The 56325-nt window shown below is 68.1% G+C and carries 52 protein-coding genes and 1 tRNA gene (2 of these 53 only partly in view); 18 read left to right on the top strand and 35 right to left on the bottom strand.

The genetic code is table 11. The annotated features are described in order from the left end of the window. From AC1DC5_RS07680 to AC1DC5_RS07595, 18 genes are all read right to left on the bottom strand, one after another. Positions 1-284, bottom strand: partial view of a polyprenol monophosphomannose synthase gene (locus AC1DC5_RS07680; RefSeq protein WP_476864734.1) — the 5' portion only. The gene continues 484 nt to the left of window position 1, outside the view; 284 of the gene's 768 nt are visible here — the first part of the coding sequence; the start codon lies at positions 282-284; the stop codon falls past the left edge of the window. A gap of 441 nt (positions 285-725) precedes the next feature. Then, entirely contained in the window at positions 726-2396 is a 1671-nt protein-coding gene (locus tag AC1DC5_RS07675; RefSeq protein WP_476864733.1) for an amidohydrolase, read from the bottom strand. Between the two features lie 95 nt (positions 2397-2491). Beyond that, positions 2492-5416: a DEAD/DEAH box helicase gene (locus AC1DC5_RS07670; RefSeq protein ID WP_476864732.1), complete on the bottom strand. Its 2925-nt coding sequence runs from the start codon at positions 5414-5416 to the stop codon at positions 2492-2494. Positions 5417-5440: 24 nt separating this feature from the next. Further along, positions 5441-6235, bottom strand: a complete 795-nt coding sequence (gene tatC / locus AC1DC5_RS07665; RefSeq protein ID WP_441404323.1) for a twin-arginine translocase subunit TatC — start codon at positions 6233-6235, stop codon at positions 5441-5443. 48 nt (positions 6236-6283) lie between these two features. Further along, positions 6284-6553 carry a Sec-independent protein translocase subunit TatA gene (gene tatA, locus AC1DC5_RS07660; RefSeq protein WP_441404113.1) on the bottom strand — a complete coding sequence of 90 codons (270 nt, stop codon included), beginning with the start codon at positions 6551-6553 and terminating at the stop codon, positions 6284-6286. Between the two features lie 35 nt (positions 6554-6588). Further along, on the bottom strand, positions 6589-6993 hold the full coding sequence (locus AC1DC5_RS07655; RefSeq protein ID WP_441404112.1) for a hypothetical protein: 405 nt from the start codon (positions 6991-6993) through the stop codon (positions 6589-6591). Positions 6994-7019: 26 nt separating this feature from the next. Continuing rightward, positions 7020-9050 (bottom strand): helix-turn-helix transcriptional regulator, encoded by a 2031-nt coding sequence (locus tag AC1DC5_RS07650; RefSeq protein ID WP_476864731.1) that lies wholly within the window; start codon positions 9048-9050, stop codon positions 7020-7022. Positions 9051-9188: 138 nt separating this feature from the next. After that, entirely contained in the window at positions 9189-9584 is a 396-nt protein-coding gene (locus AC1DC5_RS07645) for an FKBP-type peptidyl-prolyl cis-trans isomerase (RefSeq protein WP_224046527.1), read from the bottom strand. 44 nt (positions 9585-9628) lie between these two features. After that, complete coding sequence (locus AC1DC5_RS07640; protein ID WP_441404110.1) at positions 9629-10561, bottom strand: FKBP-type peptidyl-prolyl cis-trans isomerase; 933 nt, start codon at positions 10559-10561, stop codon at positions 9629-9631. A 110-nt stretch (positions 10562-10671) separates the two neighbouring features. Continuing rightward, complete coding sequence (pafA, locus tag AC1DC5_RS07635; RefSeq protein ID WP_441404109.1) at positions 10672-12036, bottom strand: Pup--protein ligase; 1365 nt, start codon at positions 12034-12036, stop codon at positions 10672-10674. Between the two features lies 1 nt (position 12037). Beyond that, positions 12038-12745 carry a proteasome subunit alpha gene (gene prcA / locus AC1DC5_RS07630; RefSeq protein WP_476864730.1) on the bottom strand — a complete coding sequence of 236 codons (708 nt, stop codon included), beginning with the start codon at positions 12743-12745 and terminating at the stop codon, positions 12038-12040. A 1-nt stretch (position 12746) separates the two neighbouring features. Then, positions 12747-13577, bottom strand: a complete 831-nt coding sequence (gene prcB / locus AC1DC5_RS07625; protein WP_476864729.1) for a proteasome subunit beta — start codon at positions 13575-13577, stop codon at positions 12747-12749. Between the two features lie 89 nt (positions 13578-13666). After that, positions 13667-13870, bottom strand: coding sequence for a ubiquitin-like protein Pup (locus AC1DC5_RS07620; RefSeq protein WP_441404106.1), 204 nt, complete (start codon positions 13868-13870; stop codon positions 13667-13669). A 90-nt stretch (positions 13871-13960) separates the two neighbouring features. After that, the gene (gene dop / locus AC1DC5_RS07615) at positions 13961-15571 is read right to left on the bottom strand and encodes a depupylase/deamidase Dop (RefSeq protein ID WP_476864989.1); all 1611 of its coding nucleotides are present in this window, start codon (positions 15569-15571) and stop codon (positions 13961-13963) included. 56 nt (positions 15572-15627) lie between these two features. After that, positions 15628-17421 carry a proteasome ATPase gene (arc, locus tag AC1DC5_RS07610; protein ID WP_476864728.1) on the bottom strand — a complete coding sequence of 598 codons (1794 nt, stop codon included), beginning with the start codon at positions 17419-17421 and terminating at the stop codon, positions 15628-15630. An 82-nt stretch (positions 17422-17503) separates the two neighbouring features. Then, a complete protein-coding gene (locus tag AC1DC5_RS07605; protein ID WP_476864727.1) occupies positions 17504-18577 on the bottom strand; it encodes a tRNA (adenine-N1)-methyltransferase in 1074 nt (357 codons plus the stop codon). A gap of 127 nt (positions 18578-18704) precedes the next feature. Further along, positions 18705-19913, bottom strand: a complete 1209-nt coding sequence (locus AC1DC5_RS07600; protein WP_441404103.1) for a site-2 protease family protein — start codon at positions 19911-19913, stop codon at positions 18705-18707. Beyond that, positions 19906-20655: an HAD family hydrolase gene (locus AC1DC5_RS07595; protein ID WP_476864726.1), complete on the bottom strand. Its 750-nt coding sequence runs from the start codon at positions 20653-20655 to the stop codon at positions 19906-19908. The genes AC1DC5_RS07600 and AC1DC5_RS07595 overlap by 8 nt, the downstream gene beginning before the upstream one ends. Before the next feature lie 130 nt (positions 20656-20785). On the opposite strand from AC1DC5_RS07595, the gene AC1DC5_RS07590 reads away from it, so the two are divergent. After that, positions 20786-21691 (top strand): PAC2 family protein, encoded by a 906-nt coding sequence (locus AC1DC5_RS07590; protein WP_441404101.1) that lies wholly within the window; start codon positions 20786-20788, stop codon positions 21689-21691. A gap of 24 nt (positions 21692-21715) precedes the next feature. On the opposite strand, the gene mshC is transcribed toward AC1DC5_RS07590, so the two are convergent. Together mshC and AC1DC5_RS07580 are read right to left on the bottom strand one after the other, a co-directional pair. Beyond that, positions 21716-22996: a cysteine--1-D-myo-inosityl 2-amino-2-deoxy-alpha-D-glucopyranoside ligase gene (gene mshC / locus AC1DC5_RS07585; RefSeq protein ID WP_476864725.1), complete on the bottom strand. Its 1281-nt coding sequence runs from the start codon at positions 22994-22996 to the stop codon at positions 21716-21718. A gap of 15 nt (positions 22997-23011) precedes the next feature. Then, positions 23012-23845, bottom strand: coding sequence for an undecaprenyl-diphosphate phosphatase (locus tag AC1DC5_RS07580; protein ID WP_441404099.1), 834 nt, complete (start codon positions 23843-23845; stop codon positions 23012-23014). Between the two features lie 52 nt (positions 23846-23897). Between AC1DC5_RS07580 and AC1DC5_RS07575 the strand changes: the two genes are divergently transcribed. Then, a complete protein-coding gene (locus AC1DC5_RS07575; protein WP_441404098.1) occupies positions 23898-24833 on the top strand; it encodes an aldo/keto reductase in 936 nt (311 codons plus the stop codon). Positions 24834-24867: 34 nt separating this feature from the next. On the opposite strand, the gene AC1DC5_RS07570 is transcribed toward AC1DC5_RS07575, so the two are convergent. Beyond that, positions 24868-25134, bottom strand: a complete 267-nt coding sequence (locus AC1DC5_RS07570) for a hypothetical protein (protein WP_224046513.1) — start codon at positions 25132-25134, stop codon at positions 24868-24870. Between the two features lie 39 nt (positions 25135-25173). On the opposite strand from AC1DC5_RS07570, the gene AC1DC5_RS07565 reads away from it, so the two are divergent. Continuing rightward, positions 25174-25407, top strand: a complete 234-nt coding sequence (locus tag AC1DC5_RS07565) for a DUF5703 family protein (protein WP_024366712.1) — start codon at positions 25174-25176, stop codon at positions 25405-25407. Between the two features lie 22 nt (positions 25408-25429). Here the strand turns inward: AC1DC5_RS07565 and AC1DC5_RS07560 are convergent, their stop codons facing one another. Both AC1DC5_RS07560 and AC1DC5_RS07555 read right to left on the bottom strand, forming a co-directional pair. Further along, positions 25430-26590: an acyl-CoA dehydrogenase family protein gene (locus AC1DC5_RS07560; protein WP_476864724.1), complete on the bottom strand. Its 1161-nt coding sequence runs from the start codon at positions 26588-26590 to the stop codon at positions 25430-25432. A 19-nt stretch (positions 26591-26609) separates the two neighbouring features. After that, entirely contained in the window at positions 26610-27914 is a 1305-nt protein-coding gene (locus AC1DC5_RS07555; RefSeq protein WP_476864723.1) for a M20/M25/M40 family metallo-hydrolase, read from the bottom strand. 163 nt (positions 27915-28077) lie between these two features. On the opposite strand from AC1DC5_RS07555, the gene AC1DC5_RS07550 reads away from it, so the two are divergent. Then, positions 28078-28160 (top strand) — tRNA-Leu (locus AC1DC5_RS07550). Between the two features lie 313 nt (positions 28161-28473). Further along, positions 28474-29007: a hypothetical protein gene (locus AC1DC5_RS07545; RefSeq protein WP_476864722.1), complete on the top strand. Its 534-nt coding sequence runs from the start codon at positions 28474-28476 to the stop codon at positions 29005-29007. Between the two features lie 201 nt (positions 29008-29208). Here the strand turns inward: AC1DC5_RS07545 and AC1DC5_RS07540 are convergent, their stop codons facing one another. Continuing rightward, the gene (locus AC1DC5_RS07540; RefSeq protein ID WP_476864721.1) at positions 29209-29391 is read right to left on the bottom strand and encodes a hypothetical protein; all 183 of its coding nucleotides are present in this window, start codon (positions 29389-29391) and stop codon (positions 29209-29211) included. Between the two features lie 294 nt (positions 29392-29685). On the opposite strand from AC1DC5_RS07540, the gene AC1DC5_RS07535 reads away from it, so the two are divergent. Next, entirely contained in the window at positions 29686-30051 is a 366-nt protein-coding gene (locus AC1DC5_RS07535; RefSeq protein WP_476864720.1) for a neutral zinc metallopeptidase, read from the top strand. A 66-nt stretch (positions 30052-30117) separates the two neighbouring features. On the opposite strand, the gene malQ is transcribed toward AC1DC5_RS07535, so the two are convergent. Together malQ and AC1DC5_RS07525 are read right to left on the bottom strand one after the other, a co-directional pair. Then, complete coding sequence (malQ, locus tag AC1DC5_RS07530; protein ID WP_476864719.1) at positions 30118-32274, bottom strand: 4-alpha-glucanotransferase; 2157 nt, start codon at positions 32272-32274, stop codon at positions 30118-30120. Positions 32275-32283: 9 nt separating this feature from the next. Beyond that, the gene (locus AC1DC5_RS07525; protein ID WP_476864718.1) at positions 32284-32823 is read right to left on the bottom strand and encodes a hemerythrin domain-containing protein; all 540 of its coding nucleotides are present in this window, start codon (positions 32821-32823) and stop codon (positions 32284-32286) included. 164 nt (positions 32824-32987) lie between these two features. On the opposite strand from AC1DC5_RS07525, the gene AC1DC5_RS07520 reads away from it, so the two are divergent. The 4 genes from AC1DC5_RS07520 to AC1DC5_RS07505 all read left to right on the top strand — a co-directional run bounded on the left by AC1DC5_RS07520 (position 32988) and on the right by AC1DC5_RS07505 (position 36418). Further along, positions 32988-33374 (top strand): TraR/DksA family transcriptional regulator, encoded by a 387-nt coding sequence (locus AC1DC5_RS07520; RefSeq protein WP_476864717.1) that lies wholly within the window; start codon positions 32988-32990, stop codon positions 33372-33374. Next, on the top strand, positions 33371-34150 hold the full coding sequence (locus tag AC1DC5_RS07515; protein ID WP_476864716.1) for a M50 family metallopeptidase: 780 nt from the start codon (positions 33371-33373) through the stop codon (positions 34148-34150). Before AC1DC5_RS07520 ends, AC1DC5_RS07515 begins: the two co-directional genes overlap by 4 nt. Positions 34151-34159: 9 nt before the next feature. Further along, entirely contained in the window at positions 34160-35224 is a 1065-nt protein-coding gene (locus AC1DC5_RS07510) for a glutathione S-transferase family protein (protein ID WP_476864715.1), read from the top strand. Positions 35225-35287: 63 nt separating this feature from the next. Beyond that, positions 35288-36418: an FUSC family protein gene (locus AC1DC5_RS07505; protein ID WP_441404088.1), complete on the top strand. Its 1131-nt coding sequence runs from the start codon at positions 35288-35290 to the stop codon at positions 36416-36418. Between the two features lie 106 nt (positions 36419-36524). Here AC1DC5_RS07505 and AC1DC5_RS07500 read toward each other — a convergent pair whose 3' ends face one another. The 3 genes from AC1DC5_RS07500 to AC1DC5_RS07490 are packed head-to-tail and all read right to left on the bottom strand — an operon-like array spanning position 36525 to position 40171. After that, entirely contained in the window at positions 36525-37436 is a 912-nt protein-coding gene (locus AC1DC5_RS07500; RefSeq protein ID WP_441404087.1) for a MaoC family dehydratase, read from the bottom strand. Further along, positions 37433-38788: a 3-oxoacyl-ACP reductase gene (locus AC1DC5_RS07495; RefSeq protein WP_441404086.1), complete on the bottom strand. Its 1356-nt coding sequence runs from the start codon at positions 38786-38788 to the stop codon at positions 37433-37435. The genes AC1DC5_RS07500 and AC1DC5_RS07495 overlap by 4 nt, the downstream gene beginning before the upstream one ends. A 9-nt stretch (positions 38789-38797) precedes the next feature. Continuing rightward, complete coding sequence (locus AC1DC5_RS07490; protein WP_441404085.1) at positions 38798-40171, bottom strand: acetyl-CoA C-acetyltransferase; 1374 nt, start codon at positions 40169-40171, stop codon at positions 38798-38800. Positions 40172-40239: 68 nt separating this feature from the next. Between AC1DC5_RS07490 and AC1DC5_RS07485 the strand changes: the two genes are divergently transcribed. Next, positions 40240-41001 carry a TetR/AcrR family transcriptional regulator gene (locus AC1DC5_RS07485; RefSeq protein WP_441404321.1) on the top strand — a complete coding sequence of 254 codons (762 nt, stop codon included), beginning with the start codon at positions 40240-40242 and terminating at the stop codon, positions 40999-41001. Beyond that, positions 40998-43157, top strand: a complete 2160-nt coding sequence (locus tag AC1DC5_RS07480) for an acyl-CoA dehydrogenase family protein (protein ID WP_476864714.1) — start codon at positions 40998-41000, stop codon at positions 43155-43157. Before AC1DC5_RS07485 ends, AC1DC5_RS07480 begins: the two co-directional genes overlap by 4 nt. 89 nt (positions 43158-43246) lie before the next feature. Here AC1DC5_RS07480 and glgA read toward each other — a convergent pair whose 3' ends face one another. Then, positions 43247-44452, bottom strand: a complete 1206-nt coding sequence (glgA, locus tag AC1DC5_RS07475) for a glycogen synthase (protein ID WP_476864713.1) — start codon at positions 44450-44452, stop codon at positions 43247-43249. 96 nt (positions 44453-44548) lie between these two features. Between glgA and glgC the strand changes: the two genes are divergently transcribed. From glgC to AC1DC5_RS07460, 3 genes are all read left to right on the top strand, one after another. Next, positions 44549-45970 carry a glucose-1-phosphate adenylyltransferase gene (glgC, locus tag AC1DC5_RS07470; RefSeq protein WP_441404320.1) on the top strand — a complete coding sequence of 474 codons (1422 nt, stop codon included), beginning with the start codon at positions 44549-44551 and terminating at the stop codon, positions 45968-45970. Between the two features lie 86 nt (positions 45971-46056). Continuing rightward, a complete protein-coding gene (locus AC1DC5_RS07465) occupies positions 46057-47520 on the top strand; it encodes an SDR family NAD(P)-dependent oxidoreductase (RefSeq protein ID WP_476864712.1) in 1464 nt (487 codons plus the stop codon). An 87-nt stretch (positions 47521-47607) separates the two neighbouring features. Further along, the gene (locus AC1DC5_RS07460) at positions 47608-48078 is read left to right on the top strand and encodes a pyridoxamine 5'-phosphate oxidase family protein (RefSeq protein ID WP_476864711.1); all 471 of its coding nucleotides are present in this window, start codon (positions 47608-47610) and stop codon (positions 48076-48078) included. A 41-nt stretch (positions 48079-48119) separates the two neighbouring features. On the opposite strand, the gene AC1DC5_RS07455 is transcribed toward AC1DC5_RS07460, so the two are convergent. Then, entirely contained in the window at positions 48120-48581 is a 462-nt protein-coding gene (locus AC1DC5_RS07455; protein ID WP_441404080.1) for a universal stress protein, read from the bottom strand. Between the two features lie 304 nt (positions 48582-48885). Here AC1DC5_RS07455 and AC1DC5_RS07450 point away from each other — a divergent pair, with 304 nt between their 5' ends. Continuing rightward, a complete protein-coding gene (locus AC1DC5_RS07450) occupies positions 48886-49614 on the top strand; it encodes a response regulator (protein WP_476864710.1) in 729 nt (242 codons plus the stop codon). Positions 49615-49681: 67 nt separating this feature from the next. Here the strand turns inward: AC1DC5_RS07450 and AC1DC5_RS07445 are convergent, their stop codons facing one another. Beyond that, positions 49682-51331, bottom strand: coding sequence for a sensor histidine kinase (locus AC1DC5_RS07445; RefSeq protein WP_476864709.1), 1650 nt, complete (start codon positions 51329-51331; stop codon positions 49682-49684). A gap of 220 nt (positions 51332-51551) precedes the next feature. On the opposite strand from AC1DC5_RS07445, the gene AC1DC5_RS07440 reads away from it, so the two are divergent. Next, the gene (locus AC1DC5_RS07440; RefSeq protein WP_441404077.1) at positions 51552-52040 is read left to right on the top strand and encodes a pyridoxamine 5'-phosphate oxidase family protein; all 489 of its coding nucleotides are present in this window, start codon (positions 51552-51554) and stop codon (positions 52038-52040) included. Between the two features lie 92 nt (positions 52041-52132). Here AC1DC5_RS07440 and AC1DC5_RS07435 read toward each other — a convergent pair whose 3' ends face one another. The 3 genes from AC1DC5_RS07435 to AC1DC5_RS07425 form a co-directional block, all read right to left on the bottom strand. Next, on the bottom strand, positions 52133-52984 hold the full coding sequence (locus AC1DC5_RS07435) for a transglutaminase family protein (RefSeq protein WP_441404076.1): 852 nt from the start codon (positions 52982-52984) through the stop codon (positions 52133-52135). Next, on the bottom strand, positions 52981-53907 hold the full coding sequence (locus AC1DC5_RS07430; protein WP_024366688.1) for an alpha-E domain-containing protein: 927 nt from the start codon (positions 53905-53907) through the stop codon (positions 52981-52983). Before AC1DC5_RS07430 ends, AC1DC5_RS07435 begins: the two co-directional genes overlap by 4 nt. Before the next feature lie 75 nt (positions 53908-53982). Next, positions 53983-55539 carry a circularly permuted type 2 ATP-grasp protein gene (locus AC1DC5_RS07425; RefSeq protein WP_441404075.1) on the bottom strand — a complete coding sequence of 519 codons (1557 nt, stop codon included), beginning with the start codon at positions 55537-55539 and terminating at the stop codon, positions 53983-53985. Between the two features lie 179 nt (positions 55540-55718). Between AC1DC5_RS07425 and AC1DC5_RS07420 the strand changes: the two genes are divergently transcribed. Further along, positions 55719-56325: the 5' portion of a YeiH family protein gene (locus AC1DC5_RS07420; RefSeq protein WP_476864708.1), read on the top strand. 425 nt of this gene lie beyond the right edge of the window; 607 of the gene's 1032 nt are visible here — the first part of the coding sequence; it begins with the start codon at positions 55719-55721; its stop codon lies off the right edge, out of view.

Genomic DNA, 56325 nt, shown 5'->3' with positions numbered 1-56325 from the left:
GAGCCGTCCGCATCCATCTCCACGAGGATGTCGTAGCCGGCGTCGAGGCCCCACTTGAAACCCGCGATGTAGGCCGCTCCCAGTCCGGCCTTGCCGGCACGGTGCAGGACATGGACTTGGCTGTCCTCTGCGGCGATACGGTCCGCCAGCTGCCCGGTGCCGTCAGGGCTGTTGTCGTCGACAACCAGGACGTCGGAGCCGGGCACGGCAGTGCGGAGGCGCTCGAGCGTCTTGGGCAACGATTCCAGCTCGTTGTAGGTCGGGATGATCGTGAGGACACGCACAGCGGGCCTTTCCTTGAAGGGAGCGGTCAAGCGCCGGCGGTCTGCAGAGAGCGGACACCAGGCGCAACTCTCCATTATAGGGAGTCGCCGGACCCTCGTAGGCCGAAGCTGGCCGCCGGGGCAGGTCCACCCGCTTCGGGCCAGTTGCGGCGGGCCGCGAAATACGACGCCGGAACCGTTTTCTGCTGCGAAGTGGACCCGCCCCCTGGGAGTACCCATGGCCACGACCAGAGAAGCTGCCGCGCTGGCGGCAACCTGGAACTGACCGGGGGACGTCCGGAGGTTGCGGTCCGCGCAACCCTCCGTTGCCCCTCAATGCTACGGGCAGGCCATGATCTGTCAACCGGTCCGTGACCTGCCGTTTCATCCATCGGCGCAGGCCAGGGCCACCTCGCGGCGGGTGAAGTTTCGGTGCCGGACCGGTAGTTTACGCGGTGGCCGTCAGCCCCGGAGCGCGCCGCTGGAGAACAGTTCCCGGCCGTCCCGGACGGTCTGAAGGCAGACCGGATCGGAGCCGGTGTCCAGGGCGGGCAGCAGCGGCGTCCGTGCGCGGGGATCCGTGCTCCAGGATTGGACCCGGCCGTCGGCCACCTGGACCATGAGTTCCTCGACCTCCCATACGGCAAAGCTGGCCGGGGCTCCGGGCACCAGCTGGCCGGCCATGGGGTTCCGGTACCGGGCGGCCCGCCAGCCGGCCCTCGTGTGGCCGAGGAAGGCGGCGCGGGCGGAGATCTGCTGGGCGGGGTCGTTGTGCTGCAGGCAGGCCCGGACGCTGGCCCACGGCCGCAACGGCGTCACCGGGCTGTCACTGCCGAAACAGATCGGTACGCCGGCGGCGTAGAACGAAGCAAAGGGGTTCATGCCGTTCCGGCGGGCTCCCAGGCGCTGCCGGTAGAGTCCCGCGTCTCCACCCCAGGCAGCGTCGAAGCCGGGCTGTGCGCTGACCGTCAGGGAATACCGGGCCAGCCGACTGATGGATTCAGCATCGGCGAGCTCGACGTGTTCAAGGCGGTGGCCAGCTGCGCGGACCTTCTGTTCTCCGACTTCCGCTGCCGCCAGGTCCAGTGCGTCCAGTGCGGCATCCAGTCCCGCGTCCCCGATGACGTGGAACCCTGCCTGGATCCCGAGCAGCGAGCACGCCGCGAGGTGGGCTGCCGCCTCCGCGACCGAGAGGTAGAGGTTGCCCCGCTCCCCCGGCGCGTCGGTGTAGTCCGACCGCAGCGCGGCGGTCCGCGACCCGATCGAGCCGTCCATGTTCAGGTCCCCCGCCAGCCCCAGCACGGGGACGCCCAGCCCGTCCAGGATGGACCGCGCGTGGTCCGCCGAGGTGGCCAGCTCACCCCAGTAGGGCAGGATCTCCGGAACGGCGTCCGGCCCCGTGTTCCAGCCCGCGGCAAGCTGCAGGTCGTCGGTGCTGCCGATGTGCGGCGCCGCCATTTCAGCCAGCGCCACGTAGCCGTTGGCTGCCGCCTCGGCGAGGGCCTGCTGCTGGTACCCGCGGAGGGCAGCGGCGGGCAGCCTGCGTGCCGCCAGCCTGGCGGCAGTGTGCGCGGCGAGCTTGACCTGGCCGCCCGCGCCGGAACCGTCCGTTCCGTCGAGCCCGGCGGCCGCCGCCAGCGAAGAAGAGACGAGCGCCGAGTGCACATCGACCCGGGAGAGGTAGACCTTCCGCCCGCCGGCGGCGCGTTCCAGTTCCTCCTGCGAGGGCAGGGTGTGGTCCGCCCACTGGGTCTCGTCCCAGCCGTGGCCGAGCACGGTTCCGCCCGCGCTGGAAGCGGAGCCGGAGAAGCCGGCGACGGCGTCGAGCAGTTCCCGGGCGGAGCGGACGCCGCTGAGCTGCAGGGAGTCCAGGGCGATGCCCGTTTCGGTGAGATGAATGTGGGAATCTACGAAGCCGGGCGCCAGGAGCGCGCCGCGCAGGTCAATGACCTCCATCGAGGCATCGGCAATGGAGGTGGCTGCCTGCTCGGAGCCCACCCAGGCGACCGTGTCGCCGTCGACCAGCATCGCCGTCGCGAAAGGATCGGCGGCCGTATACACGGACCCGTTCCGGTACAGCGTTACCCGATGGGGTGTGGGGTGCGGTGCGGGGGTGGCCGGTGAATCGGTCATGGGTCGGGGACTCCTTGGTCACTGGTGGCCGGCGCGGGCCGGGCATGTTCGACGACGGTTGGGGGCGGTGTGGCCGGGTGGCCGGCTGCGGCGGGTCAGGCCACGGAGGAATACGCGACGACGCCGCGCTTGATGAGCTTGATCGCTTCCCCGCAGAGCCGCGCGACCCGCGGGTCGAGGGACGGGATTTTTGCCAGCTGGTCCAGGAGGTCGATGACCTGCTTCACCCACCGGACGAAGTCGCCGGCGGCGAGGTCCGTGCCGCTGAGGACGTCCTGCAGGTGCCTGCCCTTGGCCCACTTGAAGATGGGCCAGACCAGTCCCAGTTCGGGTTCGCCGGTCAGGGGAAGCTTGTTGGCTTCCTCGGTGTCCTCCAGGGCAGACCACTCATGAACCACAATGTCGACGGCGGACTCCAGGGATATGCTCGGCATCTTGGGCCGGAGCCCGCGGTCCTCGCGCTTGGCCTGGTAGACCAGGACGCTGGCCAGGGCGGCAACCTCGGCGGCGTCGAGGTCGTTGAAGGCGCCGAGGCGCAGGGACTGGGAAATCAGCAGGTCTTTTTCGCCGTAGATCCGGCGCAGCCGCTGCCCGTCGGGGCTGATGGTGAGCACCCCGGCGTCGGACGTTTCGAGGTAGCCGTAGCTGGACAGGACGCCGCAGACCCGGTCGAAAGTCTTGGCGATGGTGTTGGTGCGTCCCTGGATCTGGCGGACCAGCCCGTCGGTCTCCTGCCGGAGCTTCCAGTAGCGCTCCGACCAGCGCGCGTGGTCCTCGCGTTCACTGCAGCCATGGCACGGGTGGGCGCGGAGCTCCCGGCGCAGCTCCGCGATCTTCTTCTCCTGGTCCGGGAGCGCCGCGGCCCGGCCGAAGTCGTCGTTGCGGTTCGGCGGGGCCGGGGGCCGGTTCTCCCGGAGGGCGTTGCGGACCGAGGACGCCAGGTCGCGGCGGGACTTGGGGACCTTGGCGTTGAAGGATTTCGGGATCCGGACCCTGGTGATCGGGGCCAGCGGACCCTCCACGTCCTGGGTGCTGATCCGGCGCAGCTGGTTGTCCAGGGTCATCACGGCGGGCCGCGGTTCACGGGAGTGGTGGTCGGAGCTGAGGACGACGGCGAGCCCGGGCGCCCGGCCCGTGGGAACGTCCACCACATCGCCCGGGAGCAGCCGGCTCAGCGAATCCTCGGTCACGGATTTTCTGGCCCGGGATGTGGTCTTCGAGGCGTTCTTCTCGACGTCGGTGAGCGCCCGCCGGATCCGGGAGTAGTCGGTGAAGTCGCCGAGGTGGCACGTCATCGCCTTGCTGAACCCCGCCAGGGACTCCTCGCGGCTCCGCACCTGCTTCGCCAGCCCGACGACGGACCGGTCGGCCTGGAACTGGGCGAAGGAGGACTCGAGGATCTCCCGCGCCCGGGGCCGGCCGAACTGTGCCAGCAGGTTGATGGACATGTTGTAGGTGGGCCGGAAGCTGGAGTTCAGCGGGTAGGTGCGCCGCGAGGCGAGGCCGGCCACCGACGCCGGATCCGTGCCGGGCTGCCACAGGACGACGGCGTGCCCTTCGACGTCGATCCCGCGCCGGCCGGCGCGGCCTGTGAGCTGGGTATATTCCCCGGCGGTGATGTTGACGTGCGCCTCGCCGTTGAATTTGTCGAGCTTCTCCAGCACCACGGAGCGTGCCGGCATATTGACGCCGAGCGCCAGGGTTTCGGTCGCGAAGACGGCCTTGACCAGCCCATCGACGAAGAGCTTCTCCACGACTTCCTTGAACGTGGGCAGCATCCCGGCGTGGTGGGCGGCCAGCCCGCGGAGCAGGCCATCGCGCCAGCTCCAGAAGCCCAGGACGTCCAGGTCGTCGGAGGGGATGTCCTGCGCCGCCTCATCGACGCGGCGGGCGATGACGGCTTGCTCCTGTTCGGTGGTCAGCCACAGCCCGGCGGCGACGCACTGCGCGACGGCGGCGTCGCAGCCGGCGCGGGAAAAGATGAAGGTGATCGCGGGGAGCAGGTCCTGGCGGTCCAGGCTGGCGATGACCTGCGGGCGGCTGGCTTTCCGGACCGGGCTGCGCGCACCGGCCGGCTGGGCGTCGTCGCGCTGGGAGTGCTGGTTTCGCTGGCGCCGCTGGTTGCGGCCGCCGTGGCCGAACCTGCCACGGAAGTTCATCTGGCTCTCGGCGCGGGCCATGGAGAGCAGTTCGGGGTTGACCTCGAAGCCCGGGCGCTCGGTGATGACCGCGGCGGTGGCCGCCTTGCCCGTGGCGACGGCCACGGTGGACGCGGTGGTCACTTCAGTTTCGACGGCAGGAGCGATCTCATCGAAGGTGGTGTCGCCGGCGAAGAGGTCCACGATTTTCCGGCCCACCATCACGTGCTGCCAGAGCGGCACGGGGCGGTGCTCGGAAACGATGACGTCGGTCTGGCCGCGCACCGTGTCCAGCCAGGCGCCGAACTCCTCGGCGTTGGAGACTGTGGCACTGAGCGAGGCGACCTGGACCTCGCTGGGCAGGTGGATGATGACTTCTTCCCACACTGCGCCGCGGAAGCGGTCCGCCAGGTAGTGGACCTCATCCATCACCACGAAGCCGAGGTCGGCCAGGGTGCTGGAGTCGGCGTAGAGCATGTTGCGGAGCACCTCGGTAGTCATCACCACCACCGGGGCGTCGCCGTTGATGCTCGTGTCGCCGGTCAGGAGCCCCACCCGGTCGGCACCGTACTTGTCTGCGAGCTCCGAGTACTTCTGGTTGCTCAGGGCCTTGATCGGTGTGGTGTAGAACGCCTTGAGCCCGCGCTGGAGCGCGAGATAGATGGCGAACTCCCCCACGATCGTCTTGCCGGCACCGGTGGGGGCGGCCACCAGGACACCCCGGCCGGCCTGCAGGGACAGGCAGGCCTCGCGCTGGAAGTCGTCGAGTTCGAATGCGAGCGACCGGATGAAACCGCCCAGGTAGGTTTTGGCTTCGGCGGCCCGCTCGGCGCTGGCTCGGTAGCGTTCAGACGGCGATTCCGGCCCGGGTAATGAGGACATGCTTCCAGCCTAGTGCGCGTTGGGCTAGAGATTCCCCAGCTCGGAGCTGGGAGTCGCCTGGTCCGCCGTGGCTTCGGTCTCGGCGGCCCGCTTGACGGCGCGCCGTTCGCGCCGGCGGTCGTTGAGCAAACACAGACCGATGGCGGCGAAGAAGAGCAGCAGCATGGGGCCGGCAAGGTAGAACATGCTCATCGCGTCCGCCCCCGGCGCAGCCATGGCGGCGAAGAGGCAGACGAGGAATACGGTGATCCGCCAGCTCTTGACGAGCTGCTTGCCTTTGACGATCCCCGCCAGGTTCAGGCCGACCAGAATCACCGGCAACAGGAAGGCTATGCCGAACGCCAGCAGGAGCCGCAGCACGAAGGACAGGTACACCTGGGCGCTGATGAAGTTGGAGCCCCCGGTGGGGGTGAAATCGGTCAGCACCCGGACGGCGTTTGGAAGCACCAGCCAGGCCAGCAGGACGCCGCCCACAAACAGCGGGACTGCGGCCGCCACGAAGGACAGGGCGAGCCGCCGTTCCTTCTTGTGCAGGCCGGGGACGATGAAGGCCCACAGCTGGTACAGCCAGACCGGGCTGGCGACGATCAGGCCCAGGAAGACGGACACCTGGATCATCAGGTCGAAGGAACTCGCGACGCCGTCGAAGTTCAGCGTGGCCTGCCGGCCCTCATGCGTGTTGAGATCGCTGATCGGTTTGATCAGCGCCGCGAGCATCGGCTGGTAGACGAGGAACCCGACGACGGTTCCGAGGATGACGGCGATCGCCGACTTGAAGAGGCGGTTCCGCAGTTCTTTCAGGTGGTCGAGGAGCGCCATCCTCCCCTCGGGGTTCGACCGGCGGCTCATGGTTACTGCCACGCGGTGTTAGGCGCGGTTCGGCGGCGGAACGTCGGTTCCGTCTCCGGTGCGGGTCTCCGTACCGGCTGACTTCGGGTGGTTCACGACACGGCCCTCAACGGGGTCGGAGCCGTCCGCGGCGTCCGTGGTGCCGTCCTTCTTCATCTCCCGGACTTCCGACTTGAAGATGCGCATCGACTGGCCGAGGCTCCGGGCCATGCCGGGCAGCTTCGGTGCAGCGAACAGCACCAATGCCAGAATGATGATGATGATGAGATGCCAGCCTTCAAGCCTCATGGCGGGAGGTCCTTTCGTTGAAATACATCCTACGTCTATGTCTCTTTGAATTCGATGTCGCGCAGCCTTTGGGGCTGGCCGCGGTCCGTCTTGCGCTGGACGCGCCGCCTGCGGCGGGCTTCGCGACGGGCGAATTTGGATGCGCGGTAATCATGTCCCATCTGCACGGGTGAGGCAAAAACGGCGGATCCGGGTTCCGGCAGAGGGCCGGATCCGTCCCCCGCGTCATCGCCGTCCGAGCCTACGCGGCCGACATGAACAGCGGTTGAACCGAAGGTGCCCGGGCCGGACGGGATGGCGGAGAACCGCTCCCCCGCCTCCCCGAGCTCCTTGGCTGCGGCCATGAACTGCCGGTACAGCCGGACGCCGAGCACAACGAAGAACAACAGCGACAGCGCGACAAGCGCTATCCAAATCACGATCCAGGACCACCAAGGCATGCTGAGTAGTCTAGCCGCCGCGCTGGCTAGTCTTCATATTGGGCGAGGGCGGCGGACAGCCATTGGCGGGAGGTCGCCGCCAGCTCTTCCGGCTCGACAATGCGTGCGGTCCCGCCGTGCTGGGCCACGAACATCGGGAGCCAGTCGGTGCTGCCGAAGCGGATCTCGGCCAGGAGCCCGCCGTCGGGCAGCTCCGCCGTCCGCTCCGCGTAGTACTCATCGGCGAGGCCCGTGCCGCGGCGGGTGAGTTCAACCACTACCACTGCGTCGTCGTCGTTGGGGGTGAAGAGCTTGACGGGGAAACTGTCGCCGGGCGTGGCCGACTCCGAGACGGGCAGGCCGTTGGGTTCCAGCGCCTCGATCCGGTCCAGCCGGAAGTTGCGCAGGCCCTGTGCGGAATGGCAGTAAGCCTCGAGATACCAGGTGTTGTCCAGCGAATAGAGCCGCAGCGGGTCGATGTCACGTTCGGAGACAGTATCCCGGAGCGGCGAGAAATAGCGCAGCCGCAGCTGGGCGCCCGTCCGGATCGCTTCCCGCGCCGTTTCCAGGGCGGCGGAGTTGCCGGGTCCCACCTCGGGGGCGGACAGCGCTGCAGCTTTGAGCCCCTCCTCCCCCGCCGCCGCCATGAGCTTAAGCGTGACGGATTCCAGTGCGCCGCCTTCGGCAAGTTCGGGCAGGCCGTTGAGCGTTTCCAGCCCGGTCAGCAGGGCGCAGGCCTCCTCGACGGTGAAGCGGACCGGCCGTTTCAGGTCGAGGTCCTGCGTGATGGTGACGTGGTCGTCGTCCCACTGGATGTCCAGCAGGTCGTCCGGGTAGCCCTCGGGCAGGCCGGAGCAGATCAGGATCCGCAGGTCCGCCTCGAGCTCCTTGCGGGTGATCCCGAAGTTTGCGGCCACTTCGCTGATGTGGAGGCCCTGGTTGTGCACCAGGAACGGCACGAGCTGCAGCATCCGGGCCAGCTGGTCCTCGGAGGTGCGTTTACGGCCGCGGCGGGGTGCCCCCCCACCGGGGAAAACAGCGGGGAAGACGGCAGTGGCGGAGACCGCGGGGAAAGCGACCGGCGGGACAGGGGCCGAGGCGAAACGTTCGGCGGCCGCCAGGCGGCGCCGCACGGACGTAACGAGCTCGGGCGGGGACACCACACGGACCCGCGGCCCGTAGGAAGCGAGCTCCTCGGCCAGGGTCTCCGCGTCCCGGTATGGCACGCTGAGGCGGTCCCGGCCCGCTTTGGGCAGTCCGGCCCCGGGCTCCGCAACGGGAGCGCTGAGGGCCCGGGTACGGAGGCCGTGCAGCCTGCCCGCCTGGACGTCCAGGACGGCGGTCCTCACCGGCAGCTCCGCCAGTGAGGCCAGCTCGGTACTCACGTTGAAATCCGCCGGCGGCGTGAAGCTTTCCTTCTCCAGCACGGTTACTGCGGAGGTGAGGCGGGAGAGGCGGAAGAAACGCTTGTCCCCGCGGGTCCTGTCCTGGGCAACGAGGTACCACTGGCCGAAGCGGCTGCCGAGGCCCCACGGCTCCACCAGGCGCTCTTCCTCCTTGCCCGTGCTCCCGGCAAGGTAGCGGAAGCTCACGGGGTGCTGGGCGTGCATGGCAGTGACCAGGTCTTCGAAGGCCTGGCCGGCGGGACGGATCCGTGGTTGAACGCCGGCAGGGAGCTCGGCGTCGACGAGTCCGCCGGAGGCCTGGAGCTTGCGCACCGCGTTGACGGCGGCCGAGCCGAGGGCCGCGTGCTCCCAGAGCTGGGCCGCGAGGATGAGGACGGTGCACTCGGCCGGCGTGAGGCTGACGTCGGGAAGCCGGTTGGATTCCTTGCCGATCCGGTAGCGGGTGGTCGCCGGATCGTCGGACCCCCAGCCCTTGTCCGTGACGGTCTCGACCTCGAAGCCGAAGTGCCGCAGCTCGCCCTTATCGCGTTCGAACATCCGACCGAAGGCCACGTCGGTGCTGGTGCTGTCGCGGTAGACCTTGTCCCGCAGCTCGCTGCGGCGCAGGCCGTAGGTGGTGTTGAGCAGGGCGATGAGCAGGTTCAGGAGGCGTTCTGTACGTGAGGCGGACACCCCGCAAGGGTACTAAAGTCCCTGCCCGAAACTGACAAAAGCGCGGTAACAACCGGGAGAACTTTTCCGATTGTTACCGCGCTCTGTGCATCAGGCCGCGGCCGGTGAGGACGGCAGCCGTTGAAGTGTCCTAGGTGCTCAGCGGACGCCGACGAGGTCGACGACGAAGATCAGGGCTTCGTTGGGGCCGATCGCTCCGCCGGCTCCGCGAGAGCCGTAGGCCAGCTCGGAGGGAATTTCCAGCCGGCGGCGGCCGCCGACCTTCATGCCCAGCAGGCCCTGGTCCCAGCCCTGGATGACCTGGCCGACGCCGACGCGGAAGTCCAGCGGTGCCCCGCGGCCCCAGGAGGCGTCAAACTCTTCGCCGGTGGACCAGGCCACGCCGACGTAGTGGGTGGAGACGGTGTCCCCGGCTTTGGCTTCGGCGCCGTCGCCTTCGATCAGGTCGGTGATGACCAGCTCGGTGGGCACGTCGCCTTCGGGGAACTCAATTTCCGGCTTCTGGCGGTCGATGTTGCGCTGTCCAAATGACATGGTTGCTCCTTCGTTGGCTTGGGTGGTGGTGCTGCATGGGGTGGTTATTTGACGCCGAGGATGTCGACGACGAAGACGAGGTCGCCCTTAGCGTCGCCCTGGCCTTCCGCGCCGTAGGCAAGGTCCTGGGGGATGACGAGAAGGACGCGGGAGCCAACAGTCTTGCCGGCCAGGCCCTGGGTCCAGCCCTTGATGACTCCGGTGAGCGGGAAGGTGGCCTTCTGTCCGCGGTCGAAGCTGGAGTCGAAGACCTTGCCGCCGGCCAGTGCAACGCCGACGTAGTTCACGGTGAGGGTGTCGGTTTCCTTGACCTGCGGGCCCTTGCCCTTGATGAGGTCCTGGGACACGAGTGCGGTCGGGGCGGCGACGCCCTCGACGGAGATTTCCGGGATGCCCTTGTCGTTGTCCTTGACGGTCGGCAGGCCTGCCGGCGGGGTGACAGTTTCACCCTCGGGCTTGTCCAGGACCGGCGGGGCGTCCTTGGCGGAGAGCACCTTGACGACGAGGAGCTGGGTGGGCTGCGCCTCGGCGCCGGCGGTAGCTGCGGCGCCGGGTACGGCGAGGGCCAGGTGGGAGCCCACCTTCGCGCCCACGAAGGCGTTATAGATGACGGCGCTGCTGGTCTTGAGCTCGTCGTTCAGTTCGAGCTCTTCCGGATCCTTCGGGAAGGTGTCCTCCAGCGTGGAGCCGTCCTTGCCGCTGAGGGCGACGATGGAGATGGAAGCGATCTGGTTCGGCTTGACCCGGTCGCCGCCGCCCTCCGTGACCACCTTGACAGTGGGTTCCTTGACCTCGAGGGGCTTGGCGAATTCAACACCGGGCGCTTTCTTGTCGCCGTTCTCCGTCAGCTTGACGGAGTCGAGCTTGGCGGTCTCACCGGCGGACTGGCTGGTGGGTTCCGGGGCGGCAGGTTCACCGCCGCCGCAAGCAGTCAGCAGCAGCAGTCCGGGAAGAAGAATTGCTAGTAGTCGGCGCACTTAAGAACTTTCGTCGGGGCAGGGTGGACGCCTCGCCGGGCAGTTGCCAGCGGCAAAGCAAGCGTTGGCCGCGAACGGCACCATTCCAGAATAACGCGGAAAGCTGGGTATCAGCCCATAGAGTTCAGCAGGGCATCCACGCGCTCATCGACGCTGCGGAACGGGTCCTTGCACAAAAGGGTCTGGTGGGCGCGGTCGTTGAGCTTCAAATGCACCCAGTCCACGGTGTAGTCGCGTCCCAGTTCCTGCGCCCGGCGGACGAAGTCGCCGCGCAGCTTGGCGCGGGTGGTCTGCGGCGGTGCGTCCACGGCGTCCTTGACGGCGGTATCGTCCACCACGCGGCGCACGGCCCCGCGGGACTGCAGCAGGTAGTAGAGGCCACGGGTCCGGGAGATGTCGTGGTAGGTCAGGTCCAGCTGGGCGATCCGGGGCGCGTCGAGGCCCAGGTTGTGCCGTTCGCGGTAGTTGTCCATGAGCTTCTTCTTGATGGCCCAGTCCACCTCGGTGTCGATTTTGCTGGTGTCGCCGCTCTCGATCGCGTCCAGTGTGCGTTCCCAGAGGTCCAGGATCAGCGGTACGTGCGCATTGTGGGCGCCGTTTTCCGCGACGAACGCCGTGACCTTGCCCAGGTATTCGCGCTGGATTTCCAGGGCGGTGAGCTGCCGGCCGTTGGCGAGCCGGACCAGGGCGCGCCCGCTGAGGTCATGGGAGATTTCGCGGATGCTGCGGATGGGGTTCTCCATCCGCATGTCGCGCATGATGACCCCGGCCTCGATCATCCGCAGGATCAGGTCGACGGTCCCGACCTTGAGCAGGGCGGTGGTCTCGGACATGTTGGAATCGCCCACGATCACGTGCAGCCGGCGGTAGAACTCGGCGTCGGCGTGCGGCTCGTCGCGGGTGTTGATGATCGGGCGGGACCTCGTCGTGGCGGAGGAGACGCCCTCCCAGATGTGGTCGGCGCGCTGGGAGAACGCGAACGTGGCTCCATGCGGGGTCTTCAGGATCTTGCCGGCGCCCGCGATCAGCTGCCGGGTCACCAGGAACGGGATCAGGATCTCGGCCAGCCGGGAGAATTCGCCGCGCCGCGGGATGAGGTAGTTCTCATGGCTGCCGTAGGAGTTCCCGGCGGAGTCGGTGTTGTTCTTGAAAAGGTAGACGGTGCCATTGAAACCCTCCGCCGCGAGCCGTTCCTGCGCCTCGTCCACGAGGTCGTCCAGGATCAGTTCCCCGGCCCGGTCGTGCGCGATCAGCTGGGCGAGGTCGTCGCACTCCGCGGTGGCGTACTCCGGGTGGGAGCCGACGTCGAGGTACAGCCTGGACCCGTTGGTCAGGAACACGTTGGAGGACCTCCCCCAGCTGACCACCTTGCGGAACAGGTAGCGGGCCACCTCTTCGGGGGCCAGCGGACGGGACTCCGGGCTGGAATAGGAAATCCCGAACTCGGTTTCGATGCCGAAAATGCGCTTGTCCATCTCAGTTCTCCTCAGCCAGCAATGCCGTGATGTCTGCGTCTTCAAGCCGGCGGAAGGCGCGGCGGGCGCCGCGGCTGCTTTCCGAGCCGCGGTCCAGCACGGCCACCTCCACCGCCGACGCCGGCAGCGTGGTGGTTTCCTTGTCCGCTACGAGGCCGGCCAGGGCAAGTCTGATGGCGCCGGCAAAGTCGAGTTCGCCGCGCCAGCCCGCTGCGACCGCTTCCGAGACCTTGTCCGCCTGGCCGCCCATCACAATGAAGCCGTTCTCGTCGGCGATCGACCCGTCGAAGGTCAGCCGGTACAGGTGGTCCTCTTCCGGGGAGTTCCCCACCTCGGCCACGGCCAGTTCAACTTCGAAGGGCTTCTGTTCCGCCGTGAACACCGCCCCCAGGCTTTGCGCGTAGACGCTGGCGAGGCCCCGGGCCGTCACGTCCTCCCGGTCGTAGGAGTAGCCGCGTACGTCGGCGTACCGCACCCCGGCCTGGCGGAGGCTTTCGAATTCGTTGTACTTCCCCACGGCCGCGAACGCGATCTTGTCGTAGATTTCCCCGATTTTGTGCAGCGAAGGGGACGGGTTCTCGGCCACAAGGGCGATCCCGTCGCGGCAGCTGATGACCACCACGGAGCGCCCGCGCGCGATGCCCTTCCGCGCGAAGTCCGCGCGGTCCTTCATCAGTTGTTCGGGCGATACGTAGAACTGCTGGGTCATCTCAGGCCTCCCGCTGGGCCGCGGCCCTGGACTCTATGATGGTGGCCGCCCTCGCCGCGAGCTCACGCTCCGGAACCCGGAAGGCACCTGTTCGGTTGACGATGTAGACCACCGGCCAGAGCTGCCGGATGGGGTCCGGGCCGCCGGTGGCGGAGTCGTCGTCGGCGGCGTCGTAGAGCGCCTCGACCGCGACGGCGACGGCCTCCTCCTCGGTGAGGTTGGGCCGCCAGAGTTTCTTGAGCGCGCCGCGGGCGAACATCGAGCCCGAACCGACGGAGTGGTGCTCCTGCTCCTCATACCGGCCGCCGGTGACGTCATAGGAGAAGAGCCGTCCGACGCCGGCCGGCCGGTCGAAGCCCGCGAACAGGGGCACCACCGCGAGTCCCTGCATGGCCATCGGCAGGTTGCTGCGGATCATGGCCCCGAGGCGGTTGGCCTTGCCGTCCAGGCTCAGGAGTGTCCCCTCGATCTTCTCGTAGTGTTCGAGTTCGACCTGGAAGAGCCGGGTGATGTCGAGGGCGATGCCCGCGGTCCCGGCGATCCCGAGCACCGAAAACTGGTCCGCCGGGAAGACTTTCTCGATGTGCCGGCTGGCGATGACGTTGCCCATGGTGGCGCGCCGGTCCCCTGCCATCAACACCCCGCCGGCATAACCCAGCGCGACAATCGTGGTCCCGTGCGGCGCCTGCAGGGGTTGAGCTGTGCCCACTGCGGCAGCTCCCGCCCCAAGGTGCTGGCCGAACGGCAGCAGATCGGGACGTTGGCGCTGCAGATGTTCGGTGAAGGAGGACGTGGCGTTGGCTGCTACCTGGTTGGCTGTGGTTTCCTGCACTGGTGCACTCCCTCAACGTAGTGAATCAACGACTTCCGGCACTCAGCCCCGTGTCGGCGCAACCCCTGGGCCGCCGTGGTCCGGCCGGCCTACTGGCCGCCCTTTTGGACGAACGCCCGGACGAACTCTTCGGCGTTGGACTCCAGCACACCGTCGATCTCATCGAGCAGATCGTCGACGCCCTGGGTGGCGGCCGATGCCTGTCCCTCCGCCGGGGCCGGCGGGGCGGCGGGGATGTCCTCGTCGACCTCGGTGTCCCGCGGCTGCGGCTGCTGTTGCTCCTGGCCTGCCATTTGTTTTCTCCTTCTGTCCGTCCCGTCTGCGCGAGGGACATCCTGTAAGCCATATTGCCACGCCCGGGGCCGCTGCGGGACTCTTTGTCCCTAGGAACCCGGTGGGAGTCCCAGCAGTTCGGAAAGGAACGGTCCGGCTTCGCGGTGACGGGCGAAGAGACCCCCGGTGAGGGCCTCGGTTCCGCGCAGCGGTTCCCGGGTGGGGACCCGCTGAAGCCTGCCGCGGCCGGGCACATCGAAGATCACCGAATCCCAGCTGGCGCCGACAACGTCGGCCCCGAAGCGGCTGACGCAGCGGCCCCGGAAGAACGCCCGCGTGTCCGACGGCGGTTCGGTGACCGCCCGCTGGATCACGCCGTCGTCGACGAGCCGTTGCATGCGTTCACGTGCCAGCAGCCGGTAATAGAGTCCCTTTTCGGGCCGGATGTCCGCCCACTGCAGGTCAACGAGGCCCAGCCGTGCGTGGCCCCAGTCGAGTCCGTCGCGTTCCCGGTAGCCGTCCAGCAGCGAGAGCTTAGCCAGCCACTCCACGGAGGACGCCGCTGCCGCCCGGTCGCTGCCCAGCTCCGTCAGCGTCGCCTGCCAGCGTTCCAGCACCTGGTGGGTGTGGCCGTCCCCGTCCACGGCGTCGGCGACGCCGGTGTCCTGGGCGTGCTTCGCGGCCGCTTCGTAGTAGATCCACTGCAGGTCCAGGGCGGTGATCCGCCGCCCGTCGAGCAGCCGGAAGGTGGCCGTGAGTGAGGTGTCATGGCTGACGGCCTGCAGCGCGGCCACCGGCTCATGGACTTCGAGCCGGGGCGCAAGGCCGGCCTCGATCAGGCTCAACACCATCGCGGTGGTGCCGAATTTGAGGTAGTTGGAGGCCTGGCTGAGGTTGGCGTCCCCGATGATGACGTGCAGCCGCCGGTACTTGTCCGCCGTCGCGTGGGGTTCGTCGCGGGTGTTGATGATGGGGCGGCGGATGGTGGTCTCAAGGCCCACCTCGGTCTCGAAAAAGTCCGCCCGCTGGCTGATCTGGTAGCCGGGCCGGGAGCCGTCCTGCTTCATGCCGACCCGGCCGGCCCCGCAGATGATCTGGCGGGTGACAAAGAAGGGTGTGAGGCCGCGCACGATGTCCCCGAACGGCACATTGCGGGGCATGAGGTAGTTCTCGTGGGAGCCGTAGGACACCGACTTGTTGTCGGTGTTGTTCTTGTACAGATTGACCGGGGGCAGTTCAGGGTCCCCCGCCAGCCGGCGCACCGCCGCCAGGGCCACGAGGTCTCCGGCCGCGTCCCAGGCGACGGCGTCGCGCGGGTTGGTCACTTCCGGGCTGGAGTATTCGGGATGGGCATGGTCGACGTACAACCGGGCGCCGTTGCCGAGGACCATGTTCATCAGGAGCGTACCGGATTCGTCCTCGCCGTCGGCTTCCAGTTCCTGCCGCCCGTAGGCGAGGGCGACAGCCTCGGCGTCGAGGACGGGAGGCTGGTCGGTCAGCTGGTCGGGGTCGGCCTTGCTGCGCTCCAGCGTCCAGCCCCGCGCATCGTGCAGCGGTTCCTCGTCCGTGTAGTCCCAGCGGGTTTCGGCGCCGCCGGCGGCGCGCTGCCGTGTCACCTGGGCGTAGGCCTGGATCACCCGGGCGGACATCATGGTGGCGTTGGCCCCGGGGGCGGAGGGTGCGTGGATGCCGTATTCGGTCTCCGACCCCATCACCCGCATGGCTCCGCCGGCCGGCAGCCCGCCGGAATCGGCGGCCGGCCGGCCGGGAACTGCCGTCACAGGTACTGGCCCGTGGTCGGCATCGTCTCGATGGACTTGCCGGGTTCCTGCCCCGCCTTGCCCTGGACGATGGTCCGGATGTAGGTGATGCGTTCGCCCTTCTTGCCCGAGATCCGTGCCCAGTCGTCCGGGTTGGTGGTGTTGGGCATGTCCTCATGCTCGCGGAACTCGTCGACGACGGCGCGCAGCAGGTGGTCGATCCGGATGCCCTTCTGGCCCACGGTGAGCAGGTCCTTGATGGCGTACTTCTTGGCCCGGTCCACGACATTCTGCACCACGGCACCGGAGTTGAAGTCCTTGAAGTAGAGCATTTCGGTGTCGCCGTTGGCGTACGTGACCTCGAGGTATTCGTTGGACTTCTCGGTGGAGTACATGGCCTCGACGGTGCGCTGGACCATCGCATCCACGGTGGCCTGGACATCGCCGTGGTGCTCGGCGAGATCGGACTCGTGGAACGGCAGGTCGGCGGTGATGTACTTGTTGAAAATGTCGGCCGCGGCCTCCGCATCGGGGCGGTGGATCTTGACCTTGACGTCCAGCCGGCCCGGCCGCAGGATGGCGGGGTCGATCATGTCCTCGCGGTTCGATGCGCCGATCACGATCACGTTGTCGAGCCTTTCGACGCCGTCGATCTCGCTGAGCAGCTGCGGGACGATGGTCGTTTCGACGTCGGAGGAGATGCCGGTGCCGCGGGTGCGGAACAGCGAGTCCATTTCATCGAAGAACACCACCACGGGGCTGCCCTCGGAGGCCTTTTCGCGGGCGCGGGCGAAGATCAGCCGGATGTGCCGTTCGGTCTCTCCGACGTACTTGTCCAGCAGCTCGGGGCCCTTGATGTTCAGGAAGTAGCTCTTCATGTCCGTCTTGCCGGTGCGCTCGGCGGCCCGGGCCGCGAGCGAATTGGCGACGGCCTTGGCAATCAGCGTCTTTCCGCAGCCCGGGGGGCCGTAGAGCAGGATTCCCTTGGGTGCCTTGAGGCCGTGTTCACGGTAGAGGTCCGGGTGCAGGAACGGCAGTTCCACTGCGTCGCGGATCTGTTCGATCTGCGGTCCCAGCCCGCCGATGTCCTGGTAGGTGATGTCCGGCACTTCTTCGAGGACCAGGTTCTCGACCTCGGAACGCGGGATCTTCTCGAGGGCGTAACCGGTGCGGGAATCGATCGAGAGGGCGTCGCCGACGCGGAGCTTCTGCGCAAGCAGGGGCCCGGAGAGACGGATAACCCGTTCCTCGTCCGCGCGGCCGACCACCAGGGCACGGTCCGCGCCGAGCAGTTCCTTGAGCGTCACCAGGTCCCCGGCCCGCTCGTAGCCCAGCCCGGCGACCACCAGGAGGGCCTCGTTGAGGAGAACCTCCTGGCCGACAGCCAGCTGGTTCATGTTGACCAGCGGGCTGATGCCCACGCGCATCTTGCGGCCGGCGTTGAAGATGTCCACGGACTCTTCGGTGGCGGCCTGGCCGCCGTTGCCGGCAGCGGGGTGGCGTTTCGGGTTCAGCTGCAGCACCGTGCCGAAGCTGTACGGCGGCTGGCCCTCCTGGTCGAGGGCGTTCTTCAGCCGAAGGATTTCCTGCTTGGCAGCCTCCAGCATGGTCACGAGCTTGGAGTTGTTCTGCGTGGCGGCGGCGAGCTGGCGGTCAATATGCCGGAGTTTGTCCCGGAGGATATTGACCTGCCGCTCGGCCACGGACAGTTCGCCGGCGCCGTAGCGGTCAGCGTCGGCGTGCGTTTGTCCCGCGGCTGCTGCCGCGTCCTCTGCCGGTGTCAGGCCCGGATCGGTGTTCGGAGTCTCCATCGTGCATCAGCCCCTTCCTACGCTTCTATTAAGACATTAGCCCCAAGAAGCCGGGTGCCGCTGGAGTCTTCCGAAATACGGACTACTTCGTAATATCCGGATCGTCCTTGACGTTGGTTCCGGCGATGGCGTCCCGGGCGGCCCGGCGCAGCTTCTTGTCCGAGACGGCGCGCTCCCCCACAGCCCCGGGCGTCCAGGCGTTGACGTCCGCTTCGTTGAAGTCGGTCTTGGAGGGCCGGCGCTTCACGGAGATGCCCGTGACGCCGTCGGCCAGCCGCCGGGTGACCAGCAGGAAGCCGGTGTGGGCGACCATCCGGTGGTCCGGGCGGACTGCCAGGCCCTCGAGGTGCCAGCCGCGGACCATGGATTCCCAGGCGTCGGGTTCGGTGAAGCGGCCGTCGGCGCGGATGGCCTCCGCGGTCCGGGACAGCTGCGTCACGGTGGCGACATAGTTGATCCACACGCCGCCCGGTGCCAGCACGGTGGCGACGGCGTCGAGGCATTCCCACGGGGCCAGCATGTCCAGCACCACGCGGTCCACGGAGCCGGGCTCTTCGGTGCGGACCACTTCCTCCTGGAAATCGCCGAGGGAGATCTGCCAGGCCGGGTGCGGGCCGCCGAAGATCGTCTCGACGTTGCCGCGGGCGATGTCGGCGAATTCCTCCCGACGTTCGAAGGAGTGCAGGTAACCGTTGTCCCCGACCGCGCGGAGCAGCGAGATGGACAGGGCGCCGGAGCCGACGCCCGCTTCCACGACGCGTGCGCCGGGGAAGATGTCCGCCATGGTGACGATCTGGCCGGCATCCTTGGGGTAGACGACGGCTGCGCCGCGGGGCATCGAGAGGACGAAGTCCGAGAGCAGGGGCCGCAGCGTCTGGTACTGCTGCCCGACGTTGTTGACCACCACGGAGCCGTCCGGCTTGCCGATGATTTCGTCGTGATTCAGGAAGCCGCGGTGCGTGTGGAACGCGCCGCCGGCTTCGAGGCTGATCGTGTTCATGCGGCCGCGCTCGTCGGTGAGCTGCACGCGCTCGCCTTCCCGGAAGGGTCCGCGGCGGCGCGCGGCGCCGACCGGGGCGGCGGTAGCAATCGTTGCTGCGCGGCCGGCTGTTCCGGTGTCGTCCGGGCTGGTGCCTGCGGCGGTGTCGCTGCTCATGAAAATGTTCCTCGCTCCTGTAAAGCTGTGTGGCCGCGGATGGTGCCGGCGTGCCAGCGGCTCGTGCCCGGGGCTTGAACCCCTGATGGGAAATGCAAGGCCGGAAATACACGACCGGCAGGTAACTCTACCGGCTTTGGCCGTACATCCGCTTGCCGGCGCCGTCGCCCTTGCCCGTGAGGGCGCCCAGGACGGCGGATTGCCGGAGCAGGCCGGTGACGGTTCCGTCCCGGTCGACGACGGCGTACTCCATGCCCTCGAGCTGCGACAGGTACTGGATCAGTTCCTGTCCCTTGGACCACTCGGGCACGTAGGCTCCCGCACCGAGGGCGTAGGACACGGCCGTGAGGGGTGTGGCGGCGGTGGCGGCCGCGGGAACCGTGGCGAGGGCACCGGCGTCGACCACTGCAGACGGACGTCCGTCATGGCGGTACAGCACGACGGCGGGAGCCGTCCCGGTGGCAGGATCCGGTGCCAGCGCCAGCACATCGGCCACGGTGGCCGACTCCGGGAGGCCCACTGCGGGCTCAGCGAGGGCGCCGGCTTCCACGCCCGGCAGCCGGCCCCGCAAACGGGCCTGCTGGATTGAGGCGCTGGCGCCCATCCAGAGGAAGCTGCATACAAGGAGGGTGATGAGCGCCATGAACAGGTCCGGCTCGCCGCCACTGAGCAGCGGCAGGGCCACGAACCAGGCCACGAGGGCGATCACGATGATGCGGCCGCCCCAGCCGGCAGCCACGGTGCCCTTTTCCTGGCTTCCGGTCAACTTCCAGACGGCTGATTCGACGAGACGGCCGCCGTCCAGCGGCAGCCCCGGGAGGACGTTGAAGATGCCGATCAGCAGGTTGGCCCAGACAAAGATATTGGTCAGGATTCCGGGTACCCCGGTGAGGTCGCCGGCGGTCAGCAGGAGCCAGCCTGCGCCGGCAAGGACGAAATTCGCGGCCGGCCCCGCCATCGCCACCAGGACGGAGCGGCCAGGCGAGGCCGTGAAGCTCTGGAACTCGGTGTGGCCGCCCCAGAGGTTGAGGACAATTTTCTCCGTGGGCCAGTGGAACAGCTTGGCGGTCAGGGCGTGCGCGAGCTCATGCACGAGGACAGAAACCAGCAGCAGCAGCGCGTATGCGAAAGCGACGAAAAAAGCGGTGACGCCGAGGCGGGGATAGTCGTTCTGCAGGACAGGCCCGAACGCGATCACCGTGAACGCCGCAATGATGAACCACGAGTAGGCGAGGATCACAGGGATGCCGGCAATGCGGCCCAGCGGGATCCCCTCCTTGCGGCCCTGTTTCCGGGGGTTCTGGCCGCTGCGGCCCTGGGTGTCGGTGTCAGTCATGGACCGCCTCCGGCGCGGAGCCGCGGGCCAGGCCGAAGGTGGCTTCCGGGAACTCGTGGCGCAGGGCGACGAGCTCTTCGAGGTCGGCCACAGTACGCCCTTCCAGGGTGTCCCACATGGCATGGCGGGGATCGTGCGGCAACGGTGCGATGTGGGGAATGGCGACGGTCGGCACCCCGGAGGCGACGGCGGCGGCCACGCCCGGCTTGGAGTCCTCCAGCGCGATGCAGTGGTGCAGGCCGAGTTCAGGGTCCTGCTCCTGCAGCAGTCCGACCGCCGTGAGGTAGGCCTCGGGATGCGGCTTGCCCTGCGTGACAGTGTCGCCGGTGACCAGGAACTCGAAGTAGGGCCTGGGCAGGCTGGCCACGATCTCCCGGGCCAGCGGGGCCTCGGACATGGTCACAAGGACGCAGCGGATGCCCGCGGTGTGGAGTTCTTCCAGCAGTTCGCGGGCGCCCGGCCGCCACGGCACGGAGGTGCGGACCTGGCGGATGACTTCGGCCGTCAGGATGTCGATGATTTCCCGGCGCTCCAGCGCGACGCCGGCTTCCTGCAGGATCCCCGCGGAGAAGACGAGGGACTGGCCCACCAGCTGCATGGCCTTCTCGTGGGACCACTGCCCGCCGTGCGCGGTGACCAGGGCGTGTTCCGCTTGGATCCAGTACGGCTCGGTGTCGACAATGGTGCCATCCATGTCCCAGAGCGCGGCTTTGAGGAGGGGCTGGGAAGCTGAGGATTGCATGTTTTCCAGTCTACGGCGCTGTGCTGTCAGGGGCCGGATACTACGCCTACGGCGAATATCGGCCGCCCGACGGCGATTCCCGGCGCTTCATTCCATGCGTGCTCCGGGTCCTTGGACGTAGGGTGAAGAGATGAATAGCTTCGAGGTAGACCCCACGGAAACGGGAGACGTGCCCGAGCCGGAACGGCTGCTGCAGCCCGTACCCGAGGGACAGCGCATCACGGTGCTGCTCGCGGCCTTCGAAGGCTGGAACGACGCCGGGGAGGCTGCGAGCGATGCCTTGCGCTACCTCAACAAGCTCTGGGGCGGCAAGAAAGCCGGTTCGATCGACGCCGACGAATACTACGACTTCCAGTTCACCCGGCCCACGATCCGCCGCACGGCGTCGGGTGAGCGGAAAATCAAGTGGCCCTCGACCCGGATCTTCAAGGCGAGTGTTCCCGAGTCCAACGTGGACGTCATCTTCGTCCAGGGTACGGAGCCGTCCTACAAGTGGCGTGCGTATACCGCCGAACTGCTGGTTCATGCCGAGGCGCTCCACGTGGACTACGTGATCCTCGTCGGCGCCCTCCTGGCCGATGTGCCGCACAGCCGGCCGATTCCGGTGAGTGCCTCCACCGATGACCCTGCGCTGAGGGAGCGGATGGACCTCGAGGCCTCGCAGTACGAGGGGCCGGTGGGGATCGTCGGGGTCCTCGCGGAGGTCGCGCTGCTGGCCGGGCTGCCGACCGTCTCGCTGTGGGCCGCCGTGCCGCATTACGTGGCGCAGGCGCCCTCCCCCAAGGCGCAGCTCGCGCTGCTGCACCGGATCGAGGAGCTGCTGCAGGTCCCGCTCGACACCCAGGAACTCGTCGAGGAGTCCGACGCGTGGGAGCGCGGCGTCGATGAACTCGCCACCGAAGACCCCGAGATCGCAGCGTATGTGCGCCAGCTGGAGGAAGCGAAGGACACCGCCGACCTCCCGGAGGCCAGCGGCGAGTCAATCGCCCGGGAGTTCGAGCGTTACCTCAAGCGCCGCGGCAAGGACAAGCCCTAGCATTCGGCGCCGGGGCTTCCGCTCCTAGAGTTCGACGCCGAGCAGCGCGTCGACGGCGTCGCTCACCAGTGACGCGTCCGACGGCGACGCCTCCTGGCCGGCTGCGAGGGAGGCACGTGCCCAGGCATCCACGGCGGCGACGGCCCCCGGGGCGTTCAGGTCATTCGACAGTTCGGCCCGCATCCGGGACACCAGCCCGGCGGCCGAGCCGGCGGGCGCAGCGGCGAGGGCCTCCCGCCAGGTGCGGAGCCGCTCCTTGGCGGCGGCGAACCCGGCATCGGTCCAGGACCAGTCGCTGCGGTAGTGGTGGGCCAGGATGGCCAACCGGATTGCGGCGGGTTCCTCGCCGGCGGAGCGGAGCTTGGAAACGAGGACCAGGTTTCCCTTGGACTTGCTCATCTTTTCCCCGTCGAGGCCCACCATGCCGGCGTGCGCGAAGTGTTGTGCCAGCGGCACACCGGACAGCGAGTAGGCATGCCCGGCGCCCATCTCGTGGTGCGGGAAGATCAGGTCCGAGCCGCCGCCCTGCACCGTGAACGGGGCGGGGAGGTACTTCTGGGCGATGACCGTGCACTCGATGTGCCAGCCGGGCCTGCCCTCCCCCAGTTCTCCGCCGGGCCAGCTGGGTTCGCCGTCGCGGGCCACGCGCCAGAGCAACGGGTCCAGCGCCTGGCGTTTGCCGGCACGGCCGGGATCGCCGCCGCGTTCGGCAAAGAGTTCCAGCATCTCGGCGTCGGACAATCCGGAGACGGCGCCGAGCGTCCAGGCATCCGTGGCCTCGGCAGAGTGCTTGCCGGCGGCTTCGACGTCGTAATAGACGTCCCCGTCAGGCTCGCCGGCGCCGCCGGCCACCCGGTAGGCCAGACCCCGCTGCAGCAGCTGTTCGATGGCCGGCACGATCAGCGGGATGGCCTCCACGGCGCCCACGTACCGGTCCGGGGCCAGCACATTGAGGGCTGCCATGTCCGTCTGGAAAAGTTCTATCTGGCTGGCGGCGAGGTCACGCCAGTCCACGCCGGTCGCCGTCGCGCGCTCCAGCAGGGGGTCGTCGACGTCGGTGACGTTCTGCACGTAGGAGACCGTCTGCCGGCCGTCCCGCCAGGCACGGTTGAGCAGGTCGAACGCGACATAGCTGGCCGCGTGGCCCATGTGGGTGGCGTCATACGGGGTGATTCCGCAGACATACATGGACTGTTCGCCGGCTGCGCCGAGGGTAACAACACTGCCTTTGGCGGTGTCGAAGAGGCGGAGGGCAGGCATGCTGCCCGGGAGCTGGGGAACGGGGCGGGAGATCCAAGACTTCACAGACCAAGCCTAGTGCTAGGCGCTGATGACGTTGAAACCGAGCAGCAGGTACAGGGCCAGGCCGAGCAGGATCCGGTACCAGACGAAAAGCCGGTAGCTGTGGGTCGAGACGTACTTCAGGAACCAGCCGATGATGATGTACCCCACAACGAAGGCGACGGCCGTGGCGAGGGCTGTTTCCGGGAGGCTGTAGGGCCCGGTGATGCCGTCCTTGGAGACCACTTTGTAGAGCTGGTACAGCCCACTGCCGAACACGGCCGGGATGGCCAGCAGGAAGGAGTAGCGGGCCGCCGCCTCACGGGTGTAGCCCATCAGCAGGCCCGCGGTGATGGTGCCGCCGGAGCGGGACACGCCCGGGATCAGGGCCAGGGCCTGCGCCAGGCCGTACAGGATGCCGTGCTTATAGGTCAGCTGGGTCAGGTCGCGGTCCTGGCGTCCGACGGCGTCGGCGACGGCGAGGATCATGCCGAAGACAATCAGCATGGTGGCGACGATCCAGAGGCTGCGGAGCACGGACTCGATCTGGTCCTGGAACAGCAGCCCGAGGACGATGATCGGCAGGCTGCCCAGGATCACCAGCCAGCCCATCCGGGCGTCGGGGTCCTGCCGGGAGACTTTGCCGGTCAGGGATCCGGCCCAGGCTTTGACGATCCGCACAATGTCGCGCCAGAAATAAACCACGACGGCGGTTTCCGTGCCCAGCTGGGTGATGGCGGTAAACGCCGCGCCGGGGTCCGCGGCGTTCGGGAGGAACGAGCCCACAATCCGCAGATGGGCGCTCGAGGAAATCGGGAGGAATTCGGTCAGCCCCTGCACAAGGCCCAAAAAGGCCGCTTCAAACCAGTTCACGTATATAGACCCTACGTCATGAAACATTCCGAATCCCCGTAAGCTTGCTGACATGCAGCAGCGTTATGTCGGCAACAGTGGGTTGCGTGTGTCCTCCCTTTCCCTCGGCACCATGTCCTGGGCCCGGGAAACCGATGAGCAGGATGCCTCGGCCCTGCTCCGCACCTTTGTCGACGGCGGCGGGACCCTGATCGACACCGCTGCTTCCTACAGCGACGGCCAGGCCGAAGCGATGCTGGGCGGGATGCTGGGCGACGTCGTGGCCCGCTCCGAAGTGGTCATCTCCACCAAAGCCGGACTTTCGTTTTCGGATGGCCGGCGCGGGGTCGACACCTCACGGAACGGGATGCTCTCCGGCCTGGACGCGAGCCTGGCCCGGCTGGGTACCGACTATGTGGACCTCTGGTTCGCCCACGCCTGGGACCCCAACGTTCCGCTGGAAGAGACCTTGTCCGCGCTTGAATATGCAGTGCGTTCGGGCCGCGCCCGCTACGCCGGCGTGTCCAACTTCAACGGCTGGCAGACGGCGAAGGCCGCCGCAGTGGCCGGCTTCCCGCTGATCGCGAACCAGTCGGAGTACTCCCTCCTCCACCGCTCCCCCGAAGCTGAACTCATTCCAGCCGTCGAAGACGCCGGACTGGGCCTGATGGCGTGGGGCCCGGTGGGGCGCGGCGTGCTGAGCGGCAAGTACCGCGGCAACATTCCCGCGGATTCGCGGGCGGCCAGTACGCGGCTGGCCGGCTACGTGGAGCCGTACCTGGAGGGTGCCGCGTCCAGTGTGGTGGAGGCCGTGGCCATGGCGGCGAAGGGTCTGGGCCGGACGTCCCTGGACGTCTCGCTGAGCTGGCTGCTGTCCCAGCCCGGCGTCGCGACTGCGATCGTGGGCGCCCGCACGCCCGTGCAGCTCAAGGAGATCCTGGATTCGACCCTGGCACCGCTGCCGCCGCAGATCGCCCAGGCGCTGGAGGACGTGTCGAACCCCGCCTGAGCGGAATGGTCAGTGCCCTGGCTATCGGCCGGATCTAGTCCTGGAGAATTTCGAGGTCTTCCTCGTCGTCGACGTCTTCTTCCTCGTCCTCATCGCTGTCGTCATCGATCACCTCGAGGGGCGTCACTTCGCCATACGCTTCGTAGAGCGAATCGTCGTAGACTTCAAAGGCATCAGCAACGGCAAAAAACGCTGCCTCGACCGCGGGATCCCCATCTCCCCGGCGTGCCGACGCAGCAGCGAGGTGTTCTTCCAGGGCAGCCGTCAGGGATTGAAGCGCGACACGCGGATCGATGCTCATGACTTCACGTTAGCCGGAAAAGGAAGAAAATGGAGAGCAATGAAGGAACATTTTCTCAGCAGCTCGGTCCGGCGGGAACGGGACTATGTGAGGCAGTACGAGTACCTCGTACTGACGGTCAGTCCTGAGGATTCCCTTCCTGAAGCGCGCCGCCGCCTGGTCGAGCACTCCGAGTACGGCAAGTGGGAACTTGAGCGCAGCGTGCTGTATTTGGGCGGGGGCCGCCGTTTCTGGCTGCGCCGCCGGGTGACGCAGGTCCAAAGGACCGTCTAGGGCGTGGCGGCCAGCGGACCGTCTAGGGTTCGAGCGGTCCCAGCCAGGCGTTGGCCACCGTGTTGTGCGCCGATTCGTCGTCTGAGGGGTGGAACATTCCCGCCAGCACGTCGCGGTACAGCCGTTCCAGCTCGGAACCGCGGAAGTAGCTCGATCCCCCGGAGACCCTGACCGCCAGGTCAACGACCGTCCGGGCCGTCTCCGTGGCACTGACTTTCACTCCGACCAGTTTGGGGAACCACTGGCTGCCATGCTCGGCCAGCGCGTCCACGTCCGCGGCGACGCCGGACAGCTGGGGGTACAGCGCGTCCATCGCCATCGCGGCGTCCGCGACCTTCSAGCGGATGTCCGGATCCTGGGCGTAGCTGCGCCCGCCGTTCTTGAACGACGTCCGCCGCTTCACCGCGTCGACCGCCAGGTCAAGGGCCCGTTCGCCGAGGCCCGTGTACACGGCGGCCAGCAGCGTCTCGAAGCACGCGAAGATGGCGAAGATCAGCGGGTCCGCATTCGGGCCCACCGGGAGTTTCCGGAAGATCCTTTCCGCCGGCACCACCGCACCGTCCAGTACCGTCGTGTTGGACTGGCTGGCCCGCATGCCGAGCGTGTCCCAGTCGGCCAGGATTTCGTAGCCGGGGGTGTCCCTGGTGATGAAGCCGTGGACCAACTGTCCCTCGCCGTCCGCCGCCGAGGTGTCCTTGCCGAAAATCCCCAACCGGGTCCATGCCGGCGAGAGGCTCGTGAAGATCTTGCGGCCGGTGAAGGAGTAGCCGCCGCCGGACTGCGGGACCGCGGAGGTGCGGGAGTCGAAGAGTACCGAGTCGTTCCCCGCCTCCGAGTTGCCGAACGCGAAGATCTCTCCCTGCGCGGCCTCCTTGAGGACGAAATCCAGCGAGGAGTCACCGCGGGCGGCCAGGACGTGCGCGACGCCGGTCCACACGAGGTGCATGTTGACGGCCAGTGCGGTGGCCGGGGCCGCCGTCGCCAGCCTCCGCTGCAGCTGCGCCGCCGCTGACAGCCCGAGCCCGAGTCCGCCGTCGGACGCCGGGACAAAAATCTTGAGGTAGCCGGCCGCAGCCAGCTCCTCCAGATCTTCGTGGAAGAAGGCGTTGTCGCGGTCGTAGCCGGCGGCGCGGCCGCGGATCCGTTCGAGGAGGGATTCGGGCAGGACGTCTTCAGGGCGCATCGGCGGTGTCTCTCAGGGCTCAGTAGTTGGTGAGCAGGGTATCCAGCACGCGGGCGCCGAATTTCAGGGATTCGGTGGGGACGCGTTCGTCCACCCCGTGGAACATCCCGGTGAAGTCCAGCTCGTCCGGGAGCTGGAGCGGGGCGAAGCCGTAGCCTGTGATGCCCAGCCGGCTCAGGGACTTGTTGTCCGTGCCGCCGGAGAGTGTGTAGGGCAGGACTTTGGCTCCCGGGTCCTCGGCGTGGAGCGCGTCGATCATGGAGTCCACCAGGTTCCCCGCGAACGGGACCTCCAGCGAGACGTCGTTGTGCACGTAGCTCACATCCACGCCCTTGCCGGCGAGTTCGCGGACCTTTTCGAGGACGTGCTCCTCCTGGCCGGGCAGGGTGCGGCAGTCGATGAGGGCCTCGGCCGACTCCGGGATCACATTGTGCTTGTAGCCGCCCTTGAGCAGGGTCGGGTTGGTGGTGTTCTGCAGGGTGGCGCCGACGAAGCGGGCCACGGTGCCGAGTTCCTTGAGGATCTTGTCCGGATCGTCCGGATCGAACTCGACGCCGGTGAGTTCCGTCACGCCGTCGAGGAACTGCCTGGTGGTGGGGGTCAGTTCCACCGGCCACCGGTATTCCCCGATGCGGGACACGGCGCTGGCCAGCCTGGTGACGGCGTTGTCCGTGTTGATCTGGGAGCCGTGGCCCGCGCGGCCGTGGGCGACCAGGCGGAGCCAGGACAGGCCCTTCTCGGCGGTCTGGAGCAGGTAGGTGCGCTGGCCGCCGATGGTGGCGGAGAAGCCGCCGACTTCGGAGATGGCCTCGGTGGCTCCGTCAAAAAGTTCTGGCCGCTTCTCGATGGCGTAGCGGGCGCCGTAGGTGCCGCCGGCCTCCTCGTCGGCGAAGAACGCGAAGATCAGGTCCCGTTTGGGTTTGCGGCCGGTCCGGGCAAAATTCCGCAGGACGGCAAGGATCATGGCGTCCATGTCCTTCATGTCCACGGCGCCGCGGCCCCAGATCATGCCGTCCTTGAGTTCGGCGCCAAAGGGATCCACCGACCATTGATCGCGGAGCGCGGGGACAACGTCCAGGTGCCCGTGGACCACCAGGGCGCTGGCGGACGGGTCCTCGCCGGCGAGCCTGGTCACCACGCTGGCGCGGCCCGGGGCGGACTCGAAGATCTCCGCGTCCAGCCCCACTTCCGTCATCAGCCCCGCGGTGTATTCGGCAGCCGCCCGCTCCCCCGGGCCGGATCCGTCGCCGTAGTTGGACGTGTCGATCCGGATCAGTTCCTGGCAGATTCGAACGACTTCGTCCTCGGGCCTGATATCAGTCATGTTTCACTCCTCGTGGCGTCGGCTCTGTTGCTGGCTTCAGCCTACCCACATGCCCGATCAGGCCCCGATTATTTGTTTCGGGAAACTTCATGCTAGAGTCTTTCTCGCTGCTTCGGAGAAATCCAAAACGCTGAAAGGCGAAAAGGTTCACCGAATACCACCTGCGCGGGTGGCGGAATGGCAGACGCGCTAGCTTGAGGTGCTAGTCCTCGAAAGGGGGTGGGGGTTCAAGTCCCCCTCCGCGCACAACAGGAAAAGGCCCTGGAATCCCATGGATTCCGGGGTCTTTTTTGTGTGTCCGGAGTTTGGCCCCTGCGGCATCCTCCCTGTTGTCGGGCAAATCCCGGGTAAATGCCGGGCATCTCTGACGGCTGCGGTCCGGGGGCACATTGACACGAAAATGCCGCGGCCACCGGGCCCAAGCGCCGGAGGCGTGTCCAAAGGCGCCCCGGACGGCACACGGCCGACCCGGGGCATCCGTCGACGCGGGATTCACGCCGCCGTCGGCTACGGCTACGGCCACGGCCAGTGCCGGCAGGCAGGGCTATAGGCTGGTGCCGTGACCCCGTCCGCAGATCCCGTCGACGTCTTCGTCCATACCGGCCCCGCCGAATGGTGGCAGGTTTTGGCCGCCCTGGGGCCGCTCGCCGTGCTGCTCGCGGCCGTCATCGGTGCCGTTGTCAGCCTGCGCACCTTGAGGCACCGGGCCATTGCCGATTCGGCAACCCTGTCCCAGCAACGGGAGGCGGACAACCGGTGCGAGTGGTGGAGCCGCGCCCAGTGGGCCCTGGACAGTTCCCTCTCCGCAGATCCGCGCCGGGCCGAACTGGGCCTGGGCGTTCTGGCGGTCCTGGCCGACAGCCGACTGGCCAGTCCTGAGGAGCTGGAGATCATCACGGTGGCGTGGGCAGACCCGCTGACGCTCGCGCCGGCGGCGGCAACTGCCCGGGCGCGGGAAGCGGTCCGCCCCGTCCGCGAGGCGGCGTCGCGCGACCACGGCGTACAAACCGCAGCCGCTAAGCTCCGCCTCGTCACCGACCGCCGCCTGGGCCGGGCCACCCCGGACTGGGTCAGGGAACTCGCCGCGGGGTAGCAGCACCGGCTCCCCCGGAACGGTATGACATCCGGCCGGCATTCAAGCGGGGACACCGGCTGCGGGCGAACCTATCCTTGTCGCCTGAGGGGGAAGTCACTACGCCGCATTGGAACCGGCAGCACCTGTGGTCTCACTAGTCACCTAGGAGTACCCCATGCACCGCCGTCCAGCCGCAGTGTCCGCCCTGCTCGCCTCGCTCTAGCTTTGTACCTCGTGCAGTTCCACGCCCGGCTGCCAGCCGGGCGGATCGACGCCGGCCACAGGCGGCAGCGCCTCCCCCGACGGCCAGGCCAGCGCAACACCCACCACTGTGACGACCGACGCCACCCTCGCTCCCTGCCCGGCGCCGGACGCGCTGGAAGCAGCAACACCGGTGCCCACCCAGGGACTCGACGCGAGCAGGGGCCGGCTCTACTGCCCGAAGGGGACGCAGGAAGGCTGCCACGGCCCTGCCGACATGCCGAGCTACGTTGGCCACGTGATAGCGGTGACAGCCCCGCTGTTCGACGCGACCTACGGGGTGGAGAACCGGCCGGCGTCGTTCTATTTTGTGCCGGCCGGCGTTACCGGCGCGACCGCCTGCGTCAAAGATGACGGAACCCCGGAGGAGTACACCAGCCAGGACTATTCATACTGCTCGGAGGACAAGGCTATCTACGTTGGCCAGGACGCGCTGTGGGAGCTCTACAACGGCGTGGGGGCGCGGCGCCCGCCGTCGGCTACGCGCACGAATGGGGGCACCACATCCAGAACATCAGGGACGTCCCGGCGCCGGAGACCGAAGAGCAGAACATGCTGCTCGAAAACCAGGCGGACTGCATTTCCGGCGCCTGGGTGGCCGACGCGGCAGAGGCCGGCAACCTCGCGTATCCCGGGGACCTGGGCGGCATCAATGCCATGCTGGCGGGCATTGCGCCCCCGGGTGAGGGTGAAACAGGAAGCCCGATCCAGGACCGGGTGAACGCCTTCATGCAGGGCTACACGAACAACCTCCCGGGTTGCAATTCGTTCTTCCCGGAGACACCCATTTACGCCGGATGACCTGGTTGAGCAACGGCGGCCTTGTTCTCCGTGACGATGATGACCACAGGCTCGATCGTGCCTCTCCTACGCCTCCGGCGGCAGCGCGGACCGGATGGTGCGGACCAGTGAGCGGAACCCCTGGTCTGCCTGCAGCGCGTCGAGCAGCACCGGTCCCCGCGGGCCGGCGAGCGGTATGCGCCAGTTGGGGTACTCCGTGCTGGTTCCTGGCTGGTTTTGGGTCCGGGTTTCGCCCACCGCATCAACCAGCGCGACGCCCAGCAGGGACGACGGTGTCAGAGTGGTGAAGGCGTACAGCGCCAAGACGGTGCCCTGCACGTCTTCGTGCCCGGGCTCCGGCAGGAGGCCGCGTTCCCGCAGCATGCCGAGCACCGCCTGCTGCTCCGCCACGGCCTCGGCGCGTTCCTCCTCCACCGGACGCCGCAGCAGGCCAAGGGATTCACGGAGGGTGACGTGCTCGCCGGCCAGATAGCCCGCCGTCGGGGGCAGGTCGTGGGTGTTGACGCTGGTCAGGCACTGCTGCCGGTACCGCTCCGGCGGAATAGGGCCGTCGGCGTCGTGCTCGAACCAGAGGATCGAGGTGCCGAAGATCCCCCGCTCGGCGAGGTAGTCCCGGACCCACGGCTCAAACACCCCCAGATCCTCGCCGATCACGACCGCACCGGCGCGCTGCGCCTCCAGCGCCAGGATGCCGATGAGCGCCTCATGGTCGTAATAGACGTAGGTGCCCTCCCCCGGCCCGGCCCCCTCCGGGATCCACCACAGCCGGAACAGGCCCAGGATGTGGTCCACGCGGATCCCGCCGGCATGGCGCAGCACGGTCCGGAGCATGTCCCGGTAGGCGGCGTACCCTGACTCGGCGAGCCGAACCGGGTGCCAGGGCGGTTGGGTCCAGTTCTGGCCCTGCTGGTTGAACATGTCCGGTGGCGCGCCGACCGTGACGTTGCGGGCCAGCACCCCGGCAAGGGTCCAGGCGTCCGCGCCGCCCGGCTTAACGCCGACCGCAAGGTCGTGGATGACTCCGATTTCCATGTCCGACCGCCGGGCCGAGCGCTGGGCGGCCTCAAGCTGCTGGTCGCAGAGCCACTGCAGCCAGCGGTGGAATTCGATCCGCCCGGCGAGCAGGGCCCGTTGTTCCCTGCAGTATGCGGTGTCCGGGGTCGCCGCCTCCGCGGCCCATTGCGGGGCGTCCGGGGCCAGCTTCTCGGCCAGGGCGCACCACAGCGCGAAGTCGTCGAGTCCCTGCCCTTGTTCGCGGCAGAAGTCCGCAAAAGCGAGGGAGCGGGCGGGGTCGCGCGGGACTCCGAACACCAGCTCAAGGGCGGCAAGTTTCGCCCCGTAGCTGGAGTTCCGGTCCAGCAGCTCCGTGGAGTGGTTGGCGGAGTGTTGTTGGTCGGCGAGCCGCTCCACCCGGGCCCGGCCGGCCGGTCCGAGGTAGCCGTATTCGGGGATCTCTTCCACCCGGAGGTAGAGGGGGTTGAAGAACCGCCTGGTCGTGGGCAGGTAGGGCGAGTCTTCGACCGGCGGCCGCGGCTCGGCGGCGTGCATCGGGTTGACCAGCAGGAATCCGGCGCCCTCCTGCCCGCTCATGGTGGCGAGGTCCGCGAGGTCGGCGAAGTCTCCGATGCCCCAGGACCGGGCGGACCGTACGGAATAGAGCTGCGCGGTCAGGCCCCAGTTCCGCCGGCCTGCGAGCGCCTCGGTTGTGTGGAGCCGTTGCGGTGTAACGACGAGCGGGCACCGGGCCACGGTCCCCGCGTTGTCTGCCAGCAGGGTGTGCCAGCCGAGCGGCACCGTACCCGGCAGCGCGAAGGTCGCCCGGCCGGTGAGGACGCCGTCGACCTCGACCGGCGCGTCCCAGTTCTCCCGCTGCGCTGCCCTGTGTGTGCTGCCGTCTTCGGCTGCGATCCATACGCTGACGGCGCTTCCGTGCGGCACATGGACGTTGATGAGGAGTTCCTGCCCCTCACGGGCGACGGCGACCGGCGGCAGCAGGCGCCGCCACGGCGCCAGCCGCGCCTCGTCCAGTGACCGCTCTATCGTGTCCGTGTCCGCGGCCGGGACGCCCAGCGCGCCGAGGACGCCGCGCAAGGTGCTTTCCGGGACGGATCGTTCGACGCCGTCCCAGCCCCAGTAGGAGGTTCCCACGCCGTGGGCTGCCGCGAGTTCCCTCAGCAATGCGGCTGCGTCGGGAGCGCTGTCAGGGTGCATGCCATCCGCCATGGGGCAACTCTAGACGCTGCCCCCATGCGCCGTCCCGTGCTGCTGAACGTGGGTTTCCCCGACCAGTTCCTGCAGGCCCTCCACTGTGCGCGCCAGCGACAGCCCGGGGGACGCAGCGATCAACGGCAGCAGGAACCTGTTCTCCTTCTCCAGGTGCAGGGCAAAGATGTTCCGCAGGGAGCCTGCCGCCACGGCGGCGTCCACGCCGGCCGATCCCCGGAGTTCCTCAACGAGGCCCGCGATCGCCTGGTGCTCGGCCAGCATCCCGTCCACCAGCAGCGTGCCTTCCGGCAGGTTCCGGGCACCGCCGTAGAGGGACCCTTCCTCGGCGAGCGCGTGCGGGACGAGCTCGGTCTCGCACCATTCCACCAGCACCTCGTGGGCGTCGTGCTCCGCCACGGTGTCGCCGGCCCTCACGGCGTGGGTGAGTGCGGTTGCCAGGGAGTCAAGCCGCTTGAGCATGTCCGCGTGGTGCCGCTCCACCGCGGCCAGGGCCCGCGCTTCCTCGTCTGTGTTCTCGTTCAGGGCGTTGGCCGCCTGCTGATCCATGACGCCTCCTGGCTTTCCCGGCCGAAGAGTTCTGGCCACTGTCTCCTCTTCCCACTGTACGGCGGAGACTCCCCCGGGCGCCGGGGACTTTCGGCCCGGCCCGCGTGCGCTTTGCGGCGCAGGCTTTCGACGCCGGCGGGTCAGCCGCGCTAGCCTTGCAGCCTATGGTCGACGTCGAACGGTTCCGGATACTCCTCCAGGAGGAGCGCCACAAAAAACTTGCACTCCTGCCCGCGCTCCGCCGGGACATCACCGCCGTGAACGCAGCCCGGCAGGACTCGAACGTCGACGACGAACACGACCCCGAGGGCGCGACCATCGCGTTTGAGCTCTCCCAGGCCTCGGCCCTGCTGGACCAGAGCCGCCACGGCCTGGCCCAAATCGAGGCAGCCCTCGAGCGGATCGAGACCGGCACCTACGGCATCTGCGCCGTGTGCGGGGAAGAGATCTCGGAGGGCAGGCTGGAGGCCAGGCCGTGGACTCCGTACTGCATCCGGCACAGTGCGGGCCCCTCGGGCCCCGCAGGACCACCTGCGCGGGTCACGGGATGACCAACGCCGCCGAGACCTGGTGGAACCGGATAGCCGCCGGATTCAGCCAGGCCCCCGTCCCGCACGTCACCGGCACCGAACTCGCCCTGGTGATCCTCCTCGCCGTCGCGCTCTCCCTGCCGCGGGTGACCTGGCGCTACTTCGGACTGCTGGCCACGGTGACCCACGAACTCGGCCACGCCTTCGCCGCGCTCATGACCGGGCAGCGCGTGGGCGGCATCCGCCTGAGCCTTGACCACTCGGGCACCACCACCACCTACAGCAGGCGCCCCCTGGCCGCCGTCTGGTCCACGTTTTGGGGCTACCCGGTGCCCGCCGTCGTCGGAGCGGCCATGGTCTGGAGCGGCTTCAACGGCTGGGGTCCGGCCGCGATGTCGGTTGGCACCCTCATCTTGCTGGCCTCGTTCCTGTTCATCCGCAACGGCATCGGGCTGCTCATCACCGCGGCTGCGGTCCTTGCCGCCGTCCTGCTCGTTCTGTTCGTCCCGCCGGAATTCAACGGCCATGTGATGATCGCGCTCGGTCTGGCGCTCCTGGTCGCCGCCGTACGGGACCTCGGCAAGGTGGCCACCGTGCACCTGCGGCGCCGGGACCGGCTGGCCACGTCGGACGCCTACCTGCTGTCCCGGGCCACCCGTATCCCCGCGGCCGTGTGGATCGTCCTGTTCGCCGCCGTCGTCGGTGCCGCCTGGTGGTTCGCCTGGCAGCCGTTGTCGCAGGTCTTCGCGACACTGCCGCATCCACCGTGGCAGGGACCCGGCGGCGCTCCGGCATAGGCTGGGACCATGAGCCAAACACACACGGACGACCCCGGATTCAGCACCAAGGGTGCCTACGTCACCGGCGGCGAGGAGTTCACCCGGGACACCAACTACATCGAGGACCGGATCACCCGCGGCGGCACTCCAGGCCGCAACGGCGAGCCTGGCTGGCCGGTGGAGCCGGGACGCTACCGGCTGATCGCGGCCCGCGCCTGCCCGTGGGCCAACCGGACCGTGATCGTGCGGCGGTTGCTGGGCCTCGAGGACGTCATTTCCCTCGGCCAGCCCGGTCCCACGCACGATGCGCGTTCCTGGACGTTTGACCTGGATCCCGGCGGGAAGGATCCGGTGCTCGGCATCGAGCGGATCCAAGAGGCGTACTTCCGCCGGTTCCCGGACTATCCTCGCGGCATCACCGTTCCGGCCATGGTGGACGTCGCCAGCGGCCAGGTGGTGACCAACAACTTCCCGCAAATCACCCTGGACTTCTCCACCGAGTGGGCCGAATACCACCGGCCGGGCGCGCCGGACCTGTACCCCGAGGCGCTGCGCGCGGAGATCGACACGGTCAACAAACGGGTCTTCACCGAGGTGAACAACGGTGTGTACCGCTGCGGCTTCGCCGGATCCCAGGAGGCCTATGACGCCGCCTACACCCGGCTCTGGACCGCCCTGGACTGGCTGGAGGAGCGCCTCGCCAGCCAGCGGTACCTCGTGGGAGACACCATCACGGAGGCCGACGTCCGCCTCTTCACCACGCTGGCACGGTTCGACGCGGTCTACCACGGGCACTTCAAATGCAACCGGCAGAAACTCAGCGAAATGCCGGCGCTGTGGGCCTACGCCCGCGACCTGTTCCAGACCCCCGGATTCGGTGACACCACCGACTTCGTGCAGATCAAGCAGCACTACTACATCGTCCATGAGGACATCAACCCCACCGGGATCGTTCCGGCGGGGCCGGAGCTCGGCAACTGGCTGAGCGCCCACGGCAGGGAAGCCCTGGGCGGCCGCCCCTTCGGCGACGGCACGCCGCCGGGCCCGGTGCGGCCCGGGGAGGAAGTCGCTCCCGGGCACGGCGCCGGCTAGGCGGCCCCGGGCCGGGGGTTCGTCCACTTGTCGCAGCCACGTCCCCGCCCTAGGGTGAGCCGGGTGACAACTACAGACGAGGCACCCCACACCGACGGCCCCTCCCTGCCCCGGAGGGCCTGGCGACTGGTGGCCGGCAACGTCCGCTCAGCGGTGCTGTGGCCGCGGCTGCAGCTGGCCATGAAAGCAGGGCTGGCCGCGGGCATTGCCTTCGCGATCGCCCCGTTCATGCCGGGCTCTGCAGCCGACTACCCCTACTACGCCCCGCTGGGCGCCCTGGTCGCGATGTACGAGAACGTCGCCGGCTCCATGCGCCAGGGCGTCCAGACGCTCGTCGGGCTCGCGATCGGGGTCGGGCTGGCCTTTGTCCTGTTCATTCTCGGCAGCCCGACGCCGTTGACGGTCGGCGTCGTGATGGCGTTCGGCGTCGTCCTGGCCGGACTCCCCAAACTGGGTTCCGGCCGGGACTGGATCCCGACGGCTGCGCTGCTCGTCCTGCTGGTCGGCGGCCACAACCCGGACCAGTTCTCCTTCGGATACCTTCTCCAGATGGGCGTCGGGGTGACGGTGGGAATTGTCGTCAACCTGCTGGTCTTCCCGCCGCTGCACTTCCGCGCCGCCGAGCTCAGCATCGCCGAACTGCGCCTCGCGCTCGCCCAGCAGCTCTGGGACATGGGCAAGGCGCTGAAGGAGAGTTGGCCGCCGGAGCACGAAGCCTGGTCCGAGCGGTCCGGTGCCCTCGAGGCGTCAGCGCGTTCCGTCCGGCTGGCTGTGGAGAAGGCGGACGCCAGCCGGCAGGCCAACCCCAGACGCCGGCTCCATCCCCGCGACATCGGCCAGGACTACCGCAACCTGCGGGACCTTGAACGGATAACCTTTCACGTCCAGGACGTCACGCAGGTGCTGTCGGATGTCATCTGGGCCAAGGACAACCCCTTTGTGGTGCCGGATGAATACGCAGCGCCGCTCGCCGACGCCATGTCAGCCGTGGGCGACGTCCTGTCCTCGGTCGAGGACGAGACCCCGGAGCGGCAGGCGGAGCTGAGCGAAGCGGCCGACGCCACTGTCAAGGAGCTGACGGCACGGGTTGGTGCCGAGGAAGCGGCAGGCGGCGCCCCCAGCGCCGTCGAATCGATCCTGCTCAGCCTGCACCGGATGCTGCGGGTGGTGAAGACCTCGGCGGACAGCACGTAGCCATCCCGCTGCGGCGCCGGCACTCCGGCACAAGGGCACAAACAACGACGGCGGCGTCCGCCCACTCTGGGGCGGCCACCGCCGTCGTCCGTTGCGGCCGGCATCGCTATAGCGCGACAACCGATCCGCTGAAGTGCTTGCGCCCCAAACGCGGGTTCCAGGCGACGTACTCGGAGCGCCGCCAGGCGCCGTCGGGGTCCTGCGTCGTGCTGATGTCCAGCGCGACGCGGGCCGGCAGGAACACCGGCGCCTCGAAGGACACGTCCCAGCTGAAAGCCTCGCCCTTGGCGGCGCCCACGTCCGCCAGCGCCCTGGACGCCAGATACATGCCGTGCGCGATCGACCGGCGCAGCCCCAGGGCCTTGGCCGAAAGGACGCTCAGGTGAATGGGGTTGAAGTCGCCGGACACGGCGGCGTAGGCACGCCCCGTGTCGACGCCCAGCTGCCACAATGCCGTGGGATCCGGCGCCTTGAAGTCAGCCGGCACCGAGGCGGCCGTGGGCTTGTCGATGCCGGGCAGGAACACGCCCTTGGCCAGGTAGCTTGAGACACCGCGCCAGCTGACGGCGTCCTCCCCCGTGCGGCGCACTTCAGTCACGAGGTCCAGTTGGGTGCCTGACCGGTGCCCGCGCAGGTTCTCCGCCCAGGCGCGGATGTCCAGGGTCTCCGTGAACCGCAGCGGCGCGGACTGCACCACGTGGTTTTCCAGATGGATCATCCCCAGCAAGGGCAGCGGGAAGTCGTCCCGGTTCATCACGCTCATGGCCAGCGGGAAGGCCAGGGCATGGATGAACCCGGCGGGCAGCACATCGCTGGCCGTCTCGCCGATCAGGTGCTGGTACGCCGTGAGGTTCTCCACTGCAGCCTTCACACCGCGGACCTCGTGCTGTGACGCAGGGAGCCCGTTGCCCGCATGGGTGCCCAGAACCCGGCGGCGGGCGGCCGTGGCCGCCGCGTTGACATACAGCTTTGACAGCGACGGCATCTCGCCCAGGATGACGGGCCCGGATGGGGTCATGCCCCCACCAGGTTCTGCCCGCAGACGCGCAGTACCCCGCCGGAGATGCCGCCGGCAGCATCACTGGCCAGGAACGCGATGGCTTCGGCGACGTCCCCCGGCCGGCCGCCCTGCTGCAGGGAGTTGAGCCTGCGGGCGATCTCGCGGGTGGCGAACGGGATCTTCGCCGTCATCTCGGTTTCGATGAAGCCCGGGGCGACGGCGTTAATGGAACCGCCGTGCGTGCCGATCAGCGGCGCCGTGGCCCGGACCATGCCCATCACGCCGCCCTTCGAAGCGGCATAGTTGGTCTGGCCGCGGTTGCCGGCGACCCCGCTGGTGGAGGCCACGGAAACGATCCGCGGTGAGTTCCGGAAGTGCTCCGATGCCAGCAGCGCCTCGTTGATCCGCAACTGCGCGGCGATGTTGACCGCAATGACCGAGTCCCAGCGGCCCTGGTCCATGTTGGCGAGCAGCTTGTCCCGGGTGATGCCGGCGTTGTGGATCACAATGTCCAGGCGCCCGTGGCGTTCCACGGCGTGGTCGATGATCCGCTTCCCGGCGTCCTCCCTGCTGATGTCCAACTGCAGGGCGGTGCCGTGCACCTCGTTGGCAACCGCCGCCAGGCGGTCCCCGGCCGCCGGGATGTCGACGGCGACGACCGTGGCGCCGTCGCGGTAGAGGGTGCGTGCAATAGCGGCCCCGATGCCGCGCGCCGCACCGGTCACGACGGCGACCTGGCCGGCCAGCGGCTTCTCGGCGTCGGCCGGCAGCTTGCCCCCGGTGGAGCTGACGGTCAGGAACTGGCCGTCGACGAACGCGGAACGGCCGGAGAGGAAGAACCGGAGCGCGCCGAGGGTGCTGGGGCTGGTGGTGCCGGCGCCGCCAGCGAGCAGGATGCCGTTGGCGGTGGCACCGGCGCGGAGCTCCTTGGCGAGGGAGCGCAGGAGTCCGTCCACGCCCTGGCGGGCAGCCGCGGCGGCAGGGTCCGCGGCGGCGGGGTCTGCAGCCTCGGCCGCAGCGCGGGAGATGGTGACGACGCGGGCGTTGGGTGCCAGGTCGCGGAGCGAAGTGGCCGCGGTGAGCACCGGCTTCGCCAGATCCTCGGGGCGGGCCAGTTCATCCAGCACCAGAATGATGGCGCCCAGCTTCTCCTTAGGCACCGCATGCCGGCGCACATCGAGGTCCAAGGACAGGAGGGCCGAGGCCAGCTCATCGGCACCGCTGCCGGTGCCCTGGACGAGGACGGGGCCGGTCACCAGCGGCTGGCCCGGCTTGTGGCGCCGAAGGACGACGGGCTGGGGCAGTCCCAGTTTCCTGGCGATGTCCCGGCCCACGCCCTTGGTCACGAGTTGGGTGTATTTGTCGGTCATTGGAGTCCCCTAGTGTGCTTCAAGAATTGCGACGACGCCCTGGCCGCCGGCGGCGCAGACGGAGATCAGCCCGCGGGCCGGGCGGCCGTCGACGCGGCCCTTGGCGTGCAGCATTTTTGCGAGGGAGGCGACGATCCGTCCACCGGTGGCCGCGAAGGGGTGGCCGGCGGCCAGGGAGGACCCGTTTACGTTGAGCCGGGACCGGTTGATGCTGCCGAACGCCCCATCCAGACCCAGCCGGGTGCGGCCGAATTCCTCGTCCTCCCAGGCAGCGAGGGTACTCAGCACGGTACCGGCAAAGGCCTCGTGGATTTCGAAGAAGTCGATGTCGTCGAGGCTGAGGCCGTTGCGGGCCAGCAGGCGCGGCACGGCGAACGCCGGAGCCATCAGGAGGCCGTCCTTGCCGTGGACAAAGTCGACTGCCGCCGCCTCGCCGTCCACGACCGTGGCCAGCTTGGGCAGGTCGTGGGCGTCGGCCCACTCCTCGGATCCAAGCAGCACGGTCGAGGCGCCGTCGGTCAGCGGGGTGGAGTTGCCGGCCGTCATGGTCGCCGCGGAACCCAGGCTCTTGCCGAAAACCGGCTTGAGCGTGGCCAGCTTGTCGAGGCTGGTGTCGGCGCGCAGGTTGGAGTCGCGGGTGAGGCCGCGGTATGGGGTCAGCAGGTCATCGAAGAACCCGGCGTCGTAGGCGGCGGCGAGGTTGCGGTGGCTGTTGAAGGCCAGTTCATCCTGCGCCTCCCGGGTGATCTTCCACTGCGCGGTGGTGAGAGCCTGGTGCTCCCCCATGGACAGTCCGGTGCGCGGTTCGCCCGTGTTGGGGGCGTCGGGTGCGAGGTCCTTGGGCCGGAGCCGGCTGAGGACCTGCAGGCGCTGCGGCAGCGTCTTGGCGCGGTTCAGGTCAAGGAGCACTTCGCGCAGGCCTTCGCTGACGGCGATCGGGGCGTCCGAGGCGGAGTCGACGCCGCCGGCGATGGCCGAATCGATCTGGCCGAGCTTGATCTTGTTGGCAAGGCCAAGGACCGTCTCCAGCCCGGTGGCGCAGGCCTGCTGCAGGTCGTAGGCCGGGGTCTCTGCGGAGAGTGCGGAGCCGAGCACGGCTTCGCGCGTCAGGTTGAAGTCGCGTGAGTGCTTGAGCACGGCCCCGGCCGCTACCTCGCCGATGCGTTCGTCCTGCAGCCCAAAGCGGGCGATGAGCCCGTCCAGGGCCGCGGTCAGCATGTCCTGGTTGGAGGACTTGGTGTAGGCGCCCCCGGTCCGGGCAAACGGAATGCGGTTGCCGCCCACGATGACCGCCTTGCGGAGCTGCGCCGCCGCGTTGGGTGCTGTGGGTGTCGCGGGGGTGGATTCCTTTGGTCCGGGTGCGGACTGTCCGTTGACGGACATGGGCTGTCTCCTTCGATCAAAGCGGGTTACCGATACCCAGCGTACCTGATACGCTGGGTATCGTGAACATCCCCCAGCCTGATCTTCCCGGCGGAACCTTGGCTGGCTCCGCCGCTGCCGGCGCCGGCAGTGTTGACGGCCGCGCCTCCCGGTGGCAGTCGCACCGTGAAGAGCGTCGCCGCGAGCTGATCAAGTCGGCACGCGTGGCCGTGCACGCCCTCGGCAGTGACGCGTCGATGGAGGACATTGCCGCGGCGGCAGGCACCTCGAAATCCGTGTTCTACCGGTACTTCGGAGACAAGGCCGGGCTGCAGCAGGCAGTGGGCGAAGTGGTCCTGAGTCAGATGCAGCGCCGCATCCAGGAGGCTGCCCAGAGCGCACAGACTCCCCGCGAGGGCCTCTTCGCCATGGTTTCCGCGTACCTCCAGATGGCCGAAACCAGCCCGAATGTGTACACGTTCGTCACGCGCTACGCCCCCGGGGACGCGGACGCCGCCAACGGCACCATGGCCACCGCCGGTGCACTGGGCCACTTCTTCGCGGCGATCAGCGACATGATCGCCCGGCCCATGCGCAGCCACCTCGGCGACGGGCGCGAGGCCGTGATCGGCTACTGGCCGAACGCGGCGATCGGTCTGGTCCGGAACGCCGGCGAACAATGGCTCGCCAGCCCGGCATCCCCCTCGAAGCCCGGCCAGGAGGCGATGGCACGCCAGATTACCGACTGGCTGTGCCTCGGCATCGCCCCCGAGCTGCGCACGGCAGCCCCGAACCAAACACCACCGACTTCAGCACCGACCTTGTCAGAACCAAAGAAGGAATCGACATGACCGAACTCGCCGACCGCCCCGCGGACGCCTCCCGCAACACTGCAGTCCGCAACAACGCCACCCGCACCCCTGCTGCTCCGACGCCGTCGGCTTCGGCGACGCCGGGCACGCAAGCTCCCGCCGTCGACGTCGCCGCGCTGGGCGAGCTGCTCCTGGGCAAGTGGGCCGACACCCGCCGCGTCTCCCGGGCGCTCGCAGGCCGCCCGGAGCTGCACAAGACGGAAGGACTGACCCACACCGAGCACCGCAAGCGCGCCTTCGGCCAGCTGAAGATCCTGGTGGATCACGGCGCCGTGCACCGTGCCTTCCCCGTCTCCGTCGGAGGCGCCGACGAACACGGCGGCAACGTGGCTGGCTTCCAGGAACTCGTCATCGCCGACCCCTCCCTGCAGATCAAGGCCGGCGTCCAATGGGGATTGTTCGGCTCCGCAGTGAACCACCTCGGCACCCGGGAGCACCACGAGAAGTGGCTGCCGGGCATCATGAGCCTGGACATTCCCGGCTGCTTTGCCATGACGGAGACCGGCCACGGCTCGGATGTCGCCAGCATCGCCACGACCGCCACGTACGATCCGGCCACCGAGGAATTCGTGGTGCACACGCCGTTCCGGGCAGCCTGGAAGGACTACATCGGGAACGCCGCCGTAGACGGACTTGCCGCCGTCGTCTTCGCCCAGCTCGTCACGCAGGGCGTCAACCACGGCGTCCATGCCTTCTACATGGATCTCCGCGACCCTGAGACCAAGGACTTCCTGCCGGGAATCGGCGGCGAGGACGACGGCGTCAAGGGCGGCCTGAACGGCATCGACAACGGCCGGCTGCACTTCACCCACGTCCGGATCCCGCGCACCAACCTGCTGAACCGCTACGGCAACGTCGACGCCGACGGCAGCTACAGCTCCCCCATCGCCAGCCCCGGCCGCCGGTTCTTCACCATGCTCGGCACCCTGGTCCAGGGCCGCGTCTCGCTCGACGGCGCCGCCGTCACTGCCTCGAAGCTGGCCCTGAAGACAGCGATCCAGTACGCCACGGAACGCCGCCAGTTCAACGCCTCCTCACAGACCGACGAGGAAGTTCTGCTGGACTACCAGCGGCACCAGCGCCGGCTGTTCACCCGCCTCGCCACGACGTACGCCGCGGGCTTCGCCAGCGAACAGCTCCTGCAGAAGTTCGACGACGTCTTCTCCGGCCGCACCGACACGGACGAGGACCGCCAGGACCTGGAAACCCTCGCGGCGGCCCTCAAACCGCTCAGCACGTGGCACGCCCTCGACACCCTGCAGGAATGCCGCGAGGCCTGCGGCGGCGCCGGCTTCCTGATCGAGAACCGCTTCGCCTCACTGCGCGCCGACCTGGACGTCTACGCCACCTTCGAAGGTGACAACACCGTCCTGCTGCAACTGGTCGCCAAACGGCTGCTGGCCGACTACGCCAAGGAATTCCGCACCGTGAACTTCGGCGTGCTGGCCCGCTACGTGGTGGGCCAGGCCACCGGCGCCGCCATCCACCGCACCGGCCTGCGCGGCGTCGCGCAGTTCATGGCGGACTCCGGCTCGGTGCAGAAGGCCGCGATCGCCATCAAGGACGAGGCGAGCCAGCGCGCGCTGCTGACCGACCGGGTGCAGACCATGGTCGCCGAAGTGGGCTCGGCTCTCAAGGGCGCCAACAGGCTGCCGCAGGAGCAGGGCGCGGCGCTGTTCAACAGCCACCAGAACGAACTCATCGAAGCTGCCCAGGCGCACGCCGAGCTGCTGCAATGGGAGGCCTTCACCGAAGCGCTGGGCAAGGTCGCGGACCCGGGCACCAGGAAGGTTCTGACCTGGCTGCGCGACCTCTTCGGCCTCTCGCTGATCGAGGAAAACCTGTCCTGGTACCTGATGAACGGCCGCCTCTCCATGCAGCGTGCCCGGACCGTGGGCGAGTACATCAACCGGCTGCTGGTCAAGATCCGCCCGCATGCCCTGGACCTGGTGGACGCCTTCGGGTTCGGCCCGGAACACCTCCGCGCCGAGATCGCCACGGGCGCCGAGAGGGTACGCCAGGACGAGGCCCGCGAATACTTCAGGCAGCAGCGCGCCAGCGGGGACGCCCCGGTGGACGAGAAGATCCTGCTGGCCCGCAAGAGCCACGGGGCCAAGACCCGCGAAAGCAAATAGTCCGGCCTCTGACGCGTCCCGATAACGACGACGGCGCCGCCCCTCAGCCGGGGCGGCGCCGTCGTCGTCTCTGTTCTGGAGGCAGCGGGTCAGGAACCGCCGGGGAGCACCGAGCGGTAGACCTCAAGCGTGGTTTCGGTGATGGATTCCCAGGAGAAGTGCTCCTCGGCACGGCGCCGCCCGGCCTGGCCCATGGCGCGGGCCCGTTCGGGATCGGACACGACCTCGGTCAGGGCCGCGGCGAATTCGGTGACGAATTTCTCCGGGTCCAGCGGGGTGCCGGTCCCGTCCGTGACCTGCTCGATGTCCACCAGCAGGCCGGTCTCGCCGTGCTGGACAACTTCGGGGATCCCGCCGGTGGCGCTGGCCACGACGGCGGCGCCGCAGGCCATGGCCTCCAGGTTGACGATGCCGAGCGGTTCGTAGATGGACGGGCAGGCGAACGCCGTCGCGTGGCTGAGGACCTGGACGAGCTCATTCCGGGGCAGCATCCGCTCCACCAGGATCACACCGCCGCGCTGGGTCTGCAGCTCCTCGATCAGGCGGGCGGTTTCGGCCGCGAGCTCGGGGGTATCGGCGGCACCGAGGCACAGCACCAGCTGGACATCGGCGGGCAGCCGGGCGGCCGCGCGGAGTAGGTACGGCACACCCTTCTGGCGTGTGTTGCGGCCTACGAAGACCACGCTCGGCCGCTCCGGGTCAATCCCCAGGGCGCGGACGACGTCGTCACCCTCGTCCCGGTTCCAGAGGCTCACGTCGATGCCGTTGTGCACCACCTTGACCTTGGCCGGATCCACCTCGGGGTAGCTGCGCAGGATGTCCTGGCGCATGCCCTCGGACACGGCAATGATGGCGGCCGCGGCCTCATACGCGGTCTTTTCCACCCAGGAGGACACGGCGTAGCCGCCGCCGAGCTGTTCGGCCTTCCACGGGCGCAGCGGTTCCAGGCTGTGGGCGCTGAGCACATGCGGAATGCCGTGCAGCAGCGACGCGATGTGCCCCGCCATGTTGGCGTACCAGGTGTGCGAATGCACCAGGTCCGCGCCGGCGATGTCGGGAACGATCCGCAGATCCACCCCTAGGGTCTGCACGGCGGCGTTCGCGCCGGCGAGGTCCTCGGGCACGGCGTAGGACGTGACCGTGGCACCGTGGTAGCCCGGTTCACGGGGCGCGCCGAAGGCGCGCACCTGCAGATCCACGTGCTGGGCCAGTACCCGGCTGAGTTCGGCCACGTGGACCCCGGCGCCGCCATAGATCTCGGGCGGGAATTCTTTGGTCACAATGTCTATACGCACAAACCCCAAGGTAGTCGTTACGGTGGAACTGATCTAGTGTGAAGACGTTCGGGCGTGCCGGACTGATTTGGGGAAGTACAAAGGCGTTCAGGAGCGATCACCATGCCGAATAAAAAAGTTCTGGCCATCGTCCTCGCAGGTGGCGAGGGAAACCGGCTCATGCCACTGACGGCGGACCGGGCCAAACCCGGCGTCCCGTTCGCCGGAAGCTACCGGCTTATTGACTTTGCATTGTCCAACCTGGTCAATTCCCGCTATTTGCAGATCGTCGTCCTGACGCAATACAAGTCGCACAGCCTGGACCGCCACATTTCCGAAACCTGGCGGATGTCGACCCAGCTGGGCAACTACATCGCCTCGGTCCCGGCCCAGCAGCGCGTGGGCAAGAGCTGGTTCCTCGGCAGCGCCAACGCCATCTACCAGTCCCTGAACCTCATCCACGACGCGAATCCGGACATCGTCGTCGTCGTGGGCGCAGACCACGTCTACCGGATGGACTTCGCCCAGATGGTTGACCAGCACGTCGCCAGCGGTGCCAAGGCCACGGTCGCCGCCGTCCGCCAGCCCCTGCACATGGCCGACCAGTTCGGTGTCATCGAAGTGGACCAGGACAACCCCGAGAAGATCGCGGCCTTCGTGGAGAAGCCGTCCTCCACCCCGGGCCTCGCCGCCGACCCCACCCAGTTCCTCGCTTCCATGGGCAACTACGTCTTCAACGCCGACGCCCTCGTCGAAGCCCTGCACGTCGACTCCGAGCGTCTGGACACCAAACACGACATGGGCGGTGACATCATTCCGTACTTCGTCGACAAGGGCGAGGCCGGAGTCTACGACTTCACCCTCAACCAGATCCCCGGGTCCACCGAACGCGACCGCACGTACTGGCGAGACGTCGGCACCATCGACTCGTTCTACGACGCGCACATGGACCTCATCTCGCCGGTGCCGGTGTTCAACCTCTACAACTCCGAGTGGCCCATCTACACGCGGCAGAGCATTTCCCCGCCCGCCAAGTTCGTCCGCGGCCAGAAGAACACGGTGGGCACCGCCCTGGATTCGATCGTCGCCAGCGGCACCGTGATCTCCGGCGGCATCGTCGAAGGCTCCGTGCTGTCCAACGACGTCTACGTCGGCACCTCCAGCCGGGTGCTGGACTCCGTGCTGATGGACAAGGTCAACATCGGTGAAGGTGCCGTCGTCAAGCGCGCCATCATCGACAAGAACGTCCGGGTCCCGGCGGGCGCCGCGATCGGCCTCGATCCCGAGCTGGACCGGGCCCGCGGCTTCAAGGTCACCGATTCAGGCATCACCGTCCTGTCGAAGGGGCAGCTTGTCCCCGAACCGGGCGAGGACGAGCGCGCCTTGTCGGCCGCCAACCTGATTCTGGTGCCGGATGCGGTCAGGGCCGCCACGGAGAACTGGCCTGCCCTGCGGGAGTCGGTGGACAAGGTGGCGGAAGTCCAGGCCGCCGCCGTCGGCGTCGCGGTCCCCGGCACTGGGTCCCCCAAGGGGAGCTGAGCCTTTCTTCCGGCGAGGCGCCGGAACGGACGGGAGCCCGGCACCGGCGTCGGGCCGGGCTCCCTGCAGGCTGTAAAATTAGGGAAATGAGCTCCCCCGATCTGCCGTCCGATCTGACCCCCGAGGAAATCCAGGCCTGCCTGAAGGTCCTCAACAGCATCCACGTCTACGACGAGGAGCACCCGGACTACGTATCGGTGCGCCGCGCCACCGGAAAAATGTTCAAGGCCGTCAAGCGCCACCGCCGGGTCAGCAAGCGCGACCTGATCGCCGAAGCGGACCGCGCAGTGATCGCGCAGACGGCGACGGCGGCCCCGGACCGGATCGACGACGAAACCCGCGGCAACAAGCTCGCGCCCTCCGCGACCGGGCAGATCGCCGGCCACCTCATCAAGTCGCGCCCCTGCTACATCTGCAAGCAGCACTTCACCCAGGTGGATGCCTTCTACCACCAGCTCTGTCCCGAGTGCGCCGAATTCAGCCACAGCAAGCGCGACGCGCGGACGGACCTGAGCGGCCGGCGCGCCCTTCTCACCGGCGGCCGGGCGAAGATCGGCATGTATATCGCCCTGCGGCTGCTCCGCGACGGCGCCCACACCACCATCACCACCCGCTTCCCCAAGGACGCCGCCCGGCGCTTCGCCGCCATGGAGGACAGCGGCGAGTGGCTGCACCGGCTGCGGATCGTCGGCATTGACCTGCGCGACCCTTCCCAGGTCATGGCGCTGACCGACTCCCTGGACGCCGCTGGCCCGCTGGACATCATCATCAACAACGCGGCCCAGACCGTCCGCCGCTCCGGCAACGCGTATAAGCCGCTGGTCGACGCCGAGGACGAGCCCCTTCCGGCAGCCCTGCAGGCCGCAAACGGCGGCCCCGAACTGGTGACCTTCGGCCACGCCCACGACAAGCACCCGCTCGCCCTGGCGAGCACCGTCCTGGAGCACCCGGTACTGGCCGGCGACGCCATCACGTCCTTGGCGCTGTCCACCGGATCCGCGTCGCTGGAGCGGATCGCCTCAGGCACCGCCATCGACGCCGGCGGCCTGGTTCCGGACTTGGCCACGATCAACAGCTGGACGCAGGTGGTGGACGAAGTGGATCCCCTGGAAATGCTCGAGGTCCAGTTGTGCAACGTCACCGCGCCGTTCCTCCTGGTCAGCCGGCTGCGCGGGGCGATGAAGCGCTCCACCGCGAGGCGGAAGTACATCGTGAACGTCAGCGCCATGGAAGGCCAGTTCTCCCGCGCCTACAAGGGCCCCGGCCACCCGCACACCAACATGGCCAAGGCGGCCCTGAATATGATGACCCGGACCAGTGCACAGGAGATGCTCGACGCCGACGGCATTCTGATGACGGCCGTGGATACCGGCTGGATCACCGATGAGCGGCCGCACTACACCAAGGTGCGCCTGATGGAGGAGGGCTTCCACGCCCCGCTGGACCTCGTCGACGGGGCAGCCAGGGTCTATGACCCGATCGTTATGGGCGAGTCCGGCGAGGACCAGTTCGGGGTCTTCCTGAAGGACTACAAGCCGAGCCCCTGGTAACCGCGCGCGGCACGCAGGGCCGTCCGTGCGGGCAACGGGCCTTATGGCCCTGATGAGGTCCCGGGCCGGAACGTAACGTGGGTCCACATGAGCACTGAGACGACGCCTGCGCCCGATTTTGGACTGTCCCTTGACCAGTGCTGGGTGCTGCTGGATACGGAAGTTGTGGGGCGGGTCGCCCTGATTGTGGACGGCCATCCCGAGATCTTTCCGGTGAACTTCGCGCTGGAGCGCCGCTCCATTGTGTTCCGCACCGCCGGAGGGTCCAAGCTGTGGGCGGCGATGACGGCCAAGCCGATCGCCTTTGAAATCGACGGCTACGACGCCCACGAGCAGCAGGCCTGGAGTGTGGTGGCCCGCGGCGAGGCCCAGCTGATTGAAAGCCAGCAGGAGAAGGACGCCGTCGACGAACAACTGCTCGAGCCGTGGCAGCCGGGCGACAAGAACTATTACGTGCGCCTGTCCCCCAAGGCCATGACCGGGCGCCGGTTCAAGGTCAACAAGCCGGATCTGTGGAGCACGCGGCTCTCAGATCCCCGCCGGGCGTCTTTCGAATAGCCGGCTACAGACCGGACGGGCCGCGGCCCGTTTCACCCCGGCTACTTGGCCTCCTTCTTGTCCTTTGTTTCCGGGGAATGGACCACCAGCACCGGGCAGTGGGCATGCGCCACCAGCGCAGAACTCACGGACCCGATCAGCATTCCGCCGAAGCCCCCGTGGCCGCGGCGTCCCACCACCACGAGGTCGGCATCCCGGCTGGCCTCAATCAGAGTGTGCCGTGGGTGCCCCTGAACGAGCCGCATTTCGACGTTGGCCGGGATTTTCACCCCGAACGCCTTCTCCACCGTCTCCTGCAGGATTTCGCCTGCACGGACGTCGAAGTCGTTGATGCCCATGGCCACGTAGCCGTCATAGACCGGGGGGACGTCCCAGCTGGCCATCGCAACCAGCGTCGCCGAGAGCGGTCCGGCGAGGCTCTGGGCCTGGCGCAGCGCTTCCACCGACGCGCCGGAACCATCAACCCCCACCACGATGGTCCGAATGTCCCTGGCTTCGGTCATTGCAGTTCCCTTCGTCGAGCAGCCGGCGCGTCCAGCCTAGAATGTCGCGGCAACCATAGGAACAGCAAGGGCCAAAAGTCATAAGGCCAGCCGATGGTGACACCGCAGCAGGACCAAGGACCCTTGTCCGGGTTCGGGCCGGAGAGCAGAATTGCAGCAGTCGCCACGGCGACAGCGACGCTTGAGTCGGCGACAATAGACTGAGCGCGCACGATCCGCAGGCTCGGCCGGCAGGCAGGGTCTGGGGGCACGCTGGGGAGCACCGCACCATACTTGGCAGCACAAGCTGCCCGACAGGAGAACCATGATTGCCTGGTCAGACGCAGGTCTCACTGCACCCGACGGGGTTCCGGCTGTCATCCGTGTCTTCATTCTGGATGACCACGAACTCGTCAGACGTGGCCTCCAGGAGCTCCTTGAGGGTGAAGGGTTCCTGGTGGTGGGAAGTTCGGGTTCCGCCGTCGAGGCGACCCGCCGCATTCCCGCCCTTCATCCGGACGTCTGCGTCCTCGACGCCAGGCTGCCGGACGGAACCGGGATTGAGGTCTGCCGCGACGTACGCTCCGTGGACCCCTCGCTGAACTGCATTATCCTGACCAGTTTCGACGACGAACAAGCCCTGCGTGGAGCCGTCTTGGCGGGCGCCAGCGGGTATGTCCTGAAGGAAATCGGCGGCACCGACCTGATCGGGGCGCTGCGCCGGGCGGCCGCGGGAGAGTCGATCTTCGCGGAGGGAGTCGCTGCCGGCGTCGTCGACAGCCTCGTCGAGGCCGAAGATGTTGACCCCCGGACGTCCTCCCTCACGCCCCAGGAGCGCCGGGTGCTGGAGCTGGTGGGCGGGGGGCTCACAAACCGCCAGATTGCCGCCGAAATGTTCCTCGCTGAGAAAACCGTCAAGAACTACGTCTCCTCGCTCCTGGCCAAGCTGGGCTTCGAACGGCGCACCCAGGCCGCCGTCTTCATCGCCGGGCCCGCGTCGCCGGCAGCGCCCGGAAGCCATGCCGAAGCCGTCCGCCCGCACAGCGTACGCTAGCTGGCCCTCCATGCCCGCCGCCGCTGGCCGCAGCTAAACCGGCGCCGTAGCCAAATCGGCACTTCAGCTAAACCGGCACTGACCACTCAAGGCTGGTCCCGACGTCCGGGGCGCTGGTGACGGTGCATTCGCCATCGAGCATGCGGGCCCGATCCTCCAGGTTGGCGAGTCCCCTGCGTTTTTCCGGTTCGGCGAAGCCGGCGCCGTTGTCCGTGATGACAACCGTGACCCTGCCCTTGACGACGCCGACCGACACGGAGATGGCGTCCGCACCTGAATGCCTGATGGCGTTGCTGAGGCCCTCCGACACCACTGCCACGACATTGTCCGCCTTGTCCGGCGTGACGGCATCCACCGGACCCGTCATGGTCAGGCGCGGTGTGAACGGCATGGACTTCGCCGAACTGCGCGTCACGCGCCGGATCCGACCGCTGAGCAGCTCCGTTTCCCCGCTGCTGCTCTTGAGCGAGTAGATAGTGTCCCGCAGGCTTCGGATCGCCTCATCAAGCTCGCCGGTGATGGTGCGGATCCGTTCGGTGGCGAGCTCATCCTTGGTGAAGCGGGTCAGGCTCTGGACGCTCAGCCCGGCGGCGAACAGCCGCTGGATGACAAGGTCGTGGAGGTCGCGGGCGATCCGGTCCCGGTCGGTGAAGACCAGCAGTTCTTCGCGGAGCCGGTGGACGCGGGCAAGCTCGAGGGCGAGGGCGACATGGGACCCGAAGACGGCGCCCATCTCGATATCCGTGCGGGCGAAGTGGAGCGCGCCCGGATCCCGGACCAGCATCAGCAGCCCGTGATGCGCGCCCTGGGTGCTGAGCGCCACGGCCAGCAGCGGTCCGGTGATGCCGCCGTCGATCTCGCCGAACAGGTCCGAGGCGTCATGAAGCACAACGGGCTCCCCGCCGTCGAGGACGCCTTCAAGCAAGGGTGAGTCCAGCGTCAGCCGGCGGCCGGAGAACTGCGGACGGCGTTGGCCGGCGACGCCCGCGACAATATGGCCGCGGCCGTCTGCGGCCGGGGCCACCAGCAGGGCCAGCCGGGAGCCCGACTCCTGCAGTGCCCGGCTGGCGATGGGATCCAGTCCCCCGGAGGTGTAGTCGCGGTCGTTGCTGAGCATGAGCCCGGAGACGTCCATGCAGGCCTCCAGCCAGCGGGCGCGGCGGCGGGCGTCGTCGTAGAGGCGGGCATTTTCAATGGCAACCCCAGCGGCGGCCGCCAACGCCACGGCAAGGCCCTCGTCCTCGGCAGTGAAGTCGCTGCCGTCTTCTTTTTCCGTGAGGTAGAGGTTGCCGAAGACCACGTCCCGGACCCGCACCGGGACGCCGAGGAAGGACTGCATCGGCGGATGGTTCGCCGGGAAGCCGTAAGACTCCGGATGTCGGTGCAGGTCGTGGAGCCGAAGGGGGCGGGGCTCTGAAATCAGCAGGCCCAGGACGCCGTGTCCGGTAGGCAGCGGTCCGATCCGGTGGGCCAGTTCCTGGTCAATGCCGACCGTGATGAAGTGGCTGAGCGCGTGGTCATCGCCGATGACGCCCAAGGCGCCGTAGCGGGCATGCAGAAGCCGGCAGGCGGACTCCACCACGCGCTCCAGCACGGCATCCAGGCTGAGATCCTCGGCGACGGCGACGACTGCTTCCAGCAGTCCGGCCATGCGCTCCTGGGACTGGAGCAACTCCTCGGCCCTGGACACGAATCCCTTGAGTACGCCGTCAATCATGGGCTCTGGCTCCGCGGCCGCCTGGTCCGGATTATCCCCGATTGAATGCATGCTCCTGGCCCCAATTCCCTACAACGAACGCAACGATCGTCGGCGCTGACGATGGTGATGCCAGAATACCCCGTAGCGGGTTCAAAGACCCTAGACGTCGGCTGTATTGCTGTGGATTGTGACCTTATCCCCTACACCGCCGCCGCCGGCCCCGCATAGGATCGGCACCATGAGTACTGATCCGAACCTGGGCAAAAACCAGCAGGCATATGAAGTCGAGATCCTTGACCACCACGAATGCTGGCGGCTCCTACGGGGCGTTTCCCTGGGCAGGTTCGCGGTATGGGTGGACGATCATCCGGACATCTTCCCCATCAATTACAAGGTGGACCACGGGACCCTGGTGTTCCGGACCGCGGAGGGCACCAAGTTGCAGGCAGCCACGGGCGACACGCCGGTGGCATTGGAAGCGGACGGTGTGGACTCGAACACCGGAATGGCCTGGAGCGTCGTAGTGAAGGGCCAGGCCGCACCGGTCAGGCATCCGGAGGAGCTCATGGACACGGTGGGCCTGTTGCTGTTCCCCTGGCAGGGCGGAAAGAAGGAGCGCTTCGTCCGGATCACGCCGGACACCATGACGGGGCGCCGCTTCAAGGTGGTGCCGCCGTTGACTTGGTGGACGCCGCTGGATGACGCCCCGCGATCCGGCCCCGAATAGTCCCGTAAGCCCCTGTTGCGCTATCAGATGCAGCTGTTCTGAGGCTTCAGAGCAGCTGTACCTGGCAGCGCAACGCCGGCTGGCGCCAAGGCTCAGGCCAGGCGGGTGATCTCCACGCTCACGCTGAGAGCCGAGCCGCCGCCGCCGGACAGGATCCCCTTGAGCGGGGGCACGTCGCGGTAGTCCCGGCCCCGTGCGACGGTCACGTGGAAGTCGCCGGCCGGTTTGTGGTTGGTGGGGTCCCAGCTGCGCCATTCGCCGTCCCACCATTCCAGCCAGGCGTGCGACTGCCCGGCGACTGTCTCGCCGAGGTCCGCCGTCGAGCGCGGGTGCAGGTAACCGGATACGTAGCGGGCCGGGATGCCGCGGCTGCGCAGCGCACCGATCGCAAGGTGTGCCAGGTCCTGGCAGACGCCCTGCCGCTGGTTCCAGGCTTGCTCGGCGTTGGTGGTGACGCCGGTGGAACCCTTCATGTAGGTCATTTCCCCGCGCATCCAATCGAAGACCGCCAGGGCGGCCTCGTGCGGGTTGCGGCCCTCGACGACGCCGGGGATGATGGCGAGAACTTCGGCGCCCGGACCCGTGAGCTGCGACTGCGGAATCCAGTCGCTGAACTTGTTGAGGGTTTCCGGGGCCTCCAGGACGTCCCAGCCCACGATGTCCGCCTCGGACGGGATCCGCTCCACCCGGTGCACCTCAACGGTGGTGGTGGACAGGACCTCGAGGTGCTCGTGTGGCATCTGCATGTCGAACGCGGAGACCCGGGTCCCCCAGTAGTCGCGGTAACTGCTCAGGGCGGCCTGGGACGGCGAGACCTTCAGCGAGGACTCCAGCACCACCTGCTGGGGATCCGTCAGCGGGGTCATGCGGGCCTCGTTGTAGGAGAGCGTGACCCGCTTGTTGTACTTGTACGCCGTCTTGTGGATGATACTCAGCCGGGTCATGAAACTTCTCCCACCCAGGCCAGTTCGTCTGCCTGATTGAAGTACTTACGGGAAATGGCGTCCGAGGCCTGTGAGACGGCCTTCTGCACGCGTTCCATGTGCTCCGGCAGCTCTGACATCAGATCGTCGGTGCGGTGGAACTCGAGGAAGGTACGGGCCTGGCCCACGATCCGGCGGGCGTCGTTGATGAAGCCGACGCGTTGGGCCGAGGGGTCCAGTTTCGCGAGGCACTCGTCGGCATCCCGCAGCGCGTAGACGATGGAGCGCGGAAACAACCGGTCCAGGAGCAGGAACTCGGCGGCGTGCTGGTCGCCGAACGCGGCCCGGCGGGTGCGCAGGAACGATTCGTAGGCACCGGCGCAGCGGAGCATGTTGACCCACGACATCCCGGCGGAGAGCACATCACGGGTGGAGAGCATCCGCGCGGTCATGTCGGCGCGTTCCAGTGAGCGGCCCAGGACCAGGAACTGCCAGCTCTCGTCGTGACTCACCGTGGTATCCGCGAGGCCGCTGACCATGGCCGTGCGTTCCAGCACCCAGTTGCAGAAGCGGTAGGTGCCCACGACGTCCTTGCGGTGCTGGTTCAGCCCGTAGTACGTGGTGTTCAGGCTCTCCCAGAGCCCGGACGACACGGTTTCCCGGGCACGGCGGGCGTTCTCCCGCGCCGCGCCGAGGGAGCCGGCGATGGACGTGGCACTCTGCTTGTCGTACGCGAGGGCGTTGAGGAGTTCGGGGAGGCCGAAGTCCTCGCTCTGCGCCCGGGCGCCCATGACGGCGAGGAGTTCCTGCGCAACGCTGCGCTGTTCCTCCATGGGCAGGTGGTTAAGCCGCTCCAGGTGGACGTCGAGGATCCGGGCGGTGCCGTCGGCCCGTTCCACGTAGCGGCCGATCCAAAACAGGGACTCGGCGATACGGCTAAGCATTCGCGGTTACCTCCAGCGCATCGGAAATCTGAAAAGGGCAGGTATGCGGAAAATTGGTCGACGCGGTGCCGCGGGTCATTGCTGCTGCTCCTTCTGGCTGTCGCGCCAGTTGCTCTCGACCGGCCACACGGAAACCCGTTCGCGGACCGTGATGGCCGGGCGCGGCAGGGTCTCCACCGGTACCTCCGGCGAGTCGGCGAGCACCCAGGTGTCCTTGGAGCCGCCGCCCTGGCTGGAGTTCACGATCAGTGAGCCCTCCTTGAGCGCCACGCGGGTCAGGCCGCCGGGCAGGACCCAGACGTCGTCGCCGTCGTTGACGGCAAAGGGGCGCAGGTCCACGTGCCGCGGGCCGAACTTGTCGCCGCTGAGCGTGGGGACGGTGGAGAGCTGCAGGACCGGCTGCGCGATCCAGCCGCGGGGGTCCGCGATGACCCGCTTACGCAGGGCATCGAGTTCCTCCCTGGAGGCATCCGGGCCGATCACCAGGCCCTTGCCGCCGGAACCGTCGACGGGCTTGACCACGAGCTCGTCCAGTCGGTCCAGGACCTCTTCCCGGGCTTCCTTCTCTTCGAGCCGGAAGGTGTCCACGTTGGCGATCACGGGTTCTTCGTTGAGGTAGTAGCGGATGAGGTCAGGGACGTAGCTGTAGACCAGCTTGTCGTCGGCGACGCCGTTGCCCACGGCATTGGCGATCGTGACGCCGCCGGCGCGGGCGGCGTTGACCAGGCCCGGGCAGCCGAGCATGGAGTCGGCGCGGAACTGCAGCGGATCCAGGAACTCGTCATCGATGCGCTTGTAGATCACGTCCACGCGCTGTTCCCCGGCGGTGGTGCGCATGTAGACCCGGTTGCCGCGGCAGATGAGGTCGCGCCCTTCGACGAGTTCCACGCCCATCAGGCCGGCGAGCAGGGTGTGCTCGAAGTAAGCGCTGTTGAACACTCCCGGGGTCAGGACCACCACGGTGGGGTCGTCGACGCCGGACGGTGCCGTTTTCCGCAGGGCGGACAGCAGCCGGCGGGGGTACTCTTCGACCGGCCGGATGAGCTGCTGGCCGAAGGCCTCGGGCAGGCCCTTGGCCATGGCGCGGCGGTTTTCCAGGACGTAGCTGACTCCGGAGGGGACGCGGACGTTGTCCTCGAGCACACGGAAGGTGCCCGCGGCGTCGCGGACGACGTCGATGCCGGAGATATGGACGCGGACGCCTCCGGCCGGCTCGAAGCCGTGCACCTGGCGGTGGAAGTGGGCGCTCGTCGTGACGAGCTGGCGCGGGATGACGCCGTCGGCCACGACGGCCATCTTGTCGTAGACGTCGTTGAGGAACGCCTCGAGCGCCCGCACGCGCTGGGCGACGCCCTGCTCCAGCACGGTCCACTCGTCGGCCGGGATGACCCGGGGCACGATGTCGAGCGGGAAGGGCCGCTCCTCCCCCGCGAAGTCGAAGGTCACGCCGCGGTCCAGGAAGGTCCGCGCCATGGAGTCGGCGCGGGCGGTGACATCAGCGAGCGAGAGTTCACGCAGGGCCCCGGCAACCTGGCCGTAGGATTTCCGCGCCTGTTGCCCGGGGGTAAACATCTCGTCGTAGGCGCCGGTGCGTCCGGCGGCCACTGAGTAATCCTGGAATAGGTCAGACATGGTCACTAGACAATCACATTTTTTGTTGCGAGATCATTTCCGGGCCGGCGGCAGGGCGGCACCGGCAGCGGGAGGAGGGCCGGACTCAAAGGGTTCTGCGGGCCGGAAACCGGCTCGCACCACCGGGCGGAGGCCGTGGCGGTTAAGGCTTTTCCGGAGCGTTGGGGCAAAGTTGGTGGGTGCCACTGATAACTTTCCGCCCGCCGCTCAGGGCCAGCCCGCTCCCGGGACTGCTCCCAGGCCTGCTGGCCGCGGCAGCCGCCGTCGTGCTGGCCCTGGCCGTCCACACGCTGGTTCCCGTCCTCCCGGCCATGACTTTGGCTGTGGCCTTCGGGCTCCTTGCCGCAAACGTCCCCGGGCTCTCCGGCTGGACTGCGGGAGCGGGCCGGCCGGGCCTGGATTTTGCCGGCAAGCACCTCATGCGCGCCGGGATCGTGGTCCTGGGCCTGAAGGTGAGCCTCGTGGATGTGCTTGGGCTCGGCTGGAGCGCGCTGCTGCTGATCACGGGCGTGGTCCTGGCGGCCTTCGCCGGAACGTACGGGATCAGCAGGCTGTTCCGCCTGCCGCCGCAGGTATCGCTGCTGATCGCCACCGGCTTTTCCATCTGCGGGGCCTCGGCCATCGGAGCGATGGCGGCGGTGCGCCGCATCCGGCAACACGACACTGTGCTCCCGGTCGCCCTGGTGACCCTGTGCGGGACGCTGGCCATCGGGGTGATGCCGCTGCTGATCCGGCCGCTGAAACTCAGCCCGGAAGTCTTTGGCGCCTGGGCCGGGGCCTCGGTGC

The sequence above is a fragment of the Arthrobacter sp. 10L424 genome (assembly GCF_056395325.1).
The sequence above is the reverse complement of the archived record's forward strand: the minus strand, read 5'-3'. Positions and strand labels throughout refer to the sequence as shown.

Coding starts and splice junctions, on each gene's coding strand:
- dop (WP_476864989.1), bottom strand. CDS start 15,571: ATGCGGGTGATGGGGTCGGAGACCGAATACGGCATCCACGCACCCTCC.
- AC1DC5_RS07605 (WP_476864727.1), bottom strand. CDS start 18,577: ATGAGCAGCGACACCGCCGCAGGCACCAGCCCGGACGACACCGGAACA.
- AC1DC5_RS07655 (WP_441404112.1), bottom strand. CDS start 6,993: ATGCCTTGGTGGTCCTGGATCGTGATTTGGATAGCGCTTGTCGCGCTG.
- AC1DC5_RS07595 (WP_476864726.1), bottom strand. CDS start 20,655: ATGCAATCCTCAGCTTCCCAGCCCCTCCTCAAAGCCGCGCTCTGGGAC.
- AC1DC5_RS07520 (WP_476864717.1), top strand. CDS start 32,988: ATGGTCGACGTCGAACGGTTCCGGATACTCCTCCAGGAGGAGCGCCAC.
- AC1DC5_RS07675 (WP_476864733.1), bottom strand. CDS start 2,396: ATGACCGATTCACCGGCCACCCCCGCACCGCACCCCACACCCCATCGG.
- AC1DC5_RS07455 (WP_441404080.1), bottom strand. CDS start 48,581: ATGACCGAAGCCAGGGACATTCGGACCATCGTGGTGGGGGTTGATGGT.
- AC1DC5_RS07565 (WP_024366712.1), top strand. CDS start 25,174: ATGAAGGAACATTTTCTCAGCAGCTCGGTCCGGCGGGAACGGGACTAT.
- malQ (WP_476864719.1), bottom strand. CDS start 32,274: ATGGCGGATGGCATGCACCCTGACAGCGCTCCCGACGCAGCCGCATTG.
- AC1DC5_RS07600 (WP_441404103.1), bottom strand. CDS start 19,913: ATGACTGACACCGACACCCAGGGCCGCAGCGGCCAGAACCCCCGGAAA.
- AC1DC5_RS07575 (WP_441404098.1), top strand. CDS start 23,898: ATGCAGCAGCGTTATGTCGGCAACAGTGGGTTGCGTGTGTCCTCCCTT.
- AC1DC5_RS07435 (WP_441404076.1), bottom strand. CDS start 52,984: ATGACCCGGCTGAGTATCATCCACAAGACGGCGTACAAGTACAACAAG.
- AC1DC5_RS07590 (WP_441404101.1), top strand. CDS start 20,786: ATGAATAGCTTCGAGGTAGACCCCACGGAAACGGGAGACGTGCCCGAG.
- AC1DC5_RS07490 (WP_441404085.1), bottom strand. CDS start 40,171: ATGTCCGTCAACGGACAGTCCGCACCCGGACCAAAGGAATCCACCCCC.
- AC1DC5_RS07555 (WP_476864723.1), bottom strand. CDS start 27,914: ATGACTGATATCAGGCCCGAGGACGAAGTCGTTCGAATCTGCCAGGAA.
- AC1DC5_RS07515 (WP_476864716.1), top strand. CDS start 33,371: ATGACCAACGCCGCCGAGACCTGGTGGAACCGGATAGCCGCCGGATTC.
- AC1DC5_RS07670 (WP_476864732.1), bottom strand. CDS start 5,416: ATGTCCTCATTACCCGGGCCGGAATCGCCGTCTGAACGCTACCGAGCC.
- AC1DC5_RS07430 (WP_024366688.1), bottom strand. CDS start 53,907: ATGCTTAGCCGTATCGCCGAGTCCCTGTTTTGGATCGGCCGCTACGTG.
- pafA (WP_441404109.1), bottom strand. CDS start 12,036: ATGGACAAGCGCATTTTCGGCATCGAAACCGAGTTCGGGATTTCCTAT.
- AC1DC5_RS07645 (WP_224046527.1), bottom strand. CDS start 9,584: ATGTCATTTGGACAGCGCAACATCGACCGCCAGAAGCCGGAAATTGAG.
- tatA (WP_441404113.1), bottom strand. CDS start 6,553: ATGAGGCTTGAAGGCTGGCATCTCATCATCATCATCATTCTGGCATTG.
- tatC (WP_441404323.1), bottom strand. CDS start 6,235: ATGGCGCTCCTCGACCACCTGAAAGAACTGCGGAACCGCCTCTTCAAG.
- prcA (WP_476864730.1), bottom strand. CDS start 12,745: ATGACCCAGCAGTTCTACGTATCGCCCGAACAACTGATGAAGGACCGC.
- AC1DC5_RS07570 (WP_224046513.1), bottom strand. CDS start 25,134: ATGAGCATCGATCCGCGTGTCGCGCTTCAATCCCTGACGGCTGCCCTG.
- AC1DC5_RS07480 (WP_476864714.1), top strand. CDS start 40,998: ATGACCGAACTCGCCGACCGCCCCGCGGACGCCTCCCGCAACACTGCA.
- arc (WP_476864728.1), bottom strand. CDS start 17,421: ATGGAGACTCCGAACACCGATCCGGGCCTGACACCGGCAGAGGACGCG.
- AC1DC5_RS07425 (WP_441404075.1), bottom strand. CDS start 55,539: ATGTCTGACCTATTCCAGGATTACTCAGTGGCCGCCGGACGCACCGGC.
- AC1DC5_RS07460 (WP_476864711.1), top strand. CDS start 47,608: ATGAGCACTGAGACGACGCCTGCGCCCGATTTTGGACTGTCCCTTGAC.
- AC1DC5_RS07445 (WP_476864709.1), bottom strand. CDS start 51,331: ATGATTGACGGCGTACTCAAGGGATTCGTGTCCAGGGCCGAGGAGTTG.
- AC1DC5_RS07465 (WP_476864712.1), top strand. CDS start 46,057: ATGAGCTCCCCCGATCTGCCGTCCGATCTGACCCCCGAGGAAATCCAG.
- AC1DC5_RS07450 (WP_476864710.1), top strand. CDS start 48,886: ATGATTGCCTGGTCAGACGCAGGTCTCACTGCACCCGACGGGGTTCCG.
- AC1DC5_RS07500 (WP_441404087.1), bottom strand. CDS start 37,436: ATGACCCCATCCGGGCCCGTCATCCTGGGCGAGATGCCGTCGCTGTCA.
- AC1DC5_RS07495 (WP_441404086.1), bottom strand. CDS start 38,788: ATGACCGACAAATACACCCAACTCGTGACCAAGGGCGTGGGCCGGGAC.
- AC1DC5_RS07620 (WP_441404106.1), bottom strand. CDS start 13,870: ATGGCAGGCCAGGAGCAACAGCAGCCGCAGCCGCGGGACACCGAGGTC.
- AC1DC5_RS07525 (WP_476864718.1), bottom strand. CDS start 32,823: ATGGATCAGCAGGCGGCCAACGCCCTGAACGAGAACACAGACGAGGAA.
- AC1DC5_RS07440 (WP_441404077.1), top strand. CDS start 51,552: ATGAGTACTGATCCGAACCTGGGCAAAAACCAGCAGGCATATGAAGTC.
- AC1DC5_RS07510 (WP_476864715.1), top strand. CDS start 34,160: ATGAGCCAAACACACACGGACGACCCCGGATTCAGCACCAAGGGTGCC.